The sequence below is a fragment of the Nonomuraea fuscirosea genome, assembly GCF_003001935.1.
Lineage (GTDB): Bacteria > Actinomycetota > Actinomycetes > Streptosporangiales > Streptosporangiaceae > Nonomuraea > Nonomuraea fuscirosea.
On sequence record NZ_PVNG01000003.1, the window covers coordinates 629,339 to 687,009 of the forward strand.

Consider the following 57,671-nt stretch of genomic DNA (forward strand, 5'->3'; position numbering starts at 1 on the left):
ACGGCGTCATGGCATGACGTACGGATCCTGCATACCTCCGGCATACCGCCCCTTCCGAGAATGACCGTCACGACCTACGGGAGGGCAACCTTGAAGATCCTGCGCGCCGCGGCCGTCATCGCCGCCATGGGCCTGGCCACCACGATCACCGCGGCGGCCGCCACGGGGCCCGCCATGGCCTCCGCCGACCAGTACCTCATCGCCCGCTGCTCCAAGGGCGACCACGGCATCGAGATCCGCGCCCGCTATATCACCACGAGCACGCGGCACGTCTTCAACCAGGTGTCCTGGCGGACCACCGCCAATACCGGGAGCAACAACACCGTCCGCTTCTACTTCGTCCAGGACGCCCAGCCGGACGTCGTCTTCAAGGCCTTCAGCTACCAGGGCGGCAGGACGGGCACCAGGAACATCTCGGTGAACCGGCCGAAGGCACACAAGGTGTACGTGCGGTTCAAGGTCCTCTTCGACACGAGCGCCTCCTCCGACCCGACCTGCACCTATCACACCCGCGGCATCTGACGATCAGCACAAAGGGCCGGTCACCGCTGACCGGCCCTTTGTGCTGCCATGGGAGGGTTTCAGCAGCCGAGCGCGTCGGCGAGGCCGTCGAAGCCGGTGACGGACAGGTCGCTGGTGGTGTCGGCGGCGCGGTCGGGGGTCCCGTGCGGCCCCTTCTCCAGCGGTCGCTCCACGAACGCGGTACGCAGCCCCGCCGCGCGCGCCCCGTCGAGGTCCCAGGCGTGGGCCGCGGTCATGAGGACCTGCCCCGCCTCCACGTCGAGCAGCCCGGCGGCGGTCAGATAGGGAGCGGGCAACGGCTTGTACGCGCGGGCGAGCTCGGCCGACACGATGCAGTCGAACGGCAGCCCCGAGTGGTTGACCAGGTGGGTCAGCAGCGCGAACCCGCCGTTCGACAGCGCCGCCAGCACGTACCGCCGGCGCAGGCGGGCCAGCCCCGTGGCCGCGTCCGGCCAGGCGGGCAGCCGGTGCCACACGTGCACCAGGCGGCGGCGGGCGGCCTCGTCGAACGCGCCGGCCACGCCGTGGATCTCCAGCAGGTCGTCCAGCGACTCGCGGTGCAGCGTGTCGAGGTAGGCCCAGTCGCGCTCGCCGCGGTTGACGGTCTGCAGGGAGGGGACGTAGCGGCTCCTCCATTCGTCGGCGAACCGGCCGCCGTCGATCGTGACGCCCTGCTCGACGGCGATCCGGGCGACCTGGTCGGCGACGCCGGTGTACCAGTCGAAGGTGGTGCCGAAGATGTCGAAGGCGATCACGCGGAGGCCGGCGGGGTCGAAATCGCTCATAGAGCCCATCATGCGTCGCCACCCCGGGGCGAGTCGATCACCTCCTCGCGCGTCCTCCTGGAGGCCGGGCTAGCGGCGCGCGAGGGCCGGGCTAGCGGGGTCGTGAAATATCCGGATCTGTTTCCGGCGGGTGCGCCGGGTGGTCGATGGACGGATCGGGGAGGGTGAGATGCAGTACCTGGTCGCCGCGGTCGTGCTGGTCGCTCTGCTGTGCGGGCTGAACCTGCTGCTGACCGTCGGCGTGATCCGCCGGCTGCGCCGGCAGGGCGCGGCGCCGGCGATGACGACGGAGAGCCTGCCGCCCGGCACGCGGATCCCGGCGTTCGCCGCCACGACCACGAGCGGTGAGCCGATCTCCGACGAGCTGCTCGGCGCACCCGCGCTGATCGGCTTCTTCTCGCACGGCTGCCGGCCCTGCGAGGACCTGCTCCCGCTCTTCGCGGAGCGGGCGCGCATCACGTCGGACGCCGTGCTCGCGGTGGTCGTCGCCGCTCCGGGTGAGGACACCGCCGCCGAGATCGGCCTGCTCGCGGAGGTGGCGCGGGTCGTCACCGAGCTGCCGCAGGGGCCGCTCCAGACGGCGTTCAAGGTGGACGCCTTCCCGACCGTCCTCACGATCGGCGCCGGCGACACGGTCGTCACCAGCGGGCACACCCTGCCCGCCGGGGCGGGGGCGTCGTGAGGCGGGCCTGGCTGATGGCCGCGGGCGGGGTCGCGGGGCTGGCCCTCCTGGCCGTACGGCTGCGCAGGACGTACCTGGTGATCAGGGTCCACGGCGACAGCATGGCCCCGACGCTCACCGACGGGGACCGGCTCCTGTCCCGGCGCACGGACCTGGCGGAGCTGCGCAACGGGCAGATCGCGGTCGTCGTGAGCCCGCGCCCGACCGGCAGCCGGTACCTGATCAAACGCGTCGCCGCCGTGCCCGGCGATCCGGTGCCCGCGCATGTGCGGTGGGTGGTCGGCGACGACGTCGTCCCCGACGGCAGGTTCGTGCTGATCGGTGACAACACCGAGGCCAGCTTCGACTCCCGCGAGCACGGCTACTTCCACGCCGCCGACCTGCACGCCGTCACCGTCAGGAAACTGAGAGAAGCCGCGGCATGACCGCTGACGGGGTACGGCTGAGCGCCGCCGCGCGCGAGGCGGTCGCCACCGGCTGGAGCGCCGCCGCCGCTCCCATGATCGGATACGGGTTCACCCTGCTCGGCACGGCCGTGGCGCCCGTCGCGGTGGCCTGGCTGACCAAGCTGGTCATCGACGGACTCACCGGCTCGGCCACCATGGCCGGGCTGCTCGGCCTCGCCGCGGGGCTGGCCGGCACCGGCGTCGTCGCCGCGATCCTGCCGCACTGCTCGCGCTACCTCGGCGGCCAGGTCGGCCGCGCCATGGCGGCCACCACGACCGACCGGCTGTTCACGGCCACGGCCCGCTTCCCCGGGCTGCGGCCGTTCGAGGACCCGCGCTTCCTCGACCGGCTGCGCCTGGCGCAGGAGGGCACGGCGCGGGCGGAGGGCATCGTCACCGAGACCTTCGGCCTGATCCGCTCCGCCGTCACCGTGATCGGCTTCGTCGGCTCGCTGCTGGTGATCAGCCCGGTCATGACGATGGTCGTGCTGTGCGCGGCCGGGCCGGCCCTCGTCGCGCAGCTGAAGCTGTCACGCCGGCGTACGGCGATGATGTGGCAGATCGGCCCGGCTGAGCGGCAGCAGCTCTTCTACAGCACCCTGCTGAGCACGATCGAGGCGGCCAAGGAGATCAGGCTCTTCAACGCGGGCGGATTCCTGCGCGGCCGGCTCATGGCCGAGCTGTCCACGGCACACGCGGGCCGGCGGCGGATGGACCGGAAGGAGCTGTCGGCCGAGGGGGCGCTCGCCCTGCTGTCCGCCGTGGTGGCCGGGGGCGGGCTCGTCTGGGCCATCGCCGCGGCCCGTACCGGCACGCTCACCGTCGGGGACGTCTCGATGTTCACCGTCGCCGTCGTCGCGGTCCAGGGCGGGCTCGACGCGCTGGTGAACGGCATCGCGACGACCGACCACAACCTGCGGCTCTTCGGCCACTACGTGGCGGTGATCAGGGCCGAGCCCGATCTGCCCGCGCCGGCCGACCCCGTACCGCTGCCGCCGTTGCGCCGGGGGATCGAGCTGCGCGACGTGTGGTTCCGCTACAGCGACGAGCATCCCTGGATCCTGCGCGGCGTCGACCTGTACCTCCCGTACGGCGCCTCGGTCGCGCTCGTCGGCCTCAACGGCGCGGGCAAGAGCACGCTGGTCAAGCTGCTCTGCCGCTTCTACGACCCGACCAGGGGAGCGATCCTCTGGGACGGCACGGACCTGCGCGACGTCCGGCCGGAGGACCTGCGCGAACGGATCAGCGGCGTCTTCCAGGACCACATGGCCTACGACTTCTCCGCCCGCGACAACATCGGCGTCGGCGACACCGGCGCCCGCGACGACCTCGGCCGGATCCGCGCCGCCGCGCGCAGGGCGGGGGTGGACGAGCTGCTGGCGGGCCTGCCGCGCGGCTACGACACGCTGCTCACCCGGATGTTCACCAGCGAAGAGGATCGGGAGGACTCCGCCACCGGCGTCGTGCTCTCCGGCGGCCAGTGGCAGCGGACCGCCCTGGCCCGGGCCTTCCTGCGCGACGGACGGGACCTGATGATCCTCGACGAGCCGAGCTCGGGCCTCGACCCCGAGGCCGAGGCCGACGTGCACGCCAGGATGCGGCGGCACCGCGCGGGCCAGACCAGCCTGCTCATCTCCCACCGGCTGAACACCGTGCGCGACGCCGGCCTGATCGTCGTGCTGAAGGACGGGGTCGTCGCCGAGCGGGGCGGCCACGACGACCTGATGGCGGTGGACGGCGTCTACGCCCGTCTCTTCCGCCTCCAAGCCCGCGGCTATCACGAGGTGCCTGACCGTGATGCCGCGCCCACCGGACCTGGAACGGGAGAGGAGGTGAAGAAGGAATGCTGGACAAGCTCATCGACCGGTTGATCCCCACGGTCAAGGCCGACGCCGCGTGCACCCCGAGGTGCGTGCAGATCAGCTACGACCCGAACACCGGTTGCTACAAGATGCGTTGCTACAACGCGGACTGCAGCTACCGGACGGTCACTCTGTGCGAGTAGGTCGTTGGAGAAAGGGGCAAAGGTGAAACTCATCACCGACCTGGCGGACCGGATCGTCGCCTTCGTCGTGCCGTCCGGCGACGCGCAGGCCGCCTGCACCGCGCGGTGCGTCGTGTCCAACACGACCTGTACCGGCAGCATCTGTTGCACCGTCTTCAAGTGCTGGCGAACGGACTGTTCCGTCTACATCAGGAAGCAGTGCGCCTGAGTGAGTAAAGGGAGCTGAGGGGAGTGCCTTCTGGCAGGCGCCGGCCAGAAGCGCTCCCTTCAGAACCTCGGGACTTCGGGACAGACCCCCTAGAACGACGCGCCTTCGAGGATGGCCTGGTGCCGCCGGCGTAGCCGGTCAGCGGGTTCGATGCCGAGCTCCGTGCTGAGGATGTCCCGCAGGCGCCGGTAGGCGGCGAGCGCTTCGGCGCGGCGGCCACGCCCGGCCAGGGCGCGCAGCAGCAGCTCCCACAGGGACTCGCGGAACGGGTGGGCCTCGACGAGGCGCTCCAGTTCCGGGATGACGGAGTTGTGGAGGCCGAGCCGTAGTTCGGCCTCCACCCAGAGCTCGGACGCGGTCAGGTGCACCCCGTCCAGGCGGCGGCGTTCGCACAGGACGGTCTCGACCTCGATCCCCGGCGCCAGCGGCCCGCGCCACAGGTCCAGCGCCTCCCGCAGCAGCCCGGCCGCCTCCGCCGCTTCACCCGCGGCCAGCGCCTGCGACCCGCGGGCGAAGCGCCGCTCGAAGGCCCGCACGTCCACCGCCCGGTCGGGGACGGTCAGGGTGTAGCCGTGCCCGAGCGTGGTCAGCTCGACGCCGTGCGCGGCCAGCGGCGCCAGGGTGCGGCGCAGGCGGTAGACGTACGTCTGCAGGCTCGCCCGCGCCGTGGCGGGCAGCTCGTCCGGCCAGAGCTCGGTCATCAGCCGGTCCACGCTGACCACCCCGCCCGGCCGCAGCAGCAGAACGGCGAGGATCGCCTGCTGCTTCGCGGCCCGTACGTTGATCGCCCGGCCCCCGCCGTCGACGATCGCCATGCGTCCTGAGAGTTGGAACGTCGTGTGGAACATCGTGCACCTCCGATCGGCATTCTGTTCGGGGCGAGTATGTTCCAGGTATGGCGGACGCCCGGCGCCCGTACCAGCCGGTCCCAAGTGATCCACAAGACGGGCCCGGTTGCATGAGGTCCATGAGAAATCGTGTTCGCCGCGCCGCGGCCCTGGCCCTCGTCGTCGCCTCCGCTGCCCTCACCGTCGGCATCACCAGCGCCCCCGCGCAGGCGATGCCGCCCGAGGGCTGGTACCGCTGCTACGTGCCGGGCTACGGGACCATGTGGTGCCTTGACGTGTAGTCGTGATCTGCGGGCCGCCGCCCTCTCCGCACGGGGAGGGCGGCTCTTTTCGTGTGTGGCGGCTTTTGCGGATGGCTCAGCGGGCCACGGCCTGGCGGTAGCCGGCGTCCGTGCCGAGCAGGCCGCGGTGGGTGTCGTCGGCGGTGATGACGCCGCCGTCCAGGACGAGGACGCGGTCGGCGGCGTCGAGGAAGGCGGGACTGCTGGTGATCACTACGGTGGTGCGGTTCGCGCGGAGCCGGGCGAGGTTGCGTGCGATGAGCTGCTCGGTGACCGCGTCGACGGCCGTCGTCGGGTCGTGCAGGACCAGGATGCCGGCGTCGGCGGCCAGGGCGCGGGCCAGCGACAGCCGCTGGCGCTGCCCGCCCGACAGGTTCGCGCCGCGGTCGCGGACGCCGTGGTCGAGCCCCTCGGGGTGGAGGGCGACGACGTCGGTCAGCATGGACGCCGCCACCGCCTCGGGCAGCAGGCGCGCGGTGCCGGACGGGTCGATGTTCGTGCGCAGCGTGCCCGCGAAGATCTCTCCGTCGTACGGGTTGACCAGCAGGTGCTCCCTGATCCCTTCGACCGGGAGGTCGGCGAGATCCTGCCCGCCGACCCGTACCACGCCCTCGTAGGCACCGGGCGGGACGCGCACGGCCAGGACCGCGGCGAGGTCGGCCGCCGCCTGCGCCTGGTAGGCGGCGATCGCCACGAACTCGCCGGCGGCCACGTGGAACTTCAGCTCGCGCAGGGACCCGTACCGGACGCCGTCCACCTCCAGGTCGCCGCCGGCGGACGGGCGCCCCGTGCCCGGGGTCATCACCGGGCGCGCGGCCAGCACGAGCGCCATCCGCTCGGCCGACGCGCGCGCGATCATCACGTATTTCGGCATCTCCGAAAAAAGCCGGAGCGGCTCCATGATGAACTGCGCCAGCCCGACGGCCATGACCAGCTCGCCGATGCCGATCCGGCCCTCGAACGCGAGCCAGCCGGCCGTCAGGGTCACCGCGGCGGCGAGGGCCGCGTTGAGCGCCAGCGCGACGCCGGCGTACGCGCCGTTCACCCTGGCCACGGTGATCGCCTGGCTCTTCGCCTCCGTGCTGACCCTCCGGTACGACCGGAACGCCGCGTGGTTGCCGCCGAAACCGTGCAACGGGCGCAGGCCGCTGATCAGGTCGGCGACCTTCGCGCCCGCCCGCGCCACCCTGGCCTGCTGCTCGCGGGTGCTCGCGCCGATGCGTTTCGACATCACGCTCAGGATCGACAGGATCGCGATCGTGCCCGCGATCACCAGCAGGCCGAGCCGGACGTCGGCCAGGCCCAGCGCGACCGCCGTGATCAGCACCGCGACCAGCGAGCTGATCAGCAGCGGCACCACCTCGATGATGTCGGCGGTCTGGTCGGCGTCCTCGGTCGCGATGGTCAGCACCTCGCCGGACTTCAGGCCGGTGTCCCTGGCCACCGGCTGCAGCGCGCTAGCCGCGACCCGCACGCGCCAGCGGTGGGCCTCGGTCGTGTTCGCCTTCTGCAGGACGCGCATGCCGAACCGCCACGACAGCGACACCGTGGTGATGATCACGGCCAGCGCCGCGATCGACAGGCCGAGCCGGCCGAGGTCGCGCTCGCGCATCGTGTGCTCGACGATCAGGCCGAGCGCGATCGGGAAGGCGGTCTCGCCGGCCTGGTAGAGGCCCATGAGCAGGGTGCCGCCCGCCATGGCGCCGACGTTGCGCCGCAGCGTGGTCCGCAGGATCCCCGCGCGCGGGGCCGGCGCGTCAGGAACGGCCGTCTCGTCCGGTGCGGTCGTCTCGTCAGCAGGGGCCATCTCGTCCGGTGCGGTCATCTCGTCGGGAGTGGTCATCTCGTCAGGAGTGGTCATCGAGGTGCCGGGCGATCGCTTCCGGGGTACGCAGGGCGTACAGGTCACGGATGGTGATCCTGGGGCCGTACTCACGGCGGAGCAGCCCGACCAGCCGCACCGCCAGCATGGAGTGTCCCCCGAGGGACAGGAAGTCGCTCACCGCGCTCACCTCGTCATCATCCAGGTCCAGGGCCTCGGCGAAGAACTCGCACACCAGGATCTCGTTCTCGGTCGCCGGCCGCCGCTCGCCCGCCGTGCTCAGCGCGCCCAGCGGCTTGGCCTCGGGCAGCGCCTTGACGTCGGCCTTGCCGTTCACGGTCAGCGGGATCGCGGCCACCTCGGCGTAGTGGGTGGGCCGCAGGAAGTCCGGCAGCCCCGCGCCCACCTCGGCGGCCACCCGCGCCAGGTCGGCGCCGTCCAGCACGAGGTAGGCGGCCAGTCGGTACGCGCCGTCCACCTGCGGGTCCGGCTGGGCGACCGCGGCGGCGAACCGTACCGCGGGATGCGCGGTGAAGGCGGCCTCGACCTCGCCCGGCTCGACCCGATGGCCGCGGATCTTGACCTGCTGGTCGGTGCGGCCCAGGTAGGCGAGATTCCCGTCCGGCCGCCGCAGCACGAGGTCGCCGGTGCGGTACATGCGCTCGCCCGGCTCCCCGTACGGGCACGCGACGAACCGGTGCGCCGTCTGACCCGGCTGCCCGAGGTAACCGCGGGCGATGCCGACGCCCGACACGTACAGCTCGCCGGGCACGCCGTCCGGCACGGGGCGCAGCCACGGGTCCAGCACGTACACGTCGGTGTTGTCGATCGGCACGCCCACCACCGGGTCCTGGCACTCGAACGTGCCGACGCCGAGGGTGTTGATCGTGTACTCGGTCGGGCCGTACAGGTTGTAGCCGACCGTGCCCTCCGTCTCGTCGAGACGCCGCCACAGCCCCGGCGTGACCGCCTCGCCGCCCAGCAGCACCAGCGGCGGCCGCCGTCCCGGGTCGTCGAGCAGCCCCTCGGCCACCAGTTGCTGCGCGTAGGTGGGGGTCACGTTGACGACGTCGATCGTGTGCCGCAGGCAGTACTCGACCAGCCGGGGCGCGTCGCGGCGCAGCTCCTCGTCGCAGATGTGCACCTCGTGGCCGTCGGCGAGCCAGAGCAGCTCCTCCCACGACATGTCGAACGCGAACGACACGGTGTGCGCGATCCGGAAGATCCGGTGCCCGTGCTCGGCCAGCACCGGCTCGAAGATCCGGCGCTGGTGGTTGATCAGCATGTTGGTCAGCCCGGCGTACTCGGTGACGACGCCCTTGGGCCTGCCGGTCGAGCCCGAGGTGTAGATGACGTACGCCGGGTGGCGCAGCCGGCCGGGGTCGTCCGGCGCGAACGTCGCCACCGGCTCGGCCTCCGGCAGCGGCCGATCCAGCTCGATCAGGTCGGCCCGCGGCCGTGGCCGGTCCGGCTCGATCGGCTCGCCGCCCCCCGCCGCGCCGGTGAGGCGGGGGGAGACGGCGCTCACGGTGAGGATCACGTCCGGGCGGGCGTCGGCGACGATCGCGGCGATCCGTTCGTCCGGATGGTCCAGCTCCAGCGGCACGTACGCGGCCCCGACACGCAGCACCGCGAACAGCGCCACGATCGAGTCGAGCGAGCGCGGGATCGCCAGGCCCACGGTCCTGTCCGGCCCGAGCCCGCGCGCGGCGAGCACCCCCGCCACGGCCCGGCTGCGCTCCTGGAGCTGCCCGAACGTCATCGTCCTGCCGTCGGCGACGAGCGCGACCCGCCCCGGGCTGCGCTCCGCCGCCCGGTCGAACCGGTCGACCACGGTGTCGGTGCCGACCTCCGTGCGCGGGGCCCGCTCAGGCTCCGGCCCGAACCCGGGCAGACCGCCCACGGGCCCGGTCGCGCGGGCCACCTCGCCGAGCACGCGCAGATAGTCGTCGAGCAGGGCGCGGGCGCGTTCCGGGTCGTCGTCGCGGTACTCCAGCTTGATCGTGAACCGCTCGCCCGGCGTGATCACCCAGGTGAACGGGTAGTGCGTGGAGTCGTCCGCTCTGACCGAGGTGATGCCGTGGCGGGCGTTCATCGCGGCCAGCGCGTCCAGGTCCAGGAAGTTCTGCAGCACGAACAGGTTGTCGAACAGGGTGTCGTGCCCGCCGGCCCGCTGGATCTCGCCCAGCCCCAGGTGCTCGTGCTCCATCGCGGCGACCCTGGCCGCCTGCACGCCCGACAGGTATTCGCCCACCGTCTCGTACGGGCGGGGCCGCGTCCACATGGGCACGGTGTTGAGCAGCACGCCGACGATGCCGTCCAGACCCGCGCCCTCGCGGCCGGAGACGGTCACCCCGAACACGGCGTCACCGCGGCCGGTGTGCGCGCCGAGCAACAGGCCGAACGCGCCGGTCAGCAGCGAGTTCAGGGTGACGGCGTGCGTTCTGGCCGCCTCCCTGAGCAGGTCGGACTGCTCGGCGGACAGCGTGTGCACGAGCGCCCGCGGCAGGGCGTCCGAGAGGACCGGCGCCGGCCCGGCCAGCAGCGTCGGGCCCGGCAGCCCGGCCAGATGCTCGGCCCAGAAACGCCGCGACGGGTCCGGATCCCTGGCGTCGAGCGCGCGGGCGTACTCCTCGAAACTCGGCGCGGCCGGCACCGGGCCAAGCGGCTCGCCCACTGGCCCCGAGGTCGGTGGCTCGTCTGCGAGGGCCGTCTCGTAGGCGTCGAACAGGTCGCGCAGCACGATCTCCCGCGACCAGCCGTCCCACAGCAGCAGGTGGTAGCTCAACAGCAGGCCGTCCCGGCCGTCCGGCCGGCGTACCACGGTCAGCCGGATCAGCGGGGGCTCGCCCGGGTCGAAGCCGGTGTCGCGGTCCCTCGCGCACAGGGCCTCGACCTCGGCGTCCGTCGACAGGGCGATCGTCCGCACGCCGACGCGCCGGCCGGCCGCGAGCACCTGGACGGGGTTCCCGGCCGCGTCGGTGGCGAAGCCGGCGCCCACGACCGGGTGCCGGGCGATCACGTACGCCATCGCCTCGGCCAGGGCGCCGGGGTCGAGCCGCCGGTCGAAGGTGAAGTAGTTCTGCGCGACGTAGTGACCGGCCGAGCCCGCGAGCTGGGCCTGGAAGAACAGGCCGCGCTGCAACGGGGTCACCGGGGCCGTCCGCTCGGCCGTCGCGGCGGCCTCGGCGACCTGCTCCAGGGCCTGCCGCCAGTACGCGGTGAGCTCGTCGGGCACCGCGTCCGCCAGGGTGAAGGCGGCGCGCAGGGTGCCGGTGCCCGCGTCGATCCAGGCGTTGACCTCGACCGCGTACGGGCTGCCCTGGTCGCCGCCGGTGATGTGCAGCGCCTGGGACTCGGTGGCCCGGCCGAGGTAGTTGAACAGCACCTGCGGGCGGGCCCTCAGCAGCGGGGCCGTCTGCGGGTTGAGGTACCTCAGCCGGCCGTAGGCGACATGATCGGCTTCGTCCGGCTGACGTTCGGTGAGCTCCCGCGCCGCGGCGACCGGGTCGGTGTGCGGTGTGAGCCGTACGGGGGCGATGGAGGTGAACCAGCCGACCGTGCGGGCGTAGTCGTGCCGGTCGCCCGCCGGGACGCGGCCATGGCGTTCCAGCTCGATCGCCAGGTCGGTGGGTGCGGCCTGGACGCGGGTCAGCGCGGCACGCAGCGCGCCGCACAGCAACTCGGTGAGCCCGAGCCCGAGCGCGACGGGCGCGGTGCGGGCCACGGCGGTGGTCAACTCGGGCGGGAGCTCCACGGTGGTCTCACACAGAGTCGTTGGCTCGCCTGTCGCCTTGGACAGCAGCGGGGGCGCCTGGAGTGTGGTGATCCAGCGGTCGAGGGTGCCGACCGCCTGGGCCTGGGTGGCTTCCGTGGCCAGGGCGTCGGCGTACTCGGCGTAGGAGGTGGTCGGCGGGGTGAGCGGCGTGCCGCGCAGGGCGGTGGCCAGGTCGTCCAGCAGGATCAGCCAGGACACCGCGTCCACGGCCAGGTGGTGCACGGCGATCACCAGCGTCCGGCTCGCCGCCAGCCACGCGAACGCCACCACCTCCCCGGCCTCGGGATCGAGCCGCCCGGCCAGCTCGTCCGCCAGGGCCGCCGGGTCGGTGACTGCCTCCGGGCGGGTGACGGTGATCCGGTGGGGCGGGTCGGTGCGCAGGGTCCATACGCCGTGTTCGGTACGCAGCCGCAGCCGCAGCATCGGGTGCGCGGCCACGACGGCGTTCGCGGCGCGCTCGACGTCCTCGAACCGGGTGCCCTCAGGCGCCACCAGCGTCCTGGCCTGGGCGAACCTGGCCAGCGAGCCGCCCAGCTCCCGCTGACGCAGGATGATCGGCGTGGGCGTCAGCGGGCCGTCCTCGTGACGGACGGGTGCCGTGACCGGCGGGGCGTGGGTGCGCACGTGGGCGGCGAGCGCACGCGGGGTCCTGAGCAGGAACACGTCGCGCGGCGTGATCGGCAGTCCGAGCGCCCTGGCCCGGTTGACCACGGTGATGGCGACGATGCTGTCCCCACCGGCGACGAAGAAGTCGGTGTCGGCATCCGCGTCAACGCCGGAAAGCGCCTCCCCGAAGACCTTGACCAGCGCGGCGAGTGCGCCGTCCCCGGCGGGCACGGGCCGCTCGTGGGCGGACGAGGTGCGGCCGAGAGCGGATGCGCGCCGGTCGTGTACGAACGCACTTCCGTCGAGGGTGGATGCGGTCTGGTCGAGGCGAGACCTGGTCGTGTCAGGGGTAGACGTGGGGCGGTCGTTCACGAGTGTGGCGGGCGGGCTGTCCCACGAGTCGCCGGTCGCGTACGTCGGCGCGTCGTCCAGGGCGGTCGCGCGTTCGGTGAGGGCTGTGCGGTCCAGCTTGCCGTTCACCGTGAGGGGGAGGGCGTCCACGTGCAGCACGCGGCCGGGGACCATGTGCGCGGGGAGCTTCGCCGACAGCGGGCCGGTGAGGTCATCGGACACCTGCCCCACCACATGCGCCACCAGATGGCCGCCGCCGGCCGCCACGGTGACGGCCACGTCCACGACGCCGTCCAGTCCCCTGATCGCCGACTCCACCTCGCCCAGCTCGATGCGGAAGCCCTTGAGCTGCACCTGGTCGTCGGCCCGTCCGACGAACTCCAGCTCGCCGTCGATCGTCCGCCGGGCCAGGTCACCCGTGTGGTACATCCGGGACCCGTCACCCGCGAACGGGTCGGCCACGAACCGGCTCGCGGTCAGCCCCGGCCGGCCCAGGTAACCAAGCGAAACCTGGTCGCCCGCGACGTAGATGCCGCCCACCCGGCCCGGCGGCACCGGGCGGAGCCGGTCGTCGAGCAGGTAGGTGGTCAGGCCGGGGATCGGGCCGCCGATCGGGCTGACGTCCCCGGCGGTGAAGTCGTCGCCGGTCAGGACCCGGTGGGTGACGTGCACCGTGGTCTCGGTGATGCCGTACATGTTGACCAGCTCGGGCGAGGCGGTGCCGTACCGCTCGACCCAGCCGCGCAGCCGTCCCAGATCGAGCGCCTCGCCGCCGAAGATGATCCGGCGCAGCGACGTGACGGGCCGGCCGGCGTGCCGGTCGGCCTCGGCGAACTGGTAGAAGGCGGACGGGGTCTGGTTCAGCACGGTCACCCCGCGCTCGCGGACCAGGCGGTGGAAGTCGAGCGGGGAGCGGGTCAGCGCGTACTCGGCCAGCAGCAGCTCACCGCCGTACGCCAGCGCGCCCCACAGCTCCCACACCGCGAAGTCGAAAGAGAAGGAGTGGAACTGCACCCACACGTCGTCCGGGCCGAACCCCATGTCGGGCTGGGTGCCGGCGAGCAGCGCCACCACGCTGGAGTGCGGCACCACGACACCCTTGGGCCGGCCGGTCGATCCCGAGGTGTAGATGACGTATGCCGGGTCGTTCCAGTCGGCTTCGGCCATGGCTGCGGCGGTGTCCGACGGCACCTCGCCATCCCGCGCGTCCGACGGCGCCCCCCGATCCCGGCCGTCCGGCGGCTGCTCGCCCTCCTGCCCGGGCAGCGACACCTCGCCGTCCAGTGTGAGCACCCGGGCCGGCACTCCCGCCCTGGTCGCCAGCTCAGTGAAACGCTCCCGTTCCGTCCCGTCCACGAGGACGACCTTCGGGGCGGCGTCGGCGAGCACGTACGCCAGCCGTTCGTCCGGATAGGCCAGGTCCAGCGGCACGTACGCGCCGCCCGCGCTGACGACCGCGATCAGCGCGACGACCTGCTCCAGCGAGCGCGGAACGGCGACCGCGACCCGCTCGCCCGGCCGCACCCCGGCGGCGCGCAGCGCCATGGCCAGCTCGTCCTTGGCCGCGGCCAGCTCGCCGTAGGTCATCGATCGGGTGCCGCCGTCGAGCGCGCACTGGGTGACGGCGGTGGCGGCCGGGTCACGGCGCGCGGCGGCGTCGAACAGCCCCCCCAGGGTCACCGGCGTGATCACCCCGTCCGCGTTCACCGCCGCGGTGACCGGTGAGTCCGGTCGGGTGAGCAGGCCGGTGAGGGTGCGGGTGAAGGTCAGCAGGACCGCCCGCGCCCGTGACTCCCGCAGCAGCTCCCCGTCATAGATCAGGTTGAACCGGGCCCGCCCGCCCGCCTCCCGCTCGACCACCAGCGTCAGCGGATAGTGCGGCGCCCCCTCGTTCACCAGGTCGCTGATGACGAACTCGTCGCCGGGCCTGCGCAGGGACGCCACGTCCGTCGGCACGTCGAACACCACCAGCGTGTCGAACAGCGTCCCGCTCCCGGCCAGGCGGCCGATCCGGGTCAGGGAGACGTGCTGGTGCTCCAGCACCGCGCTCTGGTGCTCCCGTACCGAGGCGAGCAGGTCACGCGCCGTCGTGTCGTTCGACCACCGGACCCGTACGGGGATCGTGTTGATGAGCAGCCCCACCATGTCCTTGATGCCCGGAACGTCCGCGTCGCGCCCGGACACCGTGGACCCGAACACCACGTCCCGCCCCTGCAGGATCCCGCCCAGCGTCACCGCCCACGCGCTGTGCACGGCGACGCTCAGCGGCACGCCGGCCGCCCGCGCGGCGGCGTCGACGTCGCCGTCCAGCGCCGCGAGGTCCTCACCGGAGACGCCGGTCTCCGCGAACCGCCCCGACGGGGTGTGTCCCTCGGCGACCAGCGACGGGCCGGGCAGCCCGGCGAGCTGCTCGCGCCACACCCGGTCGCTCTCGTCGCCGTCACGCGCCGCGAGCGCGCGCACGTGCCCGGCGAATCCGTCCCGTACGTGCACGCTCCCCGGCGCGTGGTACTCGGCCAGCAGCGCCCGCAGCATCGGCGGCACCGACCAGCCGTCGGCGACGATGTGGTGCACGGTCTGCACCAGGACGCTCCGCCCCGGCCCGGTACGGACGAGCGTGTAGCGCGTCAGCGGCCCCGCGGCCAGGTCGAACCCGGCGCGGCGGTCACGTTCGGCCAGGTCGCGCAGCTCGTCACCGGTGATGCCGGGACGATCGAGGGTGCGGAAGGGCGCCGTCACGCCGCTCTCCAGCACCGAGACCACCCGGCCGTCGGCGAGGGCGACGAACCGGGCGGCCAGGTTCGGATGAAGGGCGAGCAGCCGGGTGGCCGCGGCCGCGAGCCGGCCGGCGTCCACCTCACCGTCGAGCATCAGGATCTGCTGCTCGACGTAGCTGCCGGCCGAGTCGTCGTCGAAGACCGAGTGGAAGTACAGGCCCTCCTGCAGCGGCGTCAGCGGCAGGACGTCGAGCAGCGCCGGGCCGTCGAGCGCGTCCACGTCGGCCTGCGTGAGGGTGACCGCGGCGAAGTCGCTGGGGGAGTGGCCGCCGGTGTCGAGCGCGGCCAGCCCGGTCAAGGCCCGCAGGAAGTACCCGCCGATGGTGGCGACGTCCTCGTCGGTGAACAGCCCGTCCGGCCACGAGATGCTGGTGACCAGCTCGTACGCCCCCGTCGCCCCGGGCTCGGCGATGGCGTTGAACTCCAGGGCGCGCGGCAGCCGCATCTTCGGATCGCGCTTCTCGCCCAGTTGCCCGGTGGCGCCGGCGAGCTGCCAGTCCCCGGGCGTGCCCGCGTCGTAGCGGCCCAGGTAGTTGAAGAGCACCTGCGGGGCGGGCGCGTCGAACGCGACGCCGGCCAGGTACCGCAGGGCCCCGTAGGAGATCCCGTTGTCCGGCACCCGGGCGAGATCCTCCTTGACCGCCTTGAGCGCGGCCGACAGATAGGCGGGGCCGGTGAGGTCGGCCGCCGCGCCGGGGTCCACGGTCACCGGGAACAACGTGGTGAACCAGCCCACCGTCCGCGACAGGTCGGGCTCGAAACCGGCGGCGCCGGCCACGAACCGCGCCTCCCGGCCGTGCCCTTCGAGCTCGATGTGCGCGAACGTCTGCTCCTGCCCGAGGTCGCGCCGCCACCGGGCGAGGGCGACGGCGAGCGCGGTCAGCAGGACGTCGCCGACCCCGGCGTGGAACCTGGCGGGCACCTCGCCGAGCAGCGCCGCCGTGACGTCGGGCCCGGCCGTGACGGTGCGTACCCGTTCCCTGGCGACGACGTCGGAGCCGGTGAGGGGACGCCGGCCGAGCGGGCGGTCGGGACCGGGCAGGGGGCGCTGGAAGTGGCCGGGGTCCGCCTCGGACGCCGCCCGTTCCAGCAGCTGCGCCCAGCGCCGGAACGACGTGCCCACCGGCGGCGGCTCGACCGGCGTGCCCGAGGCGAGCTGCCGCCACCCTGTGGCCAGGTCGTCCATCAGCACCCGCCACGAGACGCCGTCGATCACCACGTGGTGGGCGGCCAGCACGAGCTGCCGGGACGCGCGCCGCCACACGGCCCGCAGCATCACGCCGTCGTCCGGGCTCAGCCCCGCGGTGGCGAGCTCCACACACTCGTCGAGCGGCCGGTCGCTCTCCTCCCAGCTCGCCACGGCCGTGTCAGGCTCGGGGACGTGGAACCCCCACGGCTCGTCGCGGACCAGCCGGGCGCGCAGCATGTCGTGCCGCCTGACCAGGGCGGTGAGCAACTCGCCGAGGGCGTCGGCGGTGAGCCCGTCCGGCGTGTTGAGCACCACGGACTGCACGAAACCGTCGATCGCGTCCGTGGTCCCGGCGAGCCAGCGCACGATGGGTGTGCCCGCGAAGGGACCGGTCGGGACGTCCTGAAGGTCCGCCGACGCGGCCTCGGCCGGGACGGCCACCGCCGCCAGCGCGCCCACGGTGAGGTTGGTGAAGATCTGCGTCGCGGTGACGTGCAGGCCCGCGTCGCGCAACGCGCTCATCAGGGAGATCGCCATGAGGCTGTCGCCGCCGAGCCGGAAGAAGTTCTGGTCCGGGCCGACCTCCTCCAGCCGCAGCACGGAGGCGACGGCCGCGCACACGACCCGCTCGTTCTCGGTGGCGGGCGCGGCGGCCGAGCCGGTACGGAGCTCCGGCTCGGGCAGCGCGGCGCGGTCCAGCTTGCCGTTCGCGGTGAGGGGGAACTCCTTCAGCACGACGACGTGGGCCGGCACCATGTACTCGACCAGGTGCTCGGCGGCCCACGCCCGGACCTCGTCGGGGCTCAGGCCGCCGTCGCCGGAGACGGGGATGACGTACCCGACCAGATAGGTGCCGCCGGCTGCGTTCTTCCTGGCGACGACGCAGGTGTGCCGGACACGGGGGTGCTCGGCGAGGCCGATCTCGACGTCCTCGATCTCCAGCCGCATGCCGCGGATCTTGACCTGGTTGTCGGCCCGGCCGAGGAAGTCCAGGGACCCGTCGGGGGCGAAGCGGGCCAGGTCGCCGGTGCGGTACAGGCGGGAGCCGTCGCCGGCGAACGGGTTCGCCACGAAGCGGGAGGCGGTCAGGCCGGGCGCGTTGACGTAGCCGCGGCCGAGCAGGAAACCGCCTGCGTACAGCTCGCCGCCGACGCCGAAGGGGACCGGGCGCAGCTCGTCGTCCAGCACGTACAGCTGCGTGTTGGGGTTGGCACGGCCGATCGAGGTGGACAGTCGTTCGGCGGCGCCCCGGTAGATCACGTGCGAGACGCCGATCGTCGTCTCAGCCGGGCCGTAGCCGTGGTACATGGGGATGCCGAGCCGGGTGCGGAAGCGTTCGTACAGGTCGGGGGTGAGCACCTCGCCGCCGCACCACACGTGCCGCAGGCTGTCCAGCCGCCCGGAGCCGCCCTCGATCTCCAGCAGCACGTCCAGCATGGACGACACCAGATAGGTGAACGTGACGCGCTGCCCGGCGATCACGCTCAGCAGGTGGTGCGGGTCGCGTTCGCCGCCGGGCCGCAGCACCACCAGCCGGCCGCCGCACACCAGCGGCAGGAAGATCTCGTTGATGGAGATGTCGAACGACAGCGGCGCCTTGAACAGCGACGCGTCGTCATGGCCGAAGCCGAGGATCTCGCGGCTCTGCCACAGCAGCCGCTCGCTGATCGCCTCGTGCCGGATCATCGCGCCCTTGGGCCGCCCGGTCGAACCGGAGGTGAAGATCACGTACGCCAGCGCGGGGCCGGGGATGTCCCCACCGGTGTCCCCGGTCGGGTAAGCGCCGAACCGCCACGCGTCCAGATCGACGGCCACGGCCTCCGGCTCGCCCGCCGCGCCCGCGCCCGAGCCGTCGAGCTGCAGCACCACGCCGGCGTCCGCGATCACGACCGCCCGGCGCGCGGCCGGCCAGCGCGGGTCCAGCGGCACGAACGCGCCCCCGGCCTGCAGCACGGCCAGCAGGCCGAGCACCATCTCGGCGGAGCGGTCCAGCGAGACGCCGACGATCTGCTCGGCGGTGAGACCGCGTTCGATCAGGTGGTGGGCGAGCTGGTTGGACAGCGCGGCCGCCTCGCGGTAGGTCAGCGACCGCCGCTCGTCCACGATGGCGACGGCGTCCGGCCTGGTCCTGGCCTGCTCGCGGAACATCTCCACGATGGTGGGGCGCTCCCGGTCGGCCCTGGTGTCGTTCCACCTGGCCAGGGTCTCCAGCCGGGCCGCCACACTGGAGGGGCCCACGGTGCCGACCGGCCGGTCGGGGAAGTCGGCCAGGTCGTCCAGCGCCAGCTGCGCCTCGGCCGGGTCGACGCCGCCGGGCACGACGATGCTCCGGCCGTCCGCACCGACCTCCCACCCCGCGACACGCTCATGGTCTCCCGCCCAGTCGAGGACGTCGGCGAACGGGGTCGCGGGGGTGAGGTCCAGCCGGTCGGGGCTCTGGCCGGTGGCCCAGTAGGCGAGCCCGGCGGCGCAGGCCAGGGTGATGGTCCTGTCGGAACGGTCACCGGTCCGCCGGCGCACGCCGGCCAGTCGCGCGGGAGAGAGCGATACGAGACGAGGGCTCGCTTCCATCAGCCATCCTTCGATAGTCAGGTTCTAGGAGCCTTCCTGCCAGGCCTGCCAGAGCCGGGCGTACCGGCCGCCCCGGGCGACCAGCTCCGCGTGGGTGCCCTGTTCCACGACGCGCCCGGCGTCGAGGACGGCGATGCGGTCGGCCGCCATCGCCTGGGTCAGCCGGTGCGCCACGTAGAGCGTGGTCCGGCCCGCGCACGCGGCCGTCACGGCCCGTTCCAGCTCGGCGGCGCCCTGGCTGCCCGCCTCCGCGGTCGACTCGTCCAGCACCACCACCGGCGACCGGTGCAGGATCAGCCGGGCCAGCGCGAGCTGGGCGACCTTGGTGCCGTCCAGCCGTTCGCCGCCCTCGCCGACCACCGTGTCCAGCCCGTCCGGCAGCGCCTCGACCCACGGGGTCGCGCCGACGGTGCGCAGCGCGTCCATCAGCTCGGCCTCGCCCGCCTCCGGTGCGGCCAGCCGCAGATCGTCGGCGAGCGGCCCGGAGAACACGTGCGTCTCCTGCGTCAGGATGCTGACCAGGGCCCGTGCCCCCGCCTCGTCCAGCCCGGCCAGGTCGGTCGAGCTGATCCGCACCGAGCCGGCCTGCGGAGTGCCGATGCCCGCGATCAGCGCCGCCAGCGTCGTCTTGCCCGCGCCCGTCGCCCCCACCAGGGCGAGCGAACCGCCCGCCGGGATCGACAGGTTCACGTCCACCAGCACCGGCCGCTCCGTGCCCGGGTAGGCGAACGTCAGTCCCTCCACCGTCACCGGGTACGGCCCGCCGTCCGCCGGCGCGGCCGGAGCCAGGCCCACCAGCCGCTCCTCGGCAGGCTCGGCCAGCACGCCGACCAGCCGGGTCAGGCTGGCGCCCGACTTCTGCGCCTCGTCGAACGTGAACATGATGGCGCCCAGCGGATTGAACAGCCGGTGGAACAGCAGCGGGGCCACCGACGCCTGGCCCAGGGTGACGGCGCCGGCCTCCAGCAGCACGTACCCGACCACGATGATCAGGCTCAGCCCGATGAACTCGGCCCGGTTCTCCCTGCCGACGAACCGGCCGAAGAACCGGAACACCTCGATGCCGAGGTCGCGCACCCGCCACGACTCGCGGGTGACCCGCGCGCGGAAGTCCGCTTCGAGGCGGTAGGCGCGGACGGTGTCGATCCCGTTCAGGCCGCTGATGAGCGCCTGCGCGCGGTCGGCCTGGGCCTCGCGCTGGCGCTGGTAGAGCGGCGCCGACCGGGGCAGATACCAGCGCAGGGCCAGCCAGTACGCGGGCAGCGCCCCCGCCCCCGCCAGCCCGAGCCGCCAGTCCAGCCCGAACATGCCGGCCGTGGCGATGGCGACCAGCACCCCGGAGGAGAACACCGTGGGAACGGCCGTGCGGATGCCCTTGGACACCACGGCCACGTCGTCGCCGACCCTGGACAGCACGTCGCCCCGGCCGACCTGCTCGATCCGCGCGCTCGGCATGCCCAGCACCGCCCGGACGGCGGCCTCGCGCAGCCTGGCGAGCAGGTCCGCGCCCAGCCGCCCGATCAGGTACGTCGAGCCGGCCGTGGCGGCGGCGCCGAGCAGCACGGCGGCCACCAGCAGCGCCCCGATCGTGACGAGCACCGACGGCGGCTCGCCCGCGACGACCCCGTCCACCACCTGGCCGAGGATGAACACCGGCACCACCTGGAGCGCCGCGCCCGCCACGGTGGTCAGCACGGCGGCGGTCGTCAGCCCCGGCACCTCCCGCAGGTGCGCGGTCACCCAGCGGGTGGCCTGGGGCCCGGTCGCGGTGCGCAGGATGACCGGGTCTGCGGTGCTCACGCCTGGATCACGGCGGCTCGGGGGAAGGACACGTCGAGGGGCATCTGCCATCCCTTGCTCTCATGCGCCCGTACTGGGCAGGCAAACCGTAACATGGGTAGCTTAGGTGAGGCTAACCTTACACGCCGTCTGGGGGATCGCATGGACAGCACCTTCGCCGCGTACGGGATGCCAGGGGAGCCGGGGACCGGCGCGTTCTGGGCGGCGGCGAAGGGCCCCGCCGCGGTGCCGTCGCAGGACGGCTGGACGGTGCTCTTCCTGTGGCGCGGCTCTCCGGCGAGCCTGCACTTCGAGAGCTGGTCGGAGCCGGTCGCGTTACGCAGGTGGGAAGCGACCGACTGCTGGTACGCCGAGGTCGCCATGCCCGCGCGGCTGCGGGTGACCTACTGGCTCGTCAGCGACGGCGCGGCGTACGCGGACCCGTTCAACCCGGTGGGCGCGGGCGGCGACCGGTCCATCGCCGCGACCCCCGACGCCCCGGACCAGCCGCACTGGCCCGCCGTCGGCGCCGACGACGTCCTGCCCCTGCCGCGCGTCCGCCTGCGCTGGATCAGCGAGCGGCTCAGTGGGCTCGGCGGGAGGCTGGACGGGCGGCCCGGCGAGCGGCCGGGTGGGCGGCGGCGGACCGTACGCGTCCATCCGGCGGGCGGCGGCGGGCCGATCGTGCTGCTGCTCGACGGGGACGACTGGCTCCACCTGCACCCGGCCATGACCGCGTTCGACTCGGCCGTCTCCCGTGGCGACCTGCCTCCCGTCACCCTCGTCTTCCTGCCCGTCCTCGACCGGGACGCCGAGTTCGGCTGCCGGCCCGAGCTGTGGGAGGCGGTCAGGGACGAACTGCTGCCCCTGGTGGCGGAGAGCGGGGTGCCCGCCGACGCCGGCCGGCTCGTGGTCGCCGGGCAGAGCCTCGGCGGGCTGAGCGCGGTGTACGCGGCGCTGGAATTCCCTGAGCTCGTGTCCCGCGTGGCCTGCCAGTCGGGCTCGTTCTGGTGGACGCCCGCGGCCTCCGGCCTGGCCGACCCGCTGGGAGGTCCCGTCGGAGGCGTCGTCGCCGAACGGTTGCGGCGGCGTCCCGATCTGTCCGGTCTGCGGGTCGCGTTCGACCTGGGGGAGCACGAGCCGCGCATGCTGCCGCACGGCGAGCTGGTCGAGACGCTGGCCGCGGAGGCCGGGGCGACGGTACGGGTCTCGCGCTCGCCCGCCGGCCACGACCGGGCGAGCTGGCGGCACGCCCTGCTCAGGGACGTCGCCTGGGCTCTCAGAGACTGAGACGCCCCCGTGAGACGCGCCCGCTCCGGTGATGAGACGCTCCGGTGGTGAGACGCGCCGTGGTGGCGGACCGGCCCGCGCCGGCCGGCCGCCACCACGGCGCGGGTTTATCGCGAGAACGCGTACGAGCCGCGCCCGCTCCTGCTCAGCCGGGAGGCCACCGCGTCGGCGATCTCCCCGGCCCTGACGGCGGTGTTCGACAGCAGCGTCGAGGTCAGCCCGTGGGTGTGCTCGGCGGCGCCCTGCACGTAGATGCCGCAGCGCACGTTCGGGGAGGTGACGATCCGGTAGTCGCGCTCGATGCGCAGCCCGCCGGAGGGCAGCCGTTCGCAGTGCTCGCCGGTGGCGCCCAGCAGGGTCAGCGGGTCGCCGGGCCGGTAGCCGGTGGCGTAGACGATCACGTCGGCCTCCAGCACCGTCCGCTCACCCGTGGGCAGGAACTCGACGGTGGCGTGCACGCCCTCCCCGTCCTGGGCCACGTCCACGAGCCGGGAGGCGTTGAGGATGCGCAGTCGTTCCCGCCCGCGCACCTTCTCCTGGTAGTGCCGGCGATACAGCTCGTCGATGAGGTCGAGATCGACCACGGAGTAGTTGGTGGAGGTGTGGTAGGCGAGCAGCCGCTCCTTGACCGTCTCGGGGGCGCCGAAGTAGTGGTCGACCGCGGCGGGGTCGAAGATCCGGTTGGCGAAGGAGCTGTCGTCGGCGGGGGTGTAGCCGTACTTGGCGAACACCGCGCACACCTCGGCGTCGGGGAAACGCCCGTGCAGGTGCTCGGTCACCTCCGCGGCGCTCTGACCGGCCCCGACCACCAGCACCCTGCGCGGATCGGTGAGTGTGGGGAGCTTGTCCAGCAGCTCCTCGCTGTGCCAGATCCGCTCGTCGCTGACGATCCCGTCGGGCAGCACCGGGGTGAGGCCGACGGCGAGGACCAGGTTGCGGGTACGGCGGGTGCTGAGCTCGCCGTCGGCCTGGCGGACCACCACGTCGAGGCACTCCACGGCCTCCTGGCCCTCCCCGGTGACGGGCGTGACCGCGACGACCTCGGAGCCGTACTCGACCTGGTCGGCGAAGGGCGCCGCGGCCCACTCCAGGTAGTCGTGGAACTCCAGGCGCGAGGGGAACATCGTCTTGTGGTTGATGAAGTCGATCATCCGGTCGCGGGCCTTGAGATAGCTGAGGAAGCTGAACTCGCTGGTGGGGTCGCGCATGGTGACCAGGTCCTTGAGGAACGAGACCTGCATCGTGGTGCCTTCGAGAAGCATGCCGCGATGCCAGCCGAAGGAGGGTTGTTTCTCCAGGAACACCGCGTCGATCCGCTCGCCGGTGCGCGTCCCGCGGTCGCGCAGGGCGATGGCCAGGGCGAGGTTGGAAGGGCCGAAACCGATACCGACAAGGTCGTGCACGGGCTGCTCGGCAGTGGGCATGGAAGGCCTTTCGAGAGGGGGTCTCGGAACGGAGTCCGCGCTGGAATCCTGCTCTAACTTAGGTTAGGCTTCCCTAAATAGCGAGACCACCCCTTCCCCCGAAGTCGCCGCGAGGAGAGCTGATGCGGGTCGTGATGTTCGGCTACCAGACGTGGGGGCACCGCACCCTGCGGGCCCTGCTGGAGTCCGCGCACGACGTGGCGCTGGTGGTCACCCACCCTCAGAGCGACCACGCGTACGAGAAGATCTGGAGCGACTCGGTGGCCGGCCTGGCCGAGGAGCACGGAGTCCCGGTCGTGCTGCGCGACCGTCCCGACGACGACCTGCTGCTCACCCTCAAGGAAGTCCAGCCTGACCTCATCGTCGCCAACAACTGGCGCACCTGGATACCGCCGGAGTTCATCACCCTGCCCCGGCACGGCATCCTCAACGTGCACGACTCGCTGCTGCCCGCCTACGCCGGCTTCTCGCCCCTCATCTGGGCGCTCATCAACGGTGAGCAGGAGGTCGGCGTCACCGCCCACATGATGAACGACGAACTCGACGCCGGGGACATCGTGGTGCAGCGCGCCGTCCCCGTCGGCCCGGCCGACACCGCCACCGACCTGTTCCACCGCACGGTCGACCTCATCGCGCCGATCGTGGCCGAGTCGCTCGACCTCATCGCCTCCGGCCGTACGGACTGGACGCCCCAGGACCGCTCGAAGGCCAGCTTCTTCCACAAGCGCTCGATCGAGGACGGCAACATCGACTGGACCTGGCCGGCCGAGGACATCGAACGCCTCGTCCGGGCCCAGTCCGACCCCTACCCCAACGCCTTCACCCACTACAAGGGCGAGCGCGTCCGCGTCCTGAAGGCGTCCGTCTCCCAGGGCGTCTACGGTGGCACGCCGGGACGGGTGTTCATCCGCGAGGGCGACGGCATCGTCATCGTGGCCGGCGCCGAGGCCCGCCGGGGCCGCAGCCACGGCCTGGTCATCGAACGCGTCCGCACCGAGGACGGCACCGACCTGCCGGCCGGCGACCTGTTCCGGACCATGGGCGGCTATCTGACCGCCCGCCCTTAACCGAACACCGCCCGGCCGATGCGACACCCGGAGGACGTGCGGCGTCCCTGGCTCACCGGGTGGCGTGCTCGGTGAGGTGGAGGGCGAGCAGGGCGCCGCCGGCGGCTCTGAGCGCGCTGGCGACGGAGATCTCACCGCGCATGCCGGGCGCCGCGACCATGTCGCCCGCCAGGAACACGCCGTCGCCCCGGTCGACGGCCGGGCGGTCGCGCCAGGTCAGGCCGGGCAGGTCGAGCGCGCCGCCACGGTGCCTGGCCGAGGCGGAGCGCCGCCAGGTCGTCCGCTCGCGCCAGCCCGGCACCGCCAGGTCGGCCAGCGCCTCCACCCGCCGGGCCGCCCCGGCCCTGCCCTCGTCCCTCCTGATCGGCATCTGGAGCTGGAACAGTGTCTCCCCGTCCGGGGCGGCGGCCGGATCCTGCATCGAGTAGGTCTCGTGAAAGCCGCCGGCGTCCAGATCCCAGGCGACGAACCGATCGCCGCGCGCCGAGCGTACGGCCAGGTCGAACAGCACGCAGTCGCCGCTCTCCCAGCGCAGGCCCGGGTCGCCGAGCAGCAGCCGGGCCGAGGACAGCTCGGTGGCCACGATCACGGGCCCGTCCGGCAGCTCGTGCACCCGCGCGCCCAGCTCGACGGCGACGCCGAGGTCACGAGCCCTTGCGGCGAGCCGGTCGATCACCGCCTGCCAGCCGCCGGCCACCCAGCGGACCGACGGCACGCGCAGCGCGAACACCCGGCGCAGCAGGTTCCACACGAACGCCGCCGACAGCCGTCCCGTGTCGGCGTCGTACGTGACCACGCTGATCGCGTTGGCCGCCGCCCTGGCGGTGCGCTCGCCGTACCGGGCCGAGGCCCAGGTGTGGAAGTCCACGTCCACCGGCGCCGTCGCCGGGCCCGTCGCCATCATCCGGACGAATCCGGCCGGCGGCAGCGCCCGCATCCGGCCGTCGCGGACAAACCCCGTCCTGAAGTCCCGCAACGCCGGCCGGCCCAGCGCGCCGACCAGCCCCCGCTCCCGCAACCAGGCCCAGTTCGGGTCGTCGGCGTAGAAGACGTGACCGCCCGTATGAGCCAGGTACGGCCCGCCGATCGCCCGCCCCCGCCCGCCGAGACTCCGGTGCGCCTCGTACAGCGTCACCCGCGCGCCCGCCTCCGCGCAGGCGACGGCCGCCACCAGCCCGGCCACCCCGCCACCGATCACCACGACCTTCTTCGCCACGTCGCTCTCCTTCCTCGTCTACGAAGGACGACGGGAAGGCGGCGAATGTGACATGACATTCCCGTCCCGGGGCGATCGGCCGTCAGCGACGGCGGAAGAGGACGATCGACTCGGAGTCGCCGTTCACGATCGAGGCGGCCAGCCACAGCTGTGACGTGCCCGGGATCCGTTCGACCACCGCCCTGGTCACCTCGCCGGGCGACGGCGAGCGCTCGCGCGTCCACGTCCGGCCGTCCCAGTGCAGCAGCACGACGTGCTTCGGCGGGGTCTCGGTACGCAGGCTCGCGATCCACACGTCGTCCGGGCCGAAGGCCGTCACGCTGGTCAGGTTGCCCCGCCAGTCCGCCGGCAGCGCGACCCGCCGCCAGGACGAGCCGTTCCACCGCATGACGAGGGGGCTCTCCCCGGTCGCTCCCACCGCCCACACGTCGGACGGGCTGTTCTGCCAGACGGCGCCCAGCGTGCCGCTCTCCGGCACCCCGGGCAACTCGGCCTCCCGGTAGCCGCGGGCGGTGCCGTGCCAGATCATCGGCCGGTCCATGCGGGTGCCGGCGATCCAGGTGTGCCCGCCGCCCGCGCTCACCGCGCGCAGCTCGGAGCCCGGCCGGCTGACGCCGAGCTTCCTGGTCCAGCGGGCCCCGTCGCCCTCCATCACCTGGAAGGACGACATGAGCACCACGCGGGCGCCGTCCACCGCGACGTCCCGCGTGCTCATCGGCGAGCGATGGCGGCGCCACGAGCTGCCGTTCCAGTGCAGGGCGACGGGCTTGTCGAACGAGCCGCCGCCCACCGCCCAGACGTTGCCCGGCCCGTCGGCGTCGACCGCCGCGAGGCTGCCGGTGTAACCCGCCGGGAGCATCCGCCAGCCGGAGCCGTCCCAGTGGCGCAGGGTCATCGCGACCTCGTCCTCCCAGCCCTTGTAGCCGGCGGCCCAGGCCAGGTCGGGGGAGGCGGCGCTCACGTCGTACAGGCCCCGCTCCCAGGCGCCGTCGTCGGGCAGGCCGGGAACGCGCTCCCATCGCGCCGACACCGGGACGTCCGCGTCGCCCGGCGTCTCCGTCTCCGTCTCCGTCGGTGGCGGTGTCGTCAGGGACGTGGGTTCTGGCGGGGACTCGGACCCGGTCGGTGACCCGGACGCGCTCACCGAGGTCTGCGGAGGCCCGGCGGCGCAGCCCTGCACGAGCAGACACGCCACGACGACCAGCGACCGTGCCCTCATCGGCGCCTCCGCGACAGCTCATGACGGACAACGACGGATCATACAGTCGAACCGCCTCAGATCCGCCGGGCCGAGCCGGCCTCAGGTCCGCGGCCGCGCCGGACCATGGCGGCTGCCGTGGCGGACCGCGGGTGCGGCCGTCGTCAGCACCAGGTCAGCGTGGAGTTGATCCTGGTCACGTTGCTGATCGTGTTGTTGCTGCCGGTGCACGGACTCCACCTGATGCCGGTGTTGGAGACCGTCAGGTTCTGGAACCGGATCCCTGACGACGGCGCGAACTCCGTACGGGCCGCGATGCGGACCTCGCCACCGCCGCTGATCGTCCCCGACGCGCCGGCGATGACGACGTTGTGGCAGTTCTCCACCAGGACCGCGTTGTTGCCGGTGTTGGCGAGGTCGACCCGGTCGATGGTGGCGCCGCCGCTCTCGGAGACGCAGAAGATCCCCCGGCCGCCGCCGCGCGCCTTGACCGTGCCGACGCGGATGTTGGTCGGGTAGGAACTGCCGATCCGGCCGTTGCGGTTGGCCATGCGGAAGGCCGCGTACCCGGTGCCCGCGCCGGCGTTGTCGGCGTCGACGGTGCCGACCGTCGCGTTGACGGTCTGGTTGAGCAGCAGCCCGGACTCGCCGACGTTGCGCGCCGTCACGGTGCCGACGGTCAGACCGTCCACGCCGTACGTCTCCATCGCGTGCGAACTGGCCCCCTGCACGTACACGTTGTCGACCCGTATGTTGCGGCTCCACTGGCTGGTGTCGCCGCGGTTGTCGACGCGCACGCCGAGGCCCGCGCCGAGCCGCATGTCGATCTGGCCGAGCCAGACGTTCGTGACGTTGCGCAGGAAGACGCCGTAGACCGGGGTGCCGGTGACGTTCAGGTACGGGACCTCGATGTTCGTGGTGCCGCGCGAGTAGATCGGCGCGTAGTCGCCGGAGCCCGAGCCGGTCACGTTGACGGTGCCGCAGACCGACAGGGAGGTGTGGCTCGGCAGCGAGATCCGGCTGCCGGCGCTCATCGTGCCGTTGCCGCGGACCACGACGCGCTGGATCGAGGTGCGCCCGGCTGTGAGGCTGCCGATGCCGGCCTGGACCGCCGCGCGGAAGTCGGTGCCGGTGTAGACGCTCGCGCCGGCGCTGTTGCGGGCGGTCCAGGTGCTGCCGCTGACCGTCACCTGCGCCTGGAAGGAGCCGTCTCCGCAGGCGGCGGCGGACGCGGGCGCCGCACCGAGCACCAGGCCGGCCGTGCCGGTGATCAGTCCGGTGATCGTCGCGATCACCTGGGAGAGTCTTCTCGGTCCTGGTAGAGCCCCGAAGGCTGCTGTTAGCGCTAACATCGCAAGATCGTCCCTTCCTCGCGGGATGACGGTGATCGCCCCACAGCAAAGAGGACGCCCTGACGCCTGTCAATGCCGCTGTCAGCGTTCCGGCCGCCCGCCGGATCACGTACGACGACGTGACAGTGGTCAGGCCCGCGAAAGCACGCGAGCCGCACGGATCGGGCCCGCTGAAAGTTTCAGGTCCTTGTCAGATCGGCGATCGGCGGCGCGACGGCGGCCGTTCCCGAGCGCCAGAGCAGATACCCCGTCAGCGCCGCGAGCAGCCCCGCCAGACCGGCCGCCGCGAAGCCGCCCGCCGAAGTGGACACGTCGATCGCCATCCCCACCACCGGAGCCCCGAGCGCGAACCCCGCGCCCGCCGCCGACGAGTGCAGCCCGGTCGCCTCGCCGCGCACGCCGGCGGGCGTCAACCGGCTCACCGCGTCGGTGACCGTGACCAGGGTCGGCGCGGTCAGCAGCCCGATCCCGACGACGGCGACGCAGAGCCAGGGCCAGGTGGGGGCGAGCCCGGCCGGAATCGTCACCAGCGCGAGCAGCCCGAGCAGCAGCCAGGTCGGCACCGGCCGGGGCAGCGCGCCGTACACCAGACCACCCACGACGGAGGCCGCCCCGCAGACGGCGACGACCAGCGCCGCCCACGAGACCCGACCGGCCTCGCGAAGCGTGGCCACGATGGCCAGGTCGACGCCACTGAGCAACATCGCGACGCCGAACCCCATGAGCAGCACGGCGACCACCCGCACTCCCAGCCACTCCCTGCGCCGGGGCCGGCCCGCCGCCGCGCCGGACGTCTCGCCCTCGGCCCGCAGCGGCGGGTCGAGCAGCATGATCCCGGCCCCGCCGGCGACGATAGCGGCGCCCACGCCCCACGACACCACGCCGGGGGAGAGCGTCGTGGCGAAGAGGATCACCACGGCCGGGCCCACCAGGTACGACACCTCGCCCGCCACCGACTCCAGCGCGAACGCGGCCCGCCGCTGCTCCGCCGTGGTCATCGCGGTGATCGCCTGCCTGGTGACCGCCTGGACCGGCACCATCAGCAGCCCGGCCACGAAGGAGGCGCCCACCAGCACCACGTACGGCAGCACGGGCACCGCCGACCAGAACAGGAGCTGCGGCACGATCGTGATCGGCAGCACGGTGCGCAGGCCCCGCCGGTCGATCATCCGCCCCAGCACCGGCCCGCCCAGCGCGACACCGGCGGTGAGCGCCGCCACCACCGCTCCCGCCGCCGCGTAACTGTGGCCGAGCGTGACGACGACGACCATCGTCAGCGCCATCGCGTCCGCCGTGATCGCGGTACGGGCCAGCAGGGAGATGCCCAGCAGCGGCGTCAGCCCCGGCACCGCGAGCACCTGTCGAAATCGGGTCACTGGTTCGACGGTAGTCATCCGGACAGGCCATAGGAAGACGTCATTTCGTAGGATAAGGCATAATGAATTGTTATGCCCCGTGACCTTGAGACCGTGCTGCTGCGGTCGTTCGTCGCCACCGTCCGGGCGGGCAGCATCAGCCGCGCCGCGGCGGCGCTCGGCCGCACCCAGCCCGCGCTCAGCCAGCAGTTGCGCAAGCTCGAACGCACCGTCGGCAGCCCGCTGCTGCTCCGGGCGCCGTCCGGCGTCACGCTGACCCGGGTGGGGGAGGAGCTGCTGCCGTACGCCGAGCGCATCCTCGCCCTGTCGGCTCAGGCGCTGGCCGAGACCGGGCGGGCGCTCACCGGGCACTGCGGCCTCGGCCTGCACGAGGACCTGGCCGCCTCCCGCCTGCACCAGGCCCTGGCCGACCTCGCCCGGCTGCATCCCGGCGCGACGCTGGAGGTGCTCACCCTCACCGGCGCGGCGACGCGGGAGGCGTACGACTCGGGCCGGGTGCAGCTCGTCCTCGACGAGGTCCCCGACCTGCCCAGGCCGCCGAAGTGGACAGTGCGGCTGCCGCTGGTGTGGGCGGTCGGGCAGGGGGTCGCCGTCGACGCCGACCCGCTGCCGGTGGTGCTGTTCGCCAACCCGTGCGCCTGGCGGACGGCGGTGCTGGACGCGATGGAGGGCTCGGGACGTCCGTGGCGGGTGGCGTTCGAGAGCAACAGCCTGGCCGGGGTGCTCGCCGCCCTACGGGCCGGACTCGGTGTCGGGGCGCTCCTGCCCGCCAACCTCGAACCGTCCATGGCCTGCCACGACGCCTCCGCGCTTCCGCCCCTGCCGGACGTCGAACTCGGCCTCGCCCGCCACCCGGGCACCGAGGGCGACGCGCTGGTCGACGCCGTCGAGACCGCCCTGCGACGCATGCTCTGATCGCGGGTGGACACGGCCGCACGCCTCAGCCGGCATGGACGGCCGTGCGCCCGGACGCGGCTCGGCCGGTCCGGGCGCACACCCCGCCCCTACGCGCAGTTCCAGCGGATGCCCTGGAACTGCCGGCCGTACCGCTGCCACCACAACGTCCGCGTGACGTACGCGGTCAGGATCTGGCAGTCGGAGTCCGGCCCGCGCCGCTTGACCTGGAAGGAGATCGAGTAGTTGCACTTGTTGGAGACCCGTACGTGGTGCTTGAACCTGCTGGTCCAGTGCGTGACCTGACCGCACCCGCCCTGCGCCGTGGCGGCGACGGCAGGAGCGGGAACCACGGCCGCCGGGACGGCCAGCGAGATCGCGCCGGCGACGGCGGCCGCGCCCAGTCTGGCGGTGAGTTTCATGTGCGTTCCTCCCCGTTGGTGTGATGAGAGGAACGTACGGCGGCGCGGATTGAGATTCTGTTGAGCCTCGGTTGAGCGACCCCCGTCACCGGGCCCGATGGTCGAACAGGCGGTTGCTGGAGTACAGGGCGTAGACCATCGGCCACCTCGGTGCGTCATGGTAGCCCTATGAGCCCAGACACCCACCCGAACGCCGTACTCACCCGGCGCCTGTACGAGCTGGCCGGCGCCGGCGACCTCCCCGGGTATCTCGCCCTGCTCGCCGACGACGTCGTCTTCCACATCGGCGGCGACTGCGTCGTGACGGGAGAGCACCGCGGTAAGGACGCCATCGTCAGGCTCGGCGCACTCGTGAACGAGGAGACGGCCGGCACCTTCCGCACCGGCCTGCTCTCCGTCCAGGCCAACGACTCCCACGCGGTCACGCTGCACCGGTGGACGGCGGAGCGCAGGGGCGAGCGGGTCGAGATGGACAACTTCATCGTCTACCGCTTCGAACGCGAGCTGGTCGCGGAACGCTGGGAGTACGTGTCCGACCAGCACGCCCACGACACCTTCTGGCGCCGCTGACACCGCCGGCGGGCAGGTAGCGGGGCTCTCGGCAGCGTGCTACAGGCCTTTTCCTATCCGTGCGGCGGACCCCTCGCGTTCAGTCGTCGTCGGAGAAGACCAGTTCGTCCCTCGTCGCCACGAGTTCGGCGGGAGGTGGCTTGACGTCGATCGGGTCGTGCCAGCCGGAGTACCGCTCATCGGTAATCACCACATGGCGGTCTTCGACGCTCCAAGGGCTGTCGGGCTCGTCATAACGCGTCTGGCACCTGCGTACGAGCTGATCCGAGCCGAGCCACAGCCGCCACTTCACCGGCAACTTGCGGTAGCTCGCGTGCTGTCCGATGGGTTTGTTCACGTTGTCCACCCACACGCTCGGATCCAGCTTGTACAGCGCGCCGATCGTGGTGCTGCCCTCGTAGAGGGTGGTGCGGGTGCCGTCGTAGACGCCGGCGGGGTGCTTGGCCGTGGTGGTGGCCAGCACGTGCCGGAGGACCGCGGGATCACTCAGCCTGATCTGCCCGCACGATATGAACAGGTCGTTCTTCTTCTTCTTCTTCGACACGATCCAGGACTTGCCCGCCGGCAGGTAGTCAGGGTGTTCGGGCTCCCAGTTGTAGACGCGGTAGAGGAAGGCGATGCTCCGGGAGTCGCCCAGTGAGGACGAGAAGCGGAGGTCGCTGGCCACGATCCCGCCACCACCGAATTCGAACACGGTCTTGGCCCGGCCGGTGAGGCGAACCTTCTTCGGCCCCAAGACGGAGCGAAACACCGCAGTCTCCCGCACCCCGCCATGACCGTTGAGTTTCCGCTTCAGCGCCGCGACCGGATCGGGACGGGCGGCGGCTTCGGCGGGCACGCCGGTGATCGAGACCGAGACCGAGACCGAGATCGAGGCCGTCAGCACAAGAGCCGGCCCAAGCGTCCATCGACCCATGCCCATGCGCTCCCCGCTCGATTCCGTGCCGCCGGGAACCGACGGCCGGAGGAGATCTTCGCGGATGAAGATCTCGACGACGTATCGAAGCCGTGCCCGATCGCGACGCCGTCGGTCGGACACTCCGCGCCCCCTCAGCGGGCGCGGGCCAGGACGTCGTGGATGAGGCCGACCACCTCGTCGGGGGTGAACTCCATGGCGTTCTCGCCGACGCTGACCTCGAACGCGGACCGGCCCGGCTCGGACGCCGAACGTACCCGGCCCCAGAGCTGGATGCCGTGCTCGGCGAGGATCTCCTGACCGGCTCGCTCGACGGCGTGGCGGCCGGCCGGCAGGTGGACGTGGAACATCGGGGTCTGCGGCGGGTCGGGGTGGGCGCGGGCGGCGCCGTCGGCGTTGATCGCGGCCGCGATGGCGATGGCGTGCTCGCGGTAGGCGGGCATCCTCTCCGCCAGGGTGTCGAGGTGGACCAGCGCGGCCAGGGCGAGCGGCCAGGCGTCGCGGATGCCGCCGCCGAGCCGTTGCCGCCACACCCGGGCCGCCTCCACGGTGGCCGAGTCGGAGGCGAGCACGGCGCCGCGTACCCCCTGCAGGCTCTTGTAGAGGGAGACGTAGACGGTGTCGAACAGGGCGGCGATCTCGTCGAACGGCCGCCGGTAGTAGGTCTGGGCCTCCCACAGCCGGGCGCCGTCCAGGTGCGCGGCGGCGCCGGTGGCGCGGACGAGCGCGACCTGCTCGCCCAGCTCGTCCCAGGTGGGCAGCAGGCCGCCGAGGTCACGCTGCGGCAGCTCCCAGACGGCCGCGGCGAGCGGCTCGCCGGCGGCCGCCGCCAGGTCCGCGGCCGTCATCAGCTCGTGCGGGTCGCCGGTGCGGCGCAACCGCAGCCTGTGCACGGCGTTGTAGCCCTGCTCCTCCCACACGTCCAGATGCGACTGCGGATGGGCGGCGAACGTACGGCGCCCGAGCCGGTCGGCGTGCACCCGCAACGCGGTCTGCTGGGCCATCGTGCCACTGGGGAAGAACAGCGCGCTCTCCTTGCCGAGCAGCTCGGCCAGCCGCCGCTCCAGCACCGCGACGGGACCCTGCGGCCCGTCGGCCGGGGTGTCGTCGTCCACCAGGGCCAGCATCTGCTCCAGCATCCGGCGCGGCCCCCGGCGGATGGGCGCGTGCAGGAACAGGGAGCGCCGCACGGGCGGGCTGGATTCGGGCATGAACGTCGTCCTTTCCCGGGTCTGTTGCGGTACGTATCTTGCCAGCCAGAGGAGAGGTAGAACGTTCGGTCTTGACGAATGGATCGGAAGTGGCCAAGATAAGACCGAACGTTCTACCTCGGCGCTGCGCCTGCCGAAGGAACGTCGCCGCCGCTTCGTCCGAAGCAACACATGAACCGAAAGGTCGCATCATGCGCAACCGCGTGCTCCGTCGTGTCGCCCTCGCCGTCGGCGCCCTCGCCCTGATCGGCGCCACCGCGCCGAGCGTGGCACTGGCGGCCGGTGAGACCTCGGCCCGCAAGCCGACCGTCGTGCTCGTCCACGGCGCGTGGGCCGACTCCTCAAGCTGGTCGCCGGTGATGGAACGACTGCGCAAGGACGGCTATCCGGTCCGCGCCATCGCCAACCCGCTGCGGGGGCTCACCAGCGACACGGCCTACGTCAACAGCTACCTGGCCGCGATCGACGGCCCCATGGTGCTGGTCGGCCACTCGTACGGCGGCGCGGTGATCACCAACTCCGGCGTCTCCGACCCCGACGTCAAGGCCCTGGTCTACATCGCCGGGTTCATCCCCGCGAAGGGTGAGACGGTGGGCGAGCTGGCGGCCAAGTCCCCGACGCCCATCCCGCTGGTCTCGACCGAGGTCCCGGACGGCACGGAGGTGTCCATCGACCCCGACCACTTCCGCGACGCCTTCGCCGGTGACGTCGACAAGACCACCGCCGCCGACCTGGCCGCCGCCCAGCGGCCCGCCAACACCAGGGCGGTCACCGACGCCGGCGTGGAGGAGGCGTACCGCACCGTTCCCGCCTGGAGCCTGATCACCCGCCAGGACCACGCGATCGCCCCCGACGTGCAGCGCTTCATGTCCAAGCGGGCCGGCGCGCACATCGAGGAGGTCAGCGCCTCCCACGCGGTGATGGTCAGCCGTCCCGACGCCGTCACGCGGGTGATCGAGGACGCGGCCCGCAACGCCCGGTGAAACGCGTCCCTTCCCGAGATGGGGGTCCCATGCCCACGACGACACATCCACGACTCGGCCGGCTGATCGGCACGCTGCGCCAGGCCGTCCGCACGGGCCGGGTGGTCACCACCGGGCCCGACTACGACGCCGGCCGGGCGATCTGGAACGGCGCCGTGACCGCCCGCCCCGGCGTCATCGTCCGGTGCGCCGACCCGGCCGAGGCACAGGCCGCCGTGCTGGCCGCGCGGGAGAACGGGGTGCCGCTCTCCGTACGCGGCGGCGGCCACGACTGGGGCGGCAGGTCGCTGAGCGACGGCGGCCTGACCATCGACCTCTCCGGCCTGCGCCGGGTGACGGTGGACGCCGAGGCGAAGGTCGCCGAGGTGTCCGGCGGGGCCACGGCGGCCGACGTCGTCCGTGCCGCCCAGCCCTTCGGCCTGACCGCCGCGACCGGCTCCGCCGGCTCCGTGGGCATGGCGGGCCTGACGCTCGGCGGCGGTTACGGGCCGCTCAGCGGCCGCTTCGGGCTCGCCCTGGACAACCTGCTCTCCGCCGACGTGGTGCTCGCGGACGGCTCCGTCGTCACCACCGATCATGAACGTGAGCCGGACCTGTTCTGGGCACTGCGTGGCGGCGGCGGGAACTTCGGCCTCGTCACCTCGATGCGGGTACGGCTGCACGAGGTGCCGACGCTGCTGTCCGGCATGGTGCTGTTTCCGTGGGAGCAGGCCGGGACCGTGCTGGCCGGGCTGCCGGACGTCCTGGACGGGAGCCCGGACGAGCTGACCGTGCAGTTCGGCGTCCTGGCCGGACCCGACGGCAAACCGCTGGTGTTCCTCTCGCCGACCTGGAGCGGCGACGACGCGGCTGCGGGCGAACGCGCGCTGGCCCGGCTGGACACGCTCGGGACGCCCCTCGTCTCCCAGGTCGCCCCGGCCACCATGCCCGAGCTGCTCGCGGGCATCGACGCGCAGTTCCCCTTCGGCCGGCACGTCGAGATCCGCCCCCGCTGGGTGCCGTCGCCGACCTCCGGCGTACGTGACGTGCTGAGCCTCGCGGGCTCCACCCTGACCTCGCCCTACTCGGCCGTGTCCGTGCACAGCCTGCACGGGGCCGCGGCCCGCGTACCCGTGAGGGAGACGGCGTTCGGCAACCGCGACCCGCACCTGATGATCGAGGTCATCGCCCTCTGGGAGCCCGGCGACCCCCGTGCGGCGGAGCACCGCGCCTGGGCCGCCGACCTGACCGGAGCCCTCGATCCCGACACGCTGCCCGGCGGTTACCCCAACCTGCTCGGGGAAGACGAGGTCGCACGGATCGCCCACGCCTACGGCCCGAACACCGAGCGGCTGCTCGCGGTCAAACGCCGTCATGACCCGGACCACGTCTTCCGCGCGATCCCGCTGCCGGACCCGTCCTGAGGCCGGCCCTTAAGCAGCCCATATATCCAAATAAAGGTGGACAAATGAACCTGCGAACGAGGATGACGCGCTACACGATGATCGCCGGAATGTTCGGTGCGGCGACCATGCCGGCCGCCCCTCAGGCCATGGCCGCGGCGACGCCCACGAGCGCCGTCGGCAGCGCGGCCGAGGCCGGCACGTCACGGGGCAGGCTCGGCCCGCTGACGGACGGGGTCATCGAGCGGATCCGGGTGAGCGACGACGTGGCGGCGGCCAAGTTCGGCACCGGCTCGCCCATCGAGGATCCCGTACGCGAGGAGCAGGTCCTGGAGCAGGTGCGGAAGCAGGCCGTCGCGGCCGAGCTGGACCCGGACGCGGCGGTGGCGTTCTTCCGTGACCAGATCACCGCCAGCAAGGTCGTGCAGAAGGGGCTGTTCGCCCGCTGGACCGCGCACCCGCAGGAGGCGCCCACGACCCGCCCCGACCTCGGCCAGATCCGGGAGCGGCTCGACCGGCTGACCACGGACCTGCTCGCCGAGCTCAAGAACACCGAGCGGGTGCGGGACCAGCCCGTCGCCTGCACGGTGCAGCTGGGCCTGGCCACCGCGTCGGGGGCGGCGCGGGAACGGCTGGACCGGCTCCACCGCCGGGCGCTCAAGGCGGCCACACAGTCCGTGTGCCGCTCCGATGCGCCGGCCGGGCGCCGCTGACCGCCTCCGCCGGGCCTTACGCCCGCTCCATAGCGTCGTCATGACTGTTTTCGCTGGTCAGGGGAACGTTCCGGAGGGTCGGATCCGCTGGGAGGGCCGGGGCCATGGAACACCTCCACCCGCGGGCCGCCCGCTTCGCACCGTGGGTGGCCGAGCATCTCAGGCGGTCCCATTGGTCCATCCGGGCCCGGATGACGATGCTGGCCGCCGTGGTGGCGACGGTGCTGTGCGTGATCACGTCCGTGCTGATCCTCGATCACCGGCACGAGGAGACGACGGCGCGCCGGCTCGCCCGCCTGTACGCGGCGAACCTGGAGCTGGCGCACCGCTTCGCGCACCGGGACGCGCCGGAGGTCATCGACCTCGAGAACGTGCCCGCGATGCAGCTGGCCGCTGTCGCCGGGCAGGTGGTCTCGGCGACCCCCCGGATGCGGGGCCAGCCGCGGATGGCCACGTTCGTGCCGCCACGGCGATCCGCGGCCACGGATCGGCTCCTGTGCGACGTGCCCGGCTTCCCTCACCGGTGCGTGCTCGTCGCGGCGATGTGGGTCCCCGCCGCCGGCGGCGACCTGATCGCCTACAGCGCGCTGCCCGCCCCGCCGTGGTACGTCAGTGAGGCGCTGGTCGCGGAACTGGCGGCCGGGTCGGCGATCCTGCTGATCGTCATGATCGTCGGGACCTACTGGATCGTCGGCCGGACCCTGCGTCCGGTCGAGCTGATCACCGCCGCACTCGCCGGGGCCGCCGCCGGCGATCCCGGTCACCGGGTGCCCGTGCCCGCCCACCACGACGAGATCCGCTACCTGGCCACCGTCGTCAACGACACCCTCGAACAGCAGGAGTCGGCCCTGCGCCGGGAGCGGCGCTTCGCCGCCGAGGCCTCCCACGACCTGCGCACCCCGATCGCCGGCGCCCGGCTGCGCCTGGAGGAGGCGCTGATGGACCCGGCCGCGGTCGACTGGCCGTCCCTGGCCAAGGACCTGCTCAACGACGTGGAACGGCAGCAGGCGATCGCCGAGGACATCCTCACCCTGGCCCGCCTGGACCCCGAACGGTCGTCGCAGCGCGAGCGCACCGACCTGGCCGACCTGGTCCGCTCCGAGCTCCGGCGCCGCCTGCCCGGCCGGGTGCCCGTGCACACCGACCTGCGGCCGGGGGTCTTCGTCGAGTGCGAACGGGTGCTGCTCGGCCGGCTGCTGACCAACCTGGTGGACAACGCCCAGCGCCACGCCGCCACCGCCGTCACCGTCGCCGTCAGGGCCGAGGACGGCACCGCCGTGCTGGCGGTCATGGACGACGGCGCCGGCATCGCCCCGGAGCACCGCGAGATCGTCTTCGAACGCTTCGCCCGGCTCCCGGAATCCCGCGCCCTCGACCCCAAGGGCACCGGCCTGGGCCTGCCCATCTGCCGCGAGATCGCGCACGCTCACCAGGGCTCCCTGACCATCGAGGACTCCGCCCAGGGCGCCTGCCTGGTCCTGCGCATGCCACGAGCCGGCTGAGGACCTGCCGGAATCCGGCTGCGCCCGCCGGAGGGTCCTCGTTACCTTGCTCGGGTGACACTCAGGCAGATCAACGACAACTGGGTCGGAGACGGCATCGACGACCTGGTCGCCTATTTCGCCGCCGACCCCAATGAATATGCCGCGCACCAGGTGATCGTGGCACGCTGCGCCCACTGCGCGGGTCAGGTCTTCGTCCTGGAGACCGACGAATCCTCGACCTGCGTACGCCGCACCTGCGTCCAGTGTGACCGGACCATCTTCATGCTCGACGGAGAGGAGCACTGGCCGACGGAAGAGGCCGAGGCCGAGTACTTCGTCGAGTGCGCGTGCGGCGAGGACCGGTTCGAGACGGCGGTCGGTTTCACGTTCTACGACGACACGCCGGACTCCGACGTCCGCTGGGTCAGCATCGCGGCCCGGTGCACGGCCGACGGACTCATCGGCTACTGCGCGGACTACAAGATCCGCTACGGGCCCTCCCACCACCTCGTCGACGCCGTCTGAAAGGCGGGCACCCGGGAGATTCCGCTGCGACTCACTTGCCCGCGACCGGGCGAGCCGCTGACACTCGTGCAGAGCGGGAGTCGGCGGGGCGGTCGGCGTACCGGCCGGGGCGAGTGGAGGCGGCGACGCGACAGATCAGGTTCGTGGGACGTGAGCAGGAGCTCGCGTGGATCGAGGACCGGCTCGGCGCGGCCGCCGCCGGCGCGGGTCAGGTGCTGCTGCTGGCCGGGGAGCCGGGGGCGGGCAAGAGCCGGCTGGCGGAGCAGGCCGCGGCGGTGGCGGCGCGGCTGGGGATGCGGTGCTGCTGGGGGCGGGCCACCGACGAGGAGGGCAATCCGGCGTACTGGCCGTTCCGGCAGGTCCTGCGGGCGCTCGAACAGTCCGAAGGCGCTCAGGACGGGCCCGGAGGCGGTCGGGACCGTCCCGAGGGCGGTCGGGACCGGGCCGAAGGTGGTCGGGACCGGCCTGCGGGGCTCGTCGTCCCGGACTTCGGCGCGATGAACGAGGCCGAGTCACGATTCCGGCTGTTCGAGGACGTGAGCGGGCTGCTGGCGGCCGGGGCGGGGAAGGACGGGCTGCTGGTCGTCCTCGACGATCTGCACTGGGCGGACGAGGCGTCACTGCGGCTGCTGGTGTACCTGGCCAGGGGAGCGGCGGCGGCGCGGCTGGCGGTGCTGGCGATCTACCGCGACACCGAGATCGGCGAGCCGCTGCGGCGGACGCTGGCCGCGCTCGCCGGGGAGGCGTCGGTGACGCGGGTGCGGCTGACGGGACTGGCCGAGTCCGAGGTCGGTGACCTGCTGGCCGGCGTCACCGGCTGGCCGTCGCCGGAGCCGGTGGTCGGCGCGGTCAGCCGGCGTACGCGGGGCAATCCGTTCTTCGTCACCGAGCTGGCCCGGCTGCTGGGCGGCGAGCAGGGGGACGAGGCGGAGTTGCCGGCCGGGGTGCGCGACGCCGTACGCGGCCGCCTGGACCGGTTGTCGGCGTGGTGCGGTCAGGTGGTGTCGGCGGCGGCGGTGCTCGGGTCGGCGGTCGACCCGCCCGCTCTGGCCGCGGCGGCCGGGTGGGAGGTCGCGGAGGTGCTGGACGCGCTCGACGAAGCGGCGGCGGCCGGCATCCTCACCACCGCGCGGGACGCACGGGCGGGCGGGACGGGGAGCAGGTTCGGGCACGACCTGATCAGGGAGGCGGCCCGGCTGGAGGTGGGCACGGCACAGCGGCTCACCCTGCACCGGCGGATGGCGGAACACCTGATCGGGCGGGTCGACGCGGCCGACAGGACCAGCGAGGTGGCCTTCCACCTGCTGGAGTCGCTGCCCGCCGGCGATGCCGCCCTGGCCGCGGCGTGGGCCGAGCGGGCCGCGGAGCAGGCGATGGCGCAACTGGCGTGGGAGGAGGCGGCGGCCCTGTACGGGCGCGCGGTGGCCGTGGCGGGCGACGCGGCGCTGAGCGGGCCGGACCGGTGCCGGTTGCTGCTGGCCAGGGCCCGGGCGCAGGTCAGGGCGTACGACATGGTCGAGGCGCGCCGGTCACTGCTCGCGGCGGTCGACCTCGCGCGGGAGGCCGGCGACGCGCGGACCGTCGGCGAGGCGGCCATGATCATGGAGGGGGTCAGCGACTTCGTCTGGGACGACGTCGGTGCCGCGCTGTACGCCGAGGCGCTGGCGGGCATCCCCGAGCAGGACAGCGTGCTGCGGGCGCGGCTGCTGGCCCAGTACGCGGTGAGCCATGCGTGGAGCTCGCCCGGTGAAGCCGAGACCCGTTCCGCCGAAGCGCTGGCCATGGCCGAACGGGTCGGCGACCGGCGGGCGGTCAAGGAGGCGCTGCGGGCCAGGCAGCTCGCCCGCAGCGGCCCCGACGGCGTGACCGACCGGCTCGCCCTCGGGGACCGGATGCTCGCGATGGGCGAGGCCGACCGCGACGACGACGCGGTGCTGTGGGGCCGCCTGTGGCGGTTCGACGCGCTGGCCCAGCTGGGCCGTCTCGATCGGGCCGAGGCGGAGCTGGCCCCGATCGACGTGGTCGCCCGGCGGCTGCGCTCGCCGCTGACGCGCTGGCACGCGCTGCGCTGCAGGGCCGCGATCGCCCTGGCCCGCGGCCGGTTCGACGACGCGGTCGTGCTGGGGGAGCAGGCGCTGGAGCTGTCGCGGCGGGCCGGCCACGAGGGCGCCCTGGTGCCGTCGCACGCGTTCCTGCTGAACCTGCGCATCCTGACGGGAAGCTCCGGCGAGCCGATCGACGCGCCGGGCCCGGTGAATCCGGGCATCGTCGTGGTTCCCGCCATCTGGGCGTCGTTCCTGGTGGCGGCGGGACGACGGGAGGAGGCCAGGCAGGTCTACCGGACCCTGCAGCCGGCCACGTCGTCGTCGGTGCCGCCCTTTCTGCTGGTGGCCGTGTTCGCCCTGATCACCGAGCTCGCCGCGGAGTTCGGCGACCGGGAGACCGCCGCGCGGACGTACCCGGCGATGATGCCGTACGCCGATCTGTTCGCCTGCGGCGGAGCCGGGGTGATCACGATCCACGGCTCGATGCGGCTGCCGCTCGGCCGGGCCGCCGCCACGCTGGGGCGCCTCGACGACGCCGTACGCCACCTGCGTGCCGCCGCCGAGGTCAACGAACGGGCGGGCACGCCGCCGATGGCCGCCTTCTCCCGCTACGAACTGGCCCGTGTCCTGGCCAGGCGGCGGCGGCCGGGAGACCGGGACGAAGCGGCCGCGCTGGCCGAGTCGGCGGGCGCCGCGGCCGGCGAGCTCGGCATGGCCCCGCTGCGGGCGTCCTGCGCGGAACTGGCGCGATCGTTGTCCGGGCGGGTGGCCGGCCCGCTGACGCGGCGCGAGGACGAGATCGCCGTGCTGGTGTCCCAGGGGCTGACCAGCCGGCAGATCGCCGCCGCCGCCCACATCGCCGAGCGGACGGTGGAGAACCACGTCCAGCACATCCTGGTCAAGCTCGGCTTCACCAACCGCGCCCAGATCGCCGCCTGGGTCGCCTCCGGCCGGCCGCGACGACCGGAGGGCCCCGGCTCGGAGTGAGCGCGGCGGCTCGCCGGAGGTGAGTACCGCACGTGAGTAGTTGCCCCGACGTGGGCGACCGCCCGCGAGCCGCACCCTGGCGGCATGAACACCAGCTCCCCCCGGTCCGGCCGGCTCACCGTCCTGCGCGCCGCGTGGCTGTACGACGGCGTCTCCCCGGCCCTGACCCCCGATCCCGTCCTCCTGCTCGTCGGCGGCGTCATCGCGGCCGTCGGCCCGCCCGGTGGTGTGCCCGAGGGCGCCGACGTCGTCGACCTCGGCGCCGCCACGCTGCTGCCCGGCCTCATCGACACGCACGTTCACCTGGCCTTCGACGCGAGCGCGGATCCGGTGGGCAACCTGGCGGGCCGGGACGCCGCGGCCGCGCTCGCCGCCATGGCCGCCGCCGCCAGGCGGGCCGCCCGCGGCGGCGTGACGACGGTGCGCGACCTCGGCGACCGCGACTATCTGACCCTCGCGCTGCGCCGCGCCGCCGCGTCCGACCACTCGCTGCCGACGATCGTCGCGGCCGGCCCGCCGATCACCACGCCACGTGGGCACTGCCACTATCTGGGCGGCACGGCCGCCGGCGTGAGCGGAGTGACCGCGGCCGTACGCGAACGCGCCGAGCGCGGCGTCGACGTCGTCAAGATCATGGCCAGCGGGGGTCACCTGACCCCCGGCACCCGTCCCGAGCTGCCCCAGTTCACCCCCGAGGAGCTGCAGGCCGCCGTGGTCGAGGCACACCGCCACGGCCTGCCGGTCACCGCCCACGCCCACGGCGTCCAAGCCGTCGCCGACGCGGTCGCGGCCGGCGTGGACGGCCTCGAACACGTCAGCTTCATGACCGCGGGCGGTGTCGACCCGGCGCCGGACGACCTGGTCAAGACCATCGCGAGAAGCGGCATCGCCCTCGGGATCACGCTCGGCGCCGCCCCGGTGGAGGGAGCCGGGCTGCCACCCGCGATCGCCGCCGCGATGCCGGCGCTGATGGCCAACGCCCGCCGGCTGCATCGGGCGGGCGCCAGGATCGTCGCGGGGACCGACGCGGGCATCGCCCCGATCAAGCCGCCCGACGTCCTGCGCTGGGCCGTCGGCGAGCTTCCCGGCATCGGCCTGACCAGCGCCGAGGCGTTGCACGCCGCCACCCGCCTGGCCGCGGAAGTGTGCGGGCTGGGGGAGCGCAAGGGCCGGCTCGCCCCCGGGTACGACGCCGACGTCCTGGCCGTCGACGGCGACCCGCTGCGTGACCTCGCGGCGCTGCACCGCATCCGCGCCGTCTACGTCCGGGGCGAACGCCTCGGCGCCTTCCGCGAGAAGAGGTGAGGAACCATGGACATCGTCCTCGGGATATTCGTGCTGGCCGGGATCGTGGCCGCGGTGATGGCGTTCCTGGACTCGGGCCTGCCCTGGCGCGGCGGTCCGCCGCCGGGTGAGGCCGGGATCCGGGCGGCCGTCCCGACCTTCCGGGTGGTGGCGCTGGGTCTGCCGGGCTCGGGCAAGACGCTGCTGCTGGCCAGCATGTACAACGAGCTGCAGACGCCGTCGCGGCAGAGCTACTACCTGTCGGCGGCGGAGGGTGACGTGGCCAGGCTGACCGGCTGGTTCGCGCAGATGGCCGACACCACGCGGGCCGATCAGTGGCCGCGGGGCACGTTCACCAGCGAGACCCGGCACTTCTCCTTCGGGGTCAGGGCCAGGGCCGGGGACACGGTGCACGAGGTGCTCCGCCTGGACCTGCTGGAGTACGCCGGCGAACTGCTCACCGACGCCGCCGAGACCGACTCCGGCCGGCGTACGGAGCTGTTCGACCAGGTCCGCTCGGCGCACGCGCTGCTCGGCATCATCGACGGCGGCCGTATCCGCCAGCACCTGGACGGCGACCCCCAGGGCTGGACCGAGCTGCACCGCACCCTGAACATCCTCGTCCCGCACCTGATCGGCGCGAGCTGCCCGGTCAGCTTCGTGGTCACCAAATGGGACCTGCTGGCACACCTGCACCAGGATGAGAACACCCGGCTGGCCCTCGTACGCGACCTGCTGATGTCCAACGAGCACTTCCGCACCCTGGTCCGGCTGCACAGCGACCGGCGCGTGGTCCGGCTCATCCCGGTCAGCGCCGTCGGGCCGGGCTTCGCCTCGGTGGACGCCTCCGGGCACGTGGTGAAGAACCGCAGCGCCCAGGCCAGGCCCGCCTACGTCGACGTCCCGCTCTCGGCCGTGGTCCCGGACCTGTTCGACCAGGCCGAGATGGGCCTGGACGCCACACTGCGCGCGGCACTCCGCGAAGAAGCCCGCCACCACCTCTGGCGAGCCCCGCTGGAACGCCTCCGCACAGCGGCCATGCTGACCTTCCAGACCTCGGGACGCGCCCTGCTGCACGCCCTCGGCTCACCTGCGGCGGCCGTCGCCGGGGACGTGCTCATGGGGATGTTCCTGGACTCCCGCGCCATGATCGCCGGACTGGGGCGGCCGGGCGCCGGAGCGCAGGCGGGCGAGGCGGAGCGGCGGATCGATGAGTTCGTCCGCGTCCGGCGGCAGGTGCTGCAGGACATGCGCGCCAAGCCGGCCATGCTGGAAGGCCGGCTGCCCAGCTCCCGCCTGCCGGAGCGCTGACCATGGACGCCCACGGATGGCCGAAGACGACGGACGTCCACGGATGGCCGTTCCTGATCGCCCGCGGGCACCGCGCCGGCTACCGCACGCTCCTGGCGCCCGCGCCGCTCCTCGCCGTCGGCGACCACACCGTGCTCGCCGACCACGTCGAGCCCGGCGCGGTGCCGGACCGGCCCGGCGTCATCGCGCTGACCACCCCTTCCGGGCGGCCGATCAGCGTCGTCCACGCCACCCGCCAGGTCTCCGCGGCCGACCTCGGCCAGGCCGACGCCCCCAGGGACGAGCACGGCCGCCCCCTGCACCTCCTCTACGGGTTCGTCTGCCTCCACGCCCGCACCGTCACTCCCGACGAAGCCGACCTCCGCACAGCACTCACCACCGCCCTGACCGTCTACCGGACGTTCCTGGCGAACGAGAACGGCTTCGCCACCGAAGCGGCGAAGCCGTTCCCGCTGCGATCCACGCTCGAACCGGCAGCCCCCGAGCGGCACCGGGCCGTGGCGCGCATCGCGGTGGCGGCGGTCGTGCTCGCCGTGCTGCTCGCGGGCCTGCGCTGGGTGGGGGTCCCGGACGAGCCCTCGCCGCCCGGGCCCGCCCCCACCGTGCCCGCCGACACCAAGCCCTGCCCTCCGGGCTGGGGCTAACGGGTGATGTCGAGCCGGTCGAGGTTGAGGAAGTTCGACCCCATCTCCAGCTGGATCGTGTTGTACCCCCGAGCCAGGTTCACGCCCAGCACGGACGTGTTCCACGTGCCCCAGCCGCCGGTGGAGGCGAACGGCTGCCCGGCGGCGACCTGGGCGCCGTTCACCAGCACCCGGCGGGTGGCGTCGCCCGCGCCGGCGGCGTAGCGGAAGCGCAGCTGGTGCGCCCCGGCGGAGGCCACGTTGACGTGGAACGTGAGCGTCTGTCCTGAGGTGTTCCAGCCGGCGAGGTAGCCGCGGCCGCTGAAGCCGGGCTGGCTGCTCTCGGCGCCGATGCCGGACGGCCGCGCGTTCTCGGCCTCGTAGACGCCGTTCTCCGGCTGAAGCCCGGCGTTGCCGTCCGGCTGGACGATCTGCAGCGTGCTGACGGCGGCGGCCGCGGTCAGGCTCTGCAGGTACGTGCCGGGCGCCGGGGCCGACCAGTCCGGGCCCACGAGGTTGTCGGACGTGCGGCGGTGCTGCCACGCCTGGGTGGCGTTGCGCTGCAGGAACGGCAGGTACTGGCGCTGGCCGTGCTCGGTGACGAGCGTGTTGAGCCCGCGGATCAGCCGCGCCTTGAAGCCGCCGCCGTCATTGACGCCCTCGTGCAGCACCGTGCCGCCGTTGGTCAGGTTGGCGGTCGCCCAGTCGGCCGCCGCGCGGGCGTCGGCCAGGTAGGAGGCCGTCCCGGTGACCTTGTTCAGCGCGGCGGCGGCGCTGATGTAGGTCCCGAAGTTGTAGGTGAAGTCCCATTTGACCAGGGTGCCGGAGCCCTCCAGGTGGTCGTAGACGTGCCCCGACTCCTGGAGGTTCGCCTTGATCCAGTCGAACAGGCTCCGCGCCCGGGTCAGGTAGCTCGCGTCGCCGGTGGCCGTGTAGAGCTTGGTGGCGGTGAGCACGGCCGGGGCGTTGGTGGCCACGTTCTTCTGGTTCCGCGTGTTGTTCTGCCACCAGATGCCGCCGCCGTACGTGGAGTCCTGCTCGGCCCAGATACGGTCGAACAGCGACCGCGCCCGGTCCAGGTACGTGGTGTTCCCGGTGATCTCGTACGCCCGCGCACTGGCCAGCGCCCACCAGCCCAGGTCGTCGTTGAAGTCGTTCTCGAACGTCGGGTAGTAGGCGAGGAAGCCGGCGTACACGTCGTCGATCATCCTGCGGTAGGTGGCGCTGCCGGTGCGCTGGTAGGCGTCCATCACCAGCTCCCACAGCTGGGCCTCCCACCAGAAGTCGGTGTAGCGGCCGTTCTCGGGGCCGTGCGCGTGCTCGTGGATCTGCCGGTCGCTGTTGGTGTAGAAGTACTTCTTCGCCGGGTCCCAGAAGGTCGCGACGAAGGCCGACATGGCGGCGTCGGCGTCGGCGGGGACGTGGGCCGGGGTGCGGCCTCCGGCGGGAACGGCGGCGTGGGCCGGCTGGATCGGCTGGAGGAAGGCCGCCGACAACAGAACACCGGCGGCCGCGACGCGTAACTTCATCGAGTGCTTCCTTAGTTGAGGTTGTTGTCCTTCAACACCCGGTCACCCTGCTGCTGCGCCTGGGTGAGGGCCTTCTGCGCGTCGGCCTTGCCCTCCAGGAAGAGCTGCAGGTTCGGGATGACGGCCTCCTCCTCCATCGGCGCGTAGCCGGCGCAGGCGGGGCGGGTCTTGGCGGTCTTCAGCGTGTCGAGGATCGGCTTCCAGAATGGGTCGCCGGAGAAGAACGGATCCTCCGAGGCCTGGACGTTGCCGGGGATGTTCAGGCTGGTCTTGGCCCACAACATGGCGTTGTCCTTCTCGGCCGTCCACCACTTGGCGAACTCCCAGGCCGCGTCCTTCTGCTTGGCCGCGCGCGGGATCACCAGGCCGAAGCCGCCCATGAGGCTGGCGTTGCCGCCCTGGGGGCCGCTCGGCGGCGGCACGATGCCGAAGTCGAGGTCCTTGCCGTACTTCTTGTACGTGGTGATGTTCCACGGCCCGGTGAGGATCATGGACACCTTGCCGGTGGCGAACGCGTCGGTGCCCTCGCCGAGGCCCTTCTCGAAGCCGCTCTGGTAGACGCCCGCCTTGATCATGCGGCTCCACAGGTCGAGCGTCTGCAGGCCCTGCGGGCTGTTGAAGGCGGTGCGCGAGCAGTCGTCGGTGACCATCTGGCCGCCGGCCTGGGCCAGGTACATGCTGAACAGGCCGGCGTCGTCCATGGACAGGCCGGCGCGGACGAGCTTGCCGCCCTCGCGCTTGGTCAGCTTCACCGCGGCCTGCTCCAGCTCGGCCCAGGTCTTCGGCGGTTCGACGCCGGCCGCCTTGAGGTGGGCCTTGTTGTAGAACAGGGCGCGGGCGTCGACCGTGAGCGGCAGCCCGTACAGCTTGCCGTCGTGGGTGAGCTCGCGCACGGCCTCGCCGTAGAAGCGGTCGGTCGGGATGTTGTCCTTCTTGAGCCGCTCGTCGAGCGGTTCGAGCACGTTCTTGGGCGCGTAGCTCGCGGTCCGCCAGCGGTCCCAGAACATGACGTCGGGGGCCTGGCCGGAGGTGGAGGCGGTGAGGAACTTGGTGAGCATGTCCTCCTGGACGACGTACTCGACCTGGATGTTGGGGTGGGTCTTGTTGAAGGCCGCGGTCATCGTCCTGAACTGCTGCTCGCCCTCTCCGGACCAGTCGCCCCAGAACTTCAGCCGCACCACCCCGTCCGCGGACGAGGAGGAGGACGAACCGGAGGAGGCGCAACCAGTGGTGATCACCGTGGCGACGGCGAGGGCGGCGGCTGCCAGCCGCCTGGTCAGGGTCGCGTGCATCGGCGGCTCACTTCCTTTCGTGAAGACATGTCATTGGAGGCCGGAGCCGGTGAAGGCCAGCCCCCGGGTGAGGTAGCGCTGCGCGAAGGCGAACAGCAGCAGGGTGGGCGCCATGGCGACGATCGATCCGGCCATGAGCGGCCCGTAGTCGGTCTGCTTGTTGAAGGAGAAGGCGGCCAGGCTCATCTGGATCGTGTTCATGTCGGGGTCGTTCAGCACGATCAGCGGCCAGAGGAAGCCGTTCCAGCCCGCGACGAACGTGAAGACCGCGAGCGTGGCCAGGGCGGGACGGCACAGGGGCAGGTAGATCTTCCAGAAGATGCGGAACTCGGGGCAGCCGTCCACCCGGGCCGCCTCGCCGAGGTCCTTCGGCAGGGCCAGGAAGAACTGCCGCATCATGAACACGGAGAACGCGCCGACCGCGCCGGGCAGGATGACCGCCCAGTACGTGTTCAGCAGCCCGACGCCGCCCTGCCCGGTGAGGTCGTTCCCGCCGACCAGCGGCATGCTGCGGACGATGATGAACGACGGCACCAGCGTCACCACGGCGGGCACCATCATCGAGCCCAGCAGCAGCCGGAACAGCACCCGGCTGCCCCGGAACGGCAGCCGCGCGAAGGCGTACCCGGCCAGCGACCCGAGCATCAGATTGGTGACCACCCCCGCCACGGCCAGCAGCATCGAGTTGGCGAAGTGCCGCGCGAACGGCACGGTGGTGAACGCCGACCAGTAGTGCTCGAAGGTGATCGAGCTCGGCAACCACTTGATCGGCAGCGCGATGATCTCGTCGTCGGGCTTGAGCGAGGTGCTGAGCGACCACAGGAACGGCAGCAGCATGAACAGTCCGACGACGGTGAGCACGCCGTAGAACAGGGCGATCCTGATCCGCCTGGTCATGTCTCGTCACTCCGGTTGATCCGCATGTTGATCACGGTGACGGCCACGATGATGAGGAACAGCGTGAACGCCTGCGCCGAGGCGTAGCCCATCTGCAGCCGGTTGAAGGCGGTCTCGTAGATCTGGTAGACGGGCGTCAGCGTCGAGTTGCCCGGACCGCCCTTGGTCATCACGTACGCCTGGTCGAAGAGCTGGAAGGCGCCGATCAGCGACAGCGTCGTGACGAACAGCGTGGTCAGCCGTAGCTGCGGCCAGGTGACGTGGGCGAACGTCGCCCAGCGCCCGGCCCCGTCCAGGGCGGCGGCCTCGTACAGGTGTGTGGGGATGTTCTGCAGGCCCGCCAGGTAGATCAGCATGTTGGAGCCGACCCCCTGCCACAGCGTGACCAGCACGATCGACACCATGGCCGTGCTGCTGTCGCCCACCCAGGCCGGGCCGGGGATGCCGAAGAAGCCGAGGATCTCGTTGATCGGCCCGTAGTGGCTGTTGAGCATCCAGGTCCACACCGTCGCCGCGGCCACCGGCGAGGTCACCACGGGGATGTAGTAGATGGTGCGGAAGACGCTCATCGCCGGCAGCCTGCTGTTGAGCGCCACCGCCAGCAGCAGCGAGGCGGCGATCATCACCGGGACGAACATCGCGCAGTACAGCAGGATGTTCTTCAGCGTGGTGAAGAAGGTGGCGTCCTCCAGCAGCCTGGCGTAGTTCTGCAGGCCGGTCCACTGCGGCGGGGTGAAGACGTCGTACGAGGTGAAGCTCAGGCCGAGCGCGCCGGCCACGGGCAGCACGGTGAAGATGAGGAACAGCACCATCGGCGGCGTGGCGAACAGCACTCCGGCCCGCGCCTGGTGCCGCGACATCCGGGACCGCCGCTGCTTCGCGTGGCCGGGTGAGGCCCGGCCGACCGCGGGCGGGCCGGCCAGCGTCCGGGTCATGTCAGCGCCACCTCCATGGCGAACTGCGCGTACAGGCTGTTGGCCCAGCCGAACCAGGGGCGGGTGAAGACGCCGGGGTCGTCGGGGTCCAGGCTCTCGTGCATGTATCCGGTGTCGGCCGTGGTGGCGGCCAGCATGTCCAGCAGTTCGGCCCGCTCGGCCGGGTCGGTGCTGGTGAGGCCCTGCATGGCGAGGGACATCGGCCAGATGTGCCCGGGCTCGGTGTGCGGGCTGCCCACGCCGCGGGCGTGCTTGCCCGAGCTGTAGTGCGGGTTGCCCGGGCTGAGCACGAAGGCCCGGGTGCCGCGGTACGTCGGATCCGTGGCCGGCCGGTATCCCAGGTAGGGGATGGACAGCAGGCTCGGGACGTTCGCGTCGTCCATGAGCAGGTGGTTGCCGAGGCCGTCGGTCTCGTACGCGTAGACGGGCCCGTGCTCGGGATGGTCGACGACCGCGTACCGCCTGATGCCCTCCTCGATCTCGGCGCGCAGCGCGGCGGCGTCGCCGGCCAGGGCCGTGTCGGCGTAGAAGTCGCGGGCGAACGCGGCCACGTGGCCGAGGACGACGACCGCGAACATGTTGGCCGGGACGAGGAAGCCGTAGGTGCAGGCGTCGTCGCTGGGCCGGAACGCCGAGCGGACCATGCCGGTGTACCCGCATTCAGGCCCGCGCCCCTCGTTGACCAGCGTGTCCGTGGGCTGCTGGGGGTGCGGGCGGACGAAGCTGTACGGCGAGGACCCGGGGCGCTGCTCGGCCCGCATGGTCGCCACGGCCACGGTGAGCATGCGGTGCACGGCCTCGTCGAACACCTCCGTGTCGCCGGTGACCGTCCAGTAGAGGTGCAGCAGCCGCAGCGGATGGCACAGGGAGTCGAGCTCCCACTTGCGCTCCCAGACCCAGGGCGTGAGCCGGGTCCGGTCGTCCTGGTGACCCATGCCGTCGGGGCCCTCGTTGAACGCGTTGGCGTACGGGTCGAGGGCGACGTACCGTGCGTGGCGGCGGATCACGCCGCGGATCATGGCGCGCAGGTCGTCGTCGGCGGCGGCGTGGCGGACGTACGGCTCGATCTGGGCCGCGGAGTCGCGCAGCCACATGGCCGGGATGTCGCCGGTCAGCACGAACGTGGTCCCGTCCGGCAGCCGCCTGACCGTGGTCTCCAGCGTGTTGAGGAAGCACTGCTCGAACATGGCGGCGGCCTCGGGGAACCGGGGCTCCAGCTGTGTTCGTACGCGGTCGGCCACGTCGTGCAGCACAGTTGGGACAGCGTTCACGCGTTTCCCTTCATGAGGTGCGCGAGATGTCATCTGAGGGAAACGTAGGAACCAAGTTGTCATAAGTCAATATGTTTCGATGGTTCAATTTATGAGATGATATATACCTAGACGTGCTGACATACCAAGCTATGAAGGGGAAGAGTGGCAGCGAGAGGCCCGCTCCTGTACGAGCGGATCATTGATTACCTCCTCGACGAGGTCCGGCGGGGCGCACTGACCCCCGGCGACCGCGTCCCCTCGGAGATGGAGCTGGCCGAGCGGTTCGAGGTCAGCCGGATCACCTCGAAGAAGGCGCTGGAGATCCTCCGGCAGGCCGGCGTCGTGCACCGGGTCCGCGGCAAGGGCTCGTTCGTGGCCACGGAGCTGCCCGACCTCGACTCCCTGGCGCTCTCCCCGGTCCGCGCGGCGGCGGAGGGCGAGCGGGTGCCCGGCACGATCGCGATGATCTATCCGGACGCGTCCGAGGCGTACGGGCTCGAACTGCTCTGCGCGGTCGAGGAGCGCTGCGCCGAGCGCGGCATCACCCTGGTGATCAAGCGCACCCGCGGCAGCCAGGAAGAGGAGGAGAAGGCCATCGAGTCGATGGTCGACGCCGGGCTCGCCGAGGGTCTGATCGTCTTCCCCGTGCACGGCGAGTACTACAACGCCGGCCTGCTCCGCACCATCCTCGACGGCTATCCGCTCGTCCTCGTGGACCGCTATCTCGCCGGCATCCAGGTGTGCGCCGTGCACACCGACAACGTCGCGGCCGCGCGCGCCCTGACCGAGCGCCTGTTCGACCAGGGGCACCGGCACATCGCGTTCGTGTCCCCGCCGCCGGAGAACACCTCCAGCATCGAGGAGCGGCTGGAGGGCTTCCGCGCCGCCTTCACCGGGCGCGGCCTGTCCCTCGACTTCGTGCACCAGCTGACCGACCTGTCCAGCACGCTGCCGGGCGCCTTCACCCCCGACAACGTACGGGCCGACGTCGAACGCATCCGCGCCTTCCAGGCCCGCGAGCCCGAGGTGACCGCGTTCGTGGTGTGCGAGTACAACCTGGCGCGCGTCATGGGCCGGGCCATCGCCGGGACGGAGCCGCGGCCGCTCATCGCCTGCTTCGACTCACCCCTCGACCCGGTCGCCGGGCCGCACTTCCTGCACGTCCGGCAGGGGCAGCGGGAGATGGGCCGGCAGGCGGTCGACCTGCTGCTCGCCCAGATGCGCGGCGAGCCCGTACCACCACGCTCCATCATCCCCTTCTCGATCGTCGACCCCGAGAAGACCTGACCCCGGGCAAGAGCCGGCCCACGACCCCGAGACCACCTGAGCACGGAGGACCCACCCTTGTCGCTGCCCGACCTCTGGAACGACCGCGCCGACCTGGCTCAGCGCAGCCTCGACCACTACTTCGCCGCCCCCGGTGACCAGCTCTTCGACAACTGGCACCCGCTGGAGCCCGGCGACAACGACACCTTCAACTACTGGTGGCTCGCGCACGCCATGGACGTGCGCATCGACGCCCACCGGCGGACCGGCGACCCGGCCCGGCTCGACCAGGCCGCGGCGATCCTCGCGGGCATCCGCCGCCGCAACGGCGGGGCGCTGTTCAACGACTACTTCGACGACATGCTCTGGCTCGCGCTCGCGACCCTGCGCCTGGCCGAGGCCACCGGCTCGGCCGACCTGCGCAACCACGCCGTCGTGATCTGGCAGCACGTGCTCGACAACGGCTGGAACGACCACGAGGGCGGCGGCATCGCCTGGCGCGTCCAGCAGCCGTACTACAAGAACACCCCGGCCAACGCGCCCTTCGTCATCCTGTCCGCCCGCCTGCACCGCGTCACCGGCGACCCCCGCCACCTGGAGTGGGCGACCCGGACGATGGACTGGCTGGAGGGCGCCCTGGTGCGTCCGGACGGCTTCGTCGAGGACGGCGTCAACCGCCAGGAGGACCACGCCATCGACCTGCACTGGCGCTTCACCTACAACCAGGGCCTGTACGTCGGGGCGTGCGTCGAGCTGGCCCGGGCCCTCGGCCGCGACGACTACGTGTCCCGCGCCACCCGCACGGCCCGCACCGCCATCACCGAGCTGACCTCGGACGGCGTCTTCGCCCACGAGGGCGACGGCGGCGACGAGGGCTTGTTCAAGGGCGTCTACTACCGGTACGCCCACCGCCTGCTGGAGGTCCAGGACGTGCCGGAGGTCCGCGACTTCCTGCTGGACAGCACGGAACGGCTCTGGAAGTCGTCCGTGCGCGACGGCCTGCTCCTGGCCGGGTCGAACTGGAACCACCCGCCGGGCCCGAAGGTCTCCCTGTCGGCCCAGCTCAGCGCGGTGATGGCCACCGAAGCCTGCGCCGCCCTCACCGCCGGCTGACTCATTGCGGCGCCGGCACCGGGAACGTCACCCCGGTGAGGTCCTCCGACACGGTCCACAGGCGCCGCTGGACGGCCTGGTCGTGGGAGCCGGGGCTGGAGGTGACCAGTTTCGGGTAGCCGGTGATCTCCCCGCGGTTGCCGGGGCCGTAGTACTGGCCGCCGGTGACGGCCGGGTCGGTGGCGGCGCGCAGGGTGGGCAGGGCGCCCATGTCGGCGTTCTGGGTGAGCAGCGGCGCGAGCCAGGTGAGGGGCAGGCGGAACGCGGCGGGCGTGTAGCGGGCGAGTTCGGTGTTGGACACGCCGGGATGCGCGGCCACCGCGATCGTGGTGCCGTGCGGGGCGAGCCGCCGCTGCAGTTCGTACGTGAACATCAGGTTGGCGAGCTTGGACTGGCCGTAGGCGGCGGTGCGGCTGTACGAGCGCTCCCACTGCAGGTCGTCGAAGTGGATGGCGGCCCGGATGCGGTGGCCGGTGCTGCTGACCGTCACGACGCGCGAGCCGGGCACCGGCAGCAGCCGGTCCAGCAGCAGGCCGGTGAGGGCGAAGTGGCCGAGGTGGTTGGTGCCGAACTGCAGCTCGAACCCGTCGGCGGTGGTCTGCCGCGGGGTGTACATCACGCCGGCGTTGTTGACGAGCAGGTCGATGCGCGGGTGGGCGGCGCGCAGATCGGCCGCCGCGGTCCGGATCGAGTCCAGTGAGGTCAGGTCGAGGGCCTGGACGGCCACGTCTCCTTCGATGCGGCCGGCCGCCTCCTTGCCCTTCTCGACGTTGCGGACGGCCATGACCACCGTGGCCCCGCGTTCGGCCAGCATCCGGGCGGTCTCGAAGCCCAGCCCGGTGTTGGCGCCGGTCACGATAGCCACCCGGCCGCGCTGGTCGGGGATGTGCTGCTCGGTCCACTTCTCGCTCATGAGGTCCTCCTAAGGAACCGTCGGTCTCTTATGGACGAACATAAGAGACCGACGGTCTCCTGTCAAGAGACCGGCGGTCTTTAAGCTAGGGTGAGGGTTGTGACATTTCAGCGGGCGCGCAGTGAGGAGCAGCGGGAGATCCGCCGCAAGGCGATCCTCGACACGGCGGCGGCGATGCTCGACGAGATGCCGGTGGCCGAGGTGAGCCTCAACGAGCTCAGCCGGCGGGTGGGCCTGGCCAAGTCGAACGTCCTGCGCTACTTCGAGTCACGCGAGGCCGTGCTGCTCGAACTGCTGGACGTCTTCCTGGGCGACTGGCTGGCCGAGCTGACGGATGACCTGCCGGCGGGCATCGACGCCGGGGCGGCACCGGAAGCGCGCGCGGCTCAACTGGCCGAGATCCTCAGCCGCTCCCTGGCGGACCGGAAGGTGCTCTGCGACCTCTTCGGCGCGCAGGGGGGCGTCCTTGAGCACAACGTCTCGGTCGAGGTGGTCAAACGGCACAAACGCGCCTCCCTCGCCCGGCTCGCGACCATGACCGAACTGCTCCGCCGGCACCTGCCGGAGCTGGGCGACGACACACAACTGTTCTGCCTGATGGCCCTGGTCTCGGCGGGCGCCCTGTCGGCCTACGTCCCACCGCCGCCCAGCCTCGTCGCCGCCTACGCGGAGGAACCCGCCCTCGGCGTCCTCCACCTGGACCTCCGCGACGCCCTCCGAAGCTCCTTCACCGCGGCACTTGTCGGCGTCCTGCCACGCGCCTGAACGGCATCGGCGCCGGTCCAGGGGAGCCCGCCGGGACTCACGTGATGTCCCGCCGCAGCGGGGCCGCGACGGCGATGGCAATGGCGACCAGGGCGTAGCACACCAGCACGGCGGCACCCGCCGGCGCGGACAGCAGCGGGGTCGCGGAGGTGCCGGTCTGGTCGGCGATGGCGTCCGCCAGATAGGTGAAGCCGGTCAGCGCGGCGGTGGCGCCACCCGGGAGATAGGGATAGAGCAGCTTGATCCCCGGGATGAGCATCAGCACGGTCTCGATCATGTAGAAGTAGGCGCCGACGGCGATGAGGGCGGTCACCTGGTTGCGCAGGAGAGCGCCCACGGCGAGGCCCAGCAGGGTGTAGACCGCCATGGTCAGGGCGATGCGGGCCAGCAGGGCCGTGATCGTGACGGCCGGCAGGCCGAGCGTGATGCCCTTGAGCACGGCCACGCCCCACAGAGCGCCGCCGGCCACCGCCGCGGCCGTCGCGCCGTAGGCGAGCCCGGCCCCGGTGTAGATCGCCAGCTTGGCCGCCAGCCAGGTCCAGCGCCGGGGAGCGAACAACGTCGTGGTGGTGATGGTCCTGTGCCGGTACTCCGCGGACACGGCGATGGTGCCGAGCAGGGCGGGGACGAAGACGGTGAAGCCGAGCAGGCCCAGCAGCGCGTGGATGCCCTGGGCGGTGTCCAGTCCGGGCATCGGCGGGGTGAAGTTCTCCGGCCCGGCCAGGGCGAGCAGGCCGATGAGCGCTCCGCTGGCCAGCGCGGCCAGCAGACCCCACAACCAGAGTTTGGTGCCGGTCAGGCGGGTCCATTCCGCGGCGAGGAGGGCGGTCATCGGGAACCTCCGGTGAGGTGCAGGAACGCTTGTTCGAGGGTGGGGTGTTCCGGGGTGATCTCGTGCAGCGTGACGCCGTGGGAGGCGGCCGCGGCGGCGACCTGCTCGGTGCTCAGGCCGTGGATGCGCAGCAGATCCGGTCGTGGATGTTCCACCCGGACCTCGCTCGTCACCAGCTTGGCCGCGAACAGGTCCGCCTGCGGGGAGCGGACCAGCACGGTGGCTGTGCCGTACAGGCCGGCGATGGGACCGGCGGTGACCAGCCGGCCGTCGCGGATCACCACCACGTGGTCGGCCGTGTGCTCGATCTCGCCGAGCACATGGCTGGAGACGAGGATGGTGCGGCCGTCGGCGGCCAGCTCGCGGAGGAACTCCCGCAGCCAGGCGATGCCTTCAGGGTCCAGGCCGTTGCTCGGTTCGTCCAGCAGCAGCACCTGGGGGTCGCCGAGCAGTGCGGTGGCCAGGCTGAGGCGTTGCCGCATGCCGGTGGACAGGGTGCGGGTGAGGCGGCCGGCGAAGGCTGACACCCCGGTCAGGTCCGCGACCTGATCGACCCGGGCCGTGCCGTGCCGGCCCATGCGGGCATAGACCCGCAGGTGGTCGTAGGCGGTGTGGGCGGGGTGGAAGCCCGCGCTGTCCAGCACGGCTCCGACGGCGGCCGACGGGTGGGGCAGGTCGGCGTAGCGGTGACCGCCGAACGTGGCGGTGCCGGACGTCGGCGTGACCAGGCCCAGCATCATCTGCATGGTGGTGGTCTTGCCGGCGCCGTTCGGCCCCAGGAATCCCGTCACGACGCCCGCCTCGGCCTCGAAGCTGAGGTCGGTGACGGCACTGATCGGCCCGAACGCCTTGGTCAGGCCCCGTACTTCGATGTTCATGCCATCACCGCGATCGGCCGGCGCCGAAGCGCGGAGCGGACGGCCGGCGTTTCCTGGTGGATCTCTACCTGATGCATGACGTGCCCTCCGGGCGTTAGCTGTTCTATTAGTTGTATATCAGATAGAGTGTCGGTGTGCAGCTGACCCTTGACCTCGACAGCGAGGTTCCGATCTACCAGCAGATCCGGGACCGGATCGTGGAGGCGATCGCCCGACGGCAGGCGCGCGAAGGCGACCCGCTACCGTCCACGCGGCAACTCGCCGCGGATTTCGGCATCAACTTCCATACCGTGAACAAGGCCTACGACCTGCTGCGACAGCAGGGCGTGATCCGGATCAACCGCAAGAGCGGCGCGGTCGTACGGCGTGATGCCGACACCGGCCCGCCCGAGACACCCTTCGTCGACGACTGGGAGGAACGCATGCGTGTGCTGCTGGCGGAAGCCACCGTTCACGGCATGGACCGGCAGGATGTGCTGCGCCGGTGCGAGGCGCAACTGATCGGTTTCGAGGAGGGCGCGTGATCCTGCTCCTCTGCGCCGGCACGATCATCGTCGCGCTGGTCACGTCCCTGATGCTGGCGCTGCCGGTGCTGGCCAGGCCCACCCTGCCGTTCGGCGTGCGCGTGGGCGTCCAGCGGGTCGGCGATCCCGTCATCGTCGCGGCGCGCCGGTCCTACGCCCGCCTGACCGTCCTGGTGGCGGTGATCGCCGCGGTGGTCCTGATCCTGGCGCTGCTGGTCACCGGATCCGCCGTCGCGATCAGCGTCACCGCGACGGTGGTGACGGTCGTGGACCTGCTGCTGTTCTACCGCGCTCATCGCATGGTCCGCGCCGCCAAACTCGCCGGCGGGTGGGCGGCCGAGCGTCGTCAGACCGTCACGGTCGACACCACTTTTCGCACCGACCCGGTCCGGGTGCCGTGGCCGTGGGGTCTACCCGCCCTGGCCGTGCTGCTGGTCACCGCGGGCGTCGGCTGGGCGCGCTACGGCGGACTGCCCGCCACGCTGCCGGTGTCTCTCGGACTCGGCGGCACCGCCTCCTCCGTACAGCGTACGCCGACGACGGTGCTGAGC

General features: G+C 72.4%; 46 protein-coding genes (1 of these 46 cut by a window edge). 25 read left to right on the plus strand and 21 right to left on the minus strand.

From position 1 onward, the window contains the following. Positions 1-90: 90 nt before the first annotated feature. On the plus strand, positions 91-522 hold the full coding sequence (locus B0I32_RS09890) for a hypothetical protein (protein WP_106236917.1): 432 nt from the start codon (positions 91-93) through the stop codon (positions 520-522). Between the two features lie 59 nt (positions 523-581). Here B0I32_RS09890 and B0I32_RS09895 read toward each other — a convergent pair whose 3' ends face one another. After that, on the minus strand, positions 582-1,307 hold the full coding sequence (locus B0I32_RS09895; protein ID WP_106236919.1) for a haloacid dehalogenase type II: 726 nt from the start codon (positions 1,305-1,307) through the stop codon (positions 582-584). 169 nt (positions 1,308-1,476) lie between these two features. On the opposite strand from B0I32_RS09895, the gene B0I32_RS09900 reads away from it, so the two are divergent. From B0I32_RS09900 to B0I32_RS09915, 5 genes are read left to right on the plus strand one after another with little or no spacing between them, the layout of a single operon-like run. Next, positions 1,477-1,989 (plus strand): TlpA family protein disulfide reductase, encoded by a 513-nt coding sequence (locus B0I32_RS09900; protein WP_146178104.1) that lies wholly within the window; start codon positions 1,477-1,479, stop codon positions 1,987-1,989. After that, the gene (locus tag B0I32_RS09905) at positions 1,986-2,414 is read left to right on the plus strand and encodes a S26 family signal peptidase (RefSeq protein ID WP_219911705.1); all 429 of its coding nucleotides are present in this window, start codon (positions 1,986-1,988) and stop codon (positions 2,412-2,414) included. The genes B0I32_RS09900 and B0I32_RS09905 overlap by 4 nt, the downstream gene beginning before the upstream one ends. Continuing rightward, positions 2,411-4,306 carry an ABC transporter ATP-binding protein gene (locus tag B0I32_RS09910; RefSeq protein ID WP_106236924.1) on the plus strand — a complete coding sequence of 632 codons (1,896 nt, stop codon included), beginning with the start codon at positions 2,411-2,413 and terminating at the stop codon, positions 4,304-4,306. Before B0I32_RS09905 ends, B0I32_RS09910 begins: the two co-directional genes overlap by 4 nt. After that, positions 4,279-4,440: a hypothetical protein gene (locus B0I32_RS57550; protein ID WP_181307202.1), complete on the plus strand. Its 162-nt coding sequence runs from the start codon at positions 4,279-4,281 to the stop codon at positions 4,438-4,440. Before B0I32_RS09910 ends, B0I32_RS57550 begins: the two co-directional genes overlap by 28 nt. A 22-nt stretch (positions 4,441-4,462) precedes the next feature. Beyond that, complete coding sequence (locus B0I32_RS09915) at positions 4,463-4,648, plus strand: hypothetical protein (RefSeq protein ID WP_106236925.1); 186 nt, start codon at positions 4,463-4,465, stop codon at positions 4,646-4,648. Positions 4,649-4,737: 89 nt separating this feature from the next. On the opposite strand, the gene B0I32_RS09920 is transcribed toward B0I32_RS09915, so the two are convergent. Beyond that, positions 4,738-5,463 (minus strand): AfsR/SARP family transcriptional regulator, encoded by a 726-nt coding sequence (locus B0I32_RS09920; RefSeq protein WP_181307204.1) that lies wholly within the window; start codon positions 5,461-5,463, stop codon positions 4,738-4,740. A gap of 152 nt (positions 5,464-5,615) precedes the next feature. Here B0I32_RS09920 and B0I32_RS57555 point away from each other — a divergent pair, with 152 nt between their 5' ends. Next, on the plus strand, positions 5,616-5,777 hold the full coding sequence (locus B0I32_RS57555) for a hypothetical protein (protein WP_181307206.1): 162 nt from the start codon (positions 5,616-5,618) through the stop codon (positions 5,775-5,777). A gap of 76 nt (positions 5,778-5,853) precedes the next feature. Here B0I32_RS57555 and B0I32_RS09925 read toward each other — a convergent pair whose 3' ends face one another. The 3 genes from B0I32_RS09925 to B0I32_RS09940 are packed head-to-tail and all read right to left on the minus strand — an operon-like array spanning position 5,854 to position 20,671. Further along, entirely contained in the window at positions 5,854-7,620 is a 1,767-nt protein-coding gene (locus B0I32_RS09925) for an ABC transporter ATP-binding protein (RefSeq protein WP_245955714.1), read from the minus strand. A 4-nt stretch (positions 7,621-7,624) separates the two neighbouring features. Beyond that, positions 7,625-18,871, minus strand: a complete 11,247-nt coding sequence (locus tag B0I32_RS57560) for a non-ribosomal peptide synthetase (RefSeq protein ID WP_219911706.1) — start codon at positions 18,869-18,871, stop codon at positions 7,625-7,627. Positions 18,872-18,895: 24 nt separating this feature from the next. Then, positions 18,896-20,671, minus strand: a complete 1,776-nt coding sequence (locus B0I32_RS09940; RefSeq protein WP_245955715.1) for an ABC transporter ATP-binding protein — start codon at positions 20,669-20,671, stop codon at positions 18,896-18,898. Positions 20,672-20,812: 141 nt separating this feature from the next. Here B0I32_RS09940 and B0I32_RS09945 point away from each other — a divergent pair, with 141 nt between their 5' ends. Beyond that, the gene (locus B0I32_RS09945) at positions 20,813-21,940 is read left to right on the plus strand and encodes an alpha/beta hydrolase-fold protein (RefSeq protein WP_106236930.1); all 1,128 of its coding nucleotides are present in this window, start codon (positions 20,813-20,815) and stop codon (positions 21,938-21,940) included. Between the two features lie 107 nt (positions 21,941-22,047). Here B0I32_RS09945 and B0I32_RS09950 read toward each other — a convergent pair whose 3' ends face one another. Beyond that, positions 22,048-23,364 (minus strand): lysine N(6)-hydroxylase/L-ornithine N(5)-oxygenase family protein, encoded by a 1,317-nt coding sequence (locus B0I32_RS09950; protein WP_106236931.1) that lies wholly within the window; start codon positions 23,362-23,364, stop codon positions 22,048-22,050. Between the two features lie 122 nt (positions 23,365-23,486). On the opposite strand from B0I32_RS09950, the gene B0I32_RS09955 reads away from it, so the two are divergent. Next, on the plus strand, positions 23,487-24,431 hold the full coding sequence (locus B0I32_RS09955; protein WP_106236933.1) for a methionyl-tRNA formyltransferase: 945 nt from the start codon (positions 23,487-23,489) through the stop codon (positions 24,429-24,431). Positions 24,432-24,483: 52 nt separating this feature from the next. On the opposite strand, the gene B0I32_RS09960 is transcribed toward B0I32_RS09955, so the two are convergent. The 4 genes from B0I32_RS09960 to B0I32_RS09975 all read right to left on the minus strand — a co-directional run bounded on the left by B0I32_RS09960 (position 24,484) and on the right by B0I32_RS09975 (position 29,573). After that, positions 24,484-25,647 (minus strand): NAD(P)-binding protein, encoded by a 1,164-nt coding sequence (locus B0I32_RS09960; protein ID WP_106236934.1) that lies wholly within the window; start codon positions 25,645-25,647, stop codon positions 24,484-24,486. Positions 25,648-25,729: 82 nt separating this feature from the next. Further along, positions 25,730-26,866 carry a hypothetical protein gene (locus tag B0I32_RS09965; RefSeq protein WP_106236936.1) on the minus strand — a complete coding sequence of 379 codons (1,137 nt, stop codon included), beginning with the start codon at positions 26,864-26,866 and terminating at the stop codon, positions 25,730-25,732. A gap of 143 nt (positions 26,867-27,009) precedes the next feature. Next, complete coding sequence (locus B0I32_RS09970; RefSeq protein WP_245955716.1) at positions 27,010-28,140, minus strand: hypothetical protein; 1,131 nt, start codon at positions 28,138-28,140, stop codon at positions 27,010-27,012. 236 nt (positions 28,141-28,376) lie between these two features. Further along, a complete protein-coding gene (locus B0I32_RS09975) occupies positions 28,377-29,573 on the minus strand; it encodes an MFS transporter (protein ID WP_106236937.1) in 1,197 nt (398 codons plus the stop codon). Between the two features lie 72 nt (positions 29,574-29,645). Between B0I32_RS09975 and B0I32_RS09980 the strand changes: the two genes are divergently transcribed. After that, positions 29,646-30,488, plus strand: a complete 843-nt coding sequence (locus tag B0I32_RS09980) for a LysR family transcriptional regulator (RefSeq protein ID WP_106236939.1) — start codon at positions 29,646-29,648, stop codon at positions 30,486-30,488. Positions 30,489-30,577: 89 nt separating this feature from the next. Here the strand turns inward: B0I32_RS09980 and B0I32_RS09985 are convergent, their stop codons facing one another. Further along, complete coding sequence (locus B0I32_RS09985) at positions 30,578-30,889, minus strand: hypothetical protein (RefSeq protein ID WP_106236940.1); 312 nt, start codon at positions 30,887-30,889, stop codon at positions 30,578-30,580. A gap of 168 nt (positions 30,890-31,057) precedes the next feature. Here B0I32_RS09985 and B0I32_RS09990 point away from each other — a divergent pair, with 168 nt between their 5' ends. Then, positions 31,058-31,459, plus strand: a complete 402-nt coding sequence (locus B0I32_RS09990; RefSeq protein WP_106236942.1) for a nuclear transport factor 2 family protein — start codon at positions 31,058-31,060, stop codon at positions 31,457-31,459. 79 nt (positions 31,460-31,538) lie between these two features. Here the strand turns inward: B0I32_RS09990 and B0I32_RS09995 are convergent, their stop codons facing one another. Together B0I32_RS09995 and B0I32_RS10000 are read right to left on the minus strand one after the other, a co-directional pair. Then, positions 31,539-32,375 carry a hypothetical protein gene (locus B0I32_RS09995; RefSeq protein WP_146178105.1) on the minus strand — a complete coding sequence of 279 codons (837 nt, stop codon included), beginning with the start codon at positions 32,373-32,375 and terminating at the stop codon, positions 31,539-31,541. A gap of 134 nt (positions 32,376-32,509) precedes the next feature. After that, the gene (locus B0I32_RS10000; protein ID WP_106236945.1) at positions 32,510-33,586 is read right to left on the minus strand and encodes a threonine aldolase family protein; all 1,077 of its coding nucleotides are present in this window, start codon (positions 33,584-33,586) and stop codon (positions 32,510-32,512) included. Positions 33,587-33,777: 191 nt separating this feature from the next. Here B0I32_RS10000 and B0I32_RS10005 point away from each other — a divergent pair, with 191 nt between their 5' ends. The 9 genes from B0I32_RS10005 (at position 33,778) to B0I32_RS10045 (ending at position 44,944) form a co-directional block, all read left to right on the plus strand. Beyond that, positions 33,778-34,569 carry an alpha/beta fold hydrolase gene (locus tag B0I32_RS10005; RefSeq protein ID WP_106236947.1) on the plus strand — a complete coding sequence of 264 codons (792 nt, stop codon included), beginning with the start codon at positions 33,778-33,780 and terminating at the stop codon, positions 34,567-34,569. Between the two features lie 29 nt (positions 34,570-34,598). Further along, a complete protein-coding gene (locus tag B0I32_RS10010; RefSeq protein ID WP_106236948.1) occupies positions 34,599-35,972 on the plus strand; it encodes an FAD-binding oxidoreductase in 1,374 nt (457 codons plus the stop codon). 44 nt (positions 35,973-36,016) lie between these two features. Continuing rightward, a complete protein-coding gene (locus B0I32_RS10015) occupies positions 36,017-36,664 on the plus strand; it encodes a chorismate mutase (protein WP_106236950.1) in 648 nt (215 codons plus the stop codon). A gap of 191 nt (positions 36,665-36,855) precedes the next feature. After that, a complete protein-coding gene (locus tag B0I32_RS10025) occupies positions 36,856-38,166 on the plus strand; it encodes a sensor histidine kinase (RefSeq protein WP_146178106.1) in 1,311 nt (436 codons plus the stop codon). Positions 38,167-38,220: 54 nt separating this feature from the next. After that, on the plus strand, positions 38,221-38,673 hold the full coding sequence (locus tag B0I32_RS56395; protein ID WP_146178107.1) for a hypothetical protein: 453 nt from the start codon (positions 38,221-38,223) through the stop codon (positions 38,671-38,673). A gap of 143 nt (positions 38,674-38,816) precedes the next feature. Continuing rightward, positions 38,817-41,705 (plus strand): ATP-binding protein, encoded by a 2,889-nt coding sequence (locus tag B0I32_RS60880; RefSeq protein WP_146178108.1) that lies wholly within the window; start codon positions 38,817-38,819, stop codon positions 41,703-41,705. An 84-nt stretch (positions 41,706-41,789) separates the two neighbouring features. Then, on the plus strand, positions 41,790-43,010 hold the full coding sequence (locus B0I32_RS10035; protein ID WP_106236956.1) for an amidohydrolase family protein: 1,221 nt from the start codon (positions 41,790-41,792) through the stop codon (positions 43,008-43,010). 6 nt (positions 43,011-43,016) lie between these two features. Beyond that, the gene (locus tag B0I32_RS57565; protein ID WP_181307208.1) at positions 43,017-44,300 is read left to right on the plus strand and encodes a TRAFAC clade GTPase domain-containing protein; all 1,284 of its coding nucleotides are present in this window, start codon (positions 43,017-43,019) and stop codon (positions 44,298-44,300) included. A gap of 2 nt (positions 44,301-44,302) precedes the next feature. Further along, on the plus strand, positions 44,303-44,944 hold the full coding sequence (locus B0I32_RS10045; RefSeq protein ID WP_106236958.1) for a hypothetical protein: 642 nt from the start codon (positions 44,303-44,305) through the stop codon (positions 44,942-44,944). On the opposite strand, the gene B0I32_RS10050 is transcribed toward B0I32_RS10045, so the two are convergent. Genes B0I32_RS10050 through B0I32_RS10070 form a run of 5 tightly spaced genes read right to left on the minus strand, consistent with a single transcriptional unit; the run spans position 44,941 to position 50,847 of the window. Beyond that, positions 44,941-46,452, minus strand: coding sequence for a glycoside hydrolase family 76 protein (locus B0I32_RS10050; RefSeq protein ID WP_106236960.1), 1,512 nt, complete (start codon positions 46,450-46,452; stop codon positions 44,941-44,943). The genes B0I32_RS10045 and B0I32_RS10050 overlap by 4 nt on opposite strands. A gap of 11 nt (positions 46,453-46,463) precedes the next feature. Then, positions 46,464-47,744: an ABC transporter substrate-binding protein gene (locus B0I32_RS10055; RefSeq protein ID WP_106236961.1), complete on the minus strand. Its 1,281-nt coding sequence runs from the start codon at positions 47,742-47,744 to the stop codon at positions 46,464-46,466. Between the two features lie 30 nt (positions 47,745-47,774). Continuing rightward, entirely contained in the window at positions 47,775-48,641 is an 867-nt protein-coding gene (locus B0I32_RS10060; RefSeq protein ID WP_106236963.1) for a carbohydrate ABC transporter permease, read from the minus strand. Then, positions 48,638-49,576, minus strand: coding sequence for a carbohydrate ABC transporter permease (locus B0I32_RS10065; protein ID WP_106236965.1), 939 nt, complete (start codon positions 49,574-49,576; stop codon positions 48,638-48,640). The genes B0I32_RS10060 and B0I32_RS10065 overlap by 4 nt, the downstream gene beginning before the upstream one ends. After that, positions 49,573-50,847, minus strand: coding sequence for a glycoside hydrolase family 125 protein (locus tag B0I32_RS10070; RefSeq protein ID WP_219911707.1), 1,275 nt, complete (start codon positions 50,845-50,847; stop codon positions 49,573-49,575). Before B0I32_RS10070 ends, B0I32_RS10065 begins: the two co-directional genes overlap by 4 nt. Positions 50,848-50,991: 144 nt before the next feature. On the opposite strand from B0I32_RS10070, the gene B0I32_RS10075 reads away from it, so the two are divergent. Together B0I32_RS10075 and B0I32_RS10080 are read left to right on the plus strand one after the other, a co-directional pair. Continuing rightward, positions 50,992-52,116, plus strand: a complete 1,125-nt coding sequence (locus B0I32_RS10075; RefSeq protein ID WP_219911708.1) for a GntR family transcriptional regulator — start codon at positions 50,992-50,994, stop codon at positions 52,114-52,116. Positions 52,117-52,173: 57 nt separating this feature from the next. Beyond that, a complete protein-coding gene (locus B0I32_RS10080) occupies positions 52,174-53,208 on the plus strand; it encodes a glycoside hydrolase family 76 protein (protein ID WP_219911709.1) in 1,035 nt (344 codons plus the stop codon). A 1-nt stretch (position 53,209) separates the two neighbouring features. Here B0I32_RS10080 and B0I32_RS10085 read toward each other — a convergent pair whose 3' ends face one another. Beyond that, entirely contained in the window at positions 53,210-54,121 is a 912-nt protein-coding gene (locus B0I32_RS10085) for an SDR family NAD(P)-dependent oxidoreductase (RefSeq protein WP_106236966.1), read from the minus strand. 99 nt (positions 54,122-54,220) lie between these two features. Here B0I32_RS10085 and B0I32_RS10090 point away from each other — a divergent pair, with 99 nt between their 5' ends. Next, the gene (locus B0I32_RS10090) at positions 54,221-54,886 is read left to right on the plus strand and encodes a TetR/AcrR family transcriptional regulator (RefSeq protein WP_106236968.1); all 666 of its coding nucleotides are present in this window, start codon (positions 54,221-54,223) and stop codon (positions 54,884-54,886) included. Between the two features lie 37 nt (positions 54,887-54,923). Here the strand turns inward: B0I32_RS10090 and B0I32_RS10095 are convergent, their stop codons facing one another. Next, a complete protein-coding gene (locus B0I32_RS10095; RefSeq protein ID WP_106236969.1) occupies positions 54,924-55,718 on the minus strand; it encodes an ABC transporter permease in 795 nt (264 codons plus the stop codon). After that, positions 55,715-56,596, minus strand: a complete 882-nt coding sequence (locus tag B0I32_RS10100) for an ABC transporter ATP-binding protein (RefSeq protein ID WP_106236971.1) — start codon at positions 56,594-56,596, stop codon at positions 55,715-55,717. Before B0I32_RS10100 ends, B0I32_RS10095 begins: the two co-directional genes overlap by 4 nt. A 134-nt stretch (positions 56,597-56,730) precedes the next feature. Here B0I32_RS10100 and B0I32_RS10105 point away from each other — a divergent pair, with 134 nt between their 5' ends. Together B0I32_RS10105 and B0I32_RS10110 are read left to right on the plus strand one after the other, a co-directional pair. After that, entirely contained in the window at positions 56,731-57,120 is a 390-nt protein-coding gene (locus B0I32_RS10105) for a GntR family transcriptional regulator (RefSeq protein WP_106236972.1), read from the plus strand. Then, positions 57,117-57,671, plus strand: the 5' end (the start) of a protein-coding gene (locus B0I32_RS10110) for a DUF1648 domain-containing protein (protein ID WP_106236974.1). Its footprint extends 597 nt past the window's final position; only the first 555 of its 1,152 coding nucleotides appear in the window; its start codon is at positions 57,117-57,119; the stop codon falls past the right edge of the window. Before B0I32_RS10105 ends, B0I32_RS10110 begins: the two co-directional genes overlap by 4 nt.

What these genes read in the sequence shown, in the direction of transcription:
- B0I32_RS09895 (WP_106236919.1), bottom strand. Translation starts at nt 1,307, where the DNA reads ATGAGCGATTTCGACCCCGCCGGCCTCCGCGTGATCGCCTTCGACATC.
- B0I32_RS09900 (WP_146178104.1), top strand. Translation starts at nt 1,477, where the DNA reads ATGCAGTACCTGGTCGCCGCGGTCGTGCTGGTCGCTCTGCTGTGCGGG.
- B0I32_RS09910 (WP_106236924.1), top strand. Translation starts at nt 2,411, where the DNA reads ATGACCGCTGACGGGGTACGGCTGAGCGCCGCCGCGCGCGAGGCGGTC.
- B0I32_RS57550 (WP_181307202.1), top strand. Translation starts at nt 4,279, where the DNA reads ATGCTGGACAAGCTCATCGACCGGTTGATCCCCACGGTCAAGGCCGAC.
- B0I32_RS09920 (WP_181307204.1), bottom strand. Translation starts at nt 5,463, where the DNA reads ATGGCGATCGTCGACGGCGGGGGCCGGGCGATCAACGTACGGGCCGCG.
- B0I32_RS57555 (WP_181307206.1), top strand. Translation starts at nt 5,616, where the DNA reads ATGAGAAATCGTGTTCGCCGCGCCGCGGCCCTGGCCCTCGTCGTCGCC.
- B0I32_RS09925 (WP_245955714.1), bottom strand. Translation starts at nt 7,620, where the DNA reads ATGACCACTCCCGACGAGATGACCGCACCGGACGAGATGGCCCCTGCT.
- B0I32_RS57560 (WP_219911706.1), bottom strand. Translation starts at nt 18,871, where the DNA reads ATGGAAGCGAGCCCTCGTCTCGTATCGCTCTCTCCCGCGCGACTGGCC.
- B0I32_RS09945 (WP_106236930.1), top strand. Translation starts at nt 20,813, where the DNA reads ATGGACAGCACCTTCGCCGCGTACGGGATGCCAGGGGAGCCGGGGACC.
- B0I32_RS09950 (WP_106236931.1), bottom strand. Translation starts at nt 23,364, where the DNA reads ATGCCCACTGCCGAGCAGCCCGTGCACGACCTTGTCGGTATCGGTTTC.
- B0I32_RS09955 (WP_106236933.1), top strand. Translation starts at nt 23,487, where the DNA reads ATGCGGGTCGTGATGTTCGGCTACCAGACGTGGGGGCACCGCACCCTG.
- B0I32_RS09965 (WP_106236936.1), bottom strand. Translation starts at nt 26,866, where the DNA reads ATGAGGGCACGGTCGCTGGTCGTCGTGGCGTGTCTGCTCGTGCAGGGC.
- B0I32_RS09980 (WP_106236939.1), top strand. Translation starts at nt 29,646, where the DNA reads ATGCCCCGTGACCTTGAGACCGTGCTGCTGCGGTCGTTCGTCGCCACC.
- B0I32_RS09985 (WP_106236940.1), bottom strand. Translation starts at nt 30,889, where the DNA reads ATGAAACTCACCGCCAGACTGGGCGCGGCCGCCGTCGCCGGCGCGATC.
- B0I32_RS09990 (WP_106236942.1), top strand. Translation starts at nt 31,058, where the DNA reads ATGAGCCCAGACACCCACCCGAACGCCGTACTCACCCGGCGCCTGTAC.
- B0I32_RS09995 (WP_146178105.1), bottom strand. Translation starts at nt 32,375, where the DNA reads ATGGGTCGATGGACGCTTGGGCCGGCTCTTGTGCTGACGGCCTCGATC.
- B0I32_RS10000 (WP_106236945.1), bottom strand. Translation starts at nt 33,586, where the DNA reads ATGCCCGAATCCAGCCCGCCCGTGCGGCGCTCCCTGTTCCTGCACGCG.
- B0I32_RS10005 (WP_106236947.1), top strand. Translation starts at nt 33,778, where the DNA reads ATGCGCAACCGCGTGCTCCGTCGTGTCGCCCTCGCCGTCGGCGCCCTC.
- B0I32_RS10010 (WP_106236948.1), top strand. Translation starts at nt 34,599, where the DNA reads ATGCCCACGACGACACATCCACGACTCGGCCGGCTGATCGGCACGCTG.
- B0I32_RS10015 (WP_106236950.1), top strand. Translation starts at nt 36,017, where the DNA reads ATGAACCTGCGAACGAGGATGACGCGCTACACGATGATCGCCGGAATG.
- B0I32_RS10025 (WP_146178106.1), top strand. Translation starts at nt 36,856, where the DNA reads ATGACGATGCTGGCCGCCGTGGTGGCGACGGTGCTGTGCGTGATCACG.
- B0I32_RS10035 (WP_106236956.1), top strand. Translation starts at nt 41,790, where the DNA reads ATGAACACCAGCTCCCCCCGGTCCGGCCGGCTCACCGTCCTGCGCGCC.
- B0I32_RS57565 (WP_181307208.1), top strand. Translation starts at nt 43,017, where the DNA reads ATGGACATCGTCCTCGGGATATTCGTGCTGGCCGGGATCGTGGCCGCG.
- B0I32_RS10045 (WP_106236958.1), top strand. Translation starts at nt 44,303, where the DNA reads ATGGACGCCCACGGATGGCCGAAGACGACGGACGTCCACGGATGGCCG.
- B0I32_RS10050 (WP_106236960.1), bottom strand. Translation starts at nt 46,452, where the DNA reads ATGAAGTTACGCGTCGCGGCCGCCGGTGTTCTGTTGTCGGCGGCCTTC.
- B0I32_RS10055 (WP_106236961.1), bottom strand. Translation starts at nt 47,744, where the DNA reads ATGCACGCGACCCTGACCAGGCGGCTGGCAGCCGCCGCCCTCGCCGTC.
- B0I32_RS10060 (WP_106236963.1), bottom strand. Translation starts at nt 48,641, where the DNA reads ATGACCAGGCGGATCAGGATCGCCCTGTTCTACGGCGTGCTCACCGTC.
- B0I32_RS10065 (WP_106236965.1), bottom strand. Translation starts at nt 49,576, where the DNA reads ATGACCCGGACGCTGGCCGGCCCGCCCGCGGTCGGCCGGGCCTCACCC.
- B0I32_RS10085 (WP_106236966.1), bottom strand. Translation starts at nt 54,121, where the DNA reads ATGAGCGAGAAGTGGACCGAGCAGCACATCCCCGACCAGCGCGGCCGG.
- B0I32_RS10095 (WP_106236969.1), bottom strand. Translation starts at nt 55,718, where the DNA reads ATGACCGCCCTCCTCGCCGCGGAATGGACCCGCCTGACCGGCACCAAA.
- B0I32_RS10100 (WP_106236971.1), bottom strand. Translation starts at nt 56,596, where the DNA reads ATGAACATCGAAGTACGGGGCCTGACCAAGGCGTTCGGGCCGATCAGT.